This is a genomic window from Maribellus luteus (assembly GCF_003576475.1).
GTDB lineage: Bacteria > Bacteroidota > Bacteroidia > Bacteroidales > Prolixibacteraceae > Draconibacterium > Draconibacterium luteum.
The window spans coordinates 57,672-115,342 of sequence record NZ_QWGR01000017.1; the positions used below are offsets into that span (position 1 = coordinate 57,672).

A 57,671-nucleotide genomic window follows, 5' to 3' on the forward strand; every position below is an offset into this window, starting at 1 on the left:
AACGATTGTTGTGGCTTGTTATCCGCGTGCTGTCCGAAATATGTTCCGGCAAAACGGGATTGAAATGGGCGATGTTGAGGTGCTGAATTTTAAGGAACTACCGGCTGAAAAGATCTTTTTGAAACTTGAGAATGACTACCAGATTCAAAAGGGAGAAGCGCGCTACCAGGTACAGATCACGGAATTGAATGTACCGGCCTGGTTTCCGGTGATCGACGAGTCGTTGTGTACGCTTTGCGGAAAATGTGCCCGCTTTTGCCTGTTTGGCGTTTACAGTTACGACCGGAAAAGCCTGAAAGTGGTGGATCCGCTGGCGTGCAAAGATCAGTGCCCGGCCTGCGGACGTACGTGCCCCACTTCGGCCATTATGTTTCCGCGGCTGGCTGAAACCACGGTGTTGGCCGGCGACGAACCCAACGGACAAAAAATGGCCATCGATAAGGGCAGCCTCCTCATGACCCTGAATGCGCGAAACCAGAACCGGCGCAACATTTTCAGACAGGGAGTTGTTGAACAGGCCGAAGAGGAGCGCAGAAAAGCCCTGGAAGAATTTAAAACGGGACTGGATTTTACACGGAATGATAAAAAGGATTCTTAAAAATACCGACAGAAAGTGCCTGTACAAATTTGTGTACAACATGGGGGTGAAAGGCTCGCTTAGTTTTGCGCGTTACCAGCGGCGACTGAAAAAAGGCGATTTCTTTCCGGCGTTTCATTTTATTTCGGTTACCGACGATTGCAATCTGAATTGCCAGGGCTGCTGGGTGACGCATAAAAAGAAAAACGCCCGCATGTCGCCCGAAACACTGAACCGCATTATTGAAGAAACCAAAGCAAAAGGTTCGTATTTTTTTGGAATACTGGGTGGTGAACCGCTCACCTACAAGCCGCTTTTGGAGGTGTTGCAGAAGCATCCGGATTGCTATTTTCAACTGTTTACCAACGGAACTTTACTGACTCCGGAAGTTGCCGGCGAGCTTCGAAAACTGGGGAACGTAACGCCGCTGATCAGTTTTGAAGGCGATGAAGTGGTGGCGGATGTCCGCAGGGGCGGAAAAGATGTGTTTCGCCGTACGGTGGAAGCCGTTGAAAATGCAACCAACGCAGGTTTGATCACCGGTGTGGCCATGAGCGTTTGCAAATCGAACATCGACCTGGCGCTGTCGGCCGATTTTGTGAATTCGCTGATTCAGAAAAATGTGGCTTACCTCTGGTATTACATTTACCGCCCGGTGGGAGCCGATTCAACGGTTGAGTTGGCCTTGGATAAAGCGGAAATTCAAAAGTTGCGGCAGTTTATGGTGGATGCCCGTTCGCAATTTGATATTGCGATTATCGATGCCTACTGGGACCAGAACGGAAACGGACTTTGCCCGGCGGCTACCGGCCTGAGTCATCACATCAATGCTTCGGGTTTTGTGGAACCTTGTCCGGTCATCCAGTTTGCGGCCGAGAATGTAAACGACAAACCGCTGGAAAATATATACAGGGAATCTGCTTTCTTGAAGACCCTCCGAAATGATATTCCGCACAAAACCTCGGGGTGTATTGTGATGGAAGATCCGAACTGGCTGGTGGATATGGCAGAGCAACACAAGGCGGCTGACTCTTCCGGCAGGGAGAACGAAGCCGCACGTTTACGGGCAATGCCGCTGGTTCCGAGTCACGGTTCGGGGGTTCCGGTTCCGGAGAAAGGATGGATTTACCGCTTTGCCAAAAAACGCGCCTTTTTTGGATTGGGCGCTTACGGTTAAAAAAATATGACAGCAAAAAAACGCATATTGAAAGTCCCGACGGACAAGCGAATCCGTGAATTGTTGCGGAAGGAAGTCGTTTTGTTTGCTGAACAGAATAAAATTCTGCCACCGGCTTCTTTTGAGTTGCTGGAGGCAAAGTCGAGGGAACTGCTGTCTCAGCTGAATATGGATGAGGAGTTTCTTGATTTTACCATTGTTTTGCTGGGCAACGAAACCTGGCGCGAGGTGGTGAATGCGACGCCTTTTCACCGCCGTTTGCTGTTGCTGCCGCAGTGTTTGCGGAATAACCTGCAGTGCAAAGGGATTTTTGATGAGCTGGGTTTGATCTGTGCCGGCTGCAAAGGTTGCCAGATTGACGATATTATTGGAAAAGCCGAAGAACTGGGCTATTCAACACTGGTGGCCGAGGGAACAACGGTTGCCATTGGCCTGGTGGAAGAAGGTTCGATCGATGCGGTAATTGGCGTGAGTTGCATGCCGGTTTTGCAAAATTCGTTTGAGCCGGTTTCGCGGGCTGCTGTTCCGGTTATTGGGCTGCCGCTGTTGTACAACGGTTGCAGCAATACTTCGCTCGACTACGACTGGTTGTTTTCCGAGATTGATCAGATCACAGATAAAGCCGAATCAAGGCCACTTTCGGTTTCGGTGATCAGAAACCAGGTGGAAGAATACTTTACGGAAGAGAAGCTAAAAAAATATTTCTCCGGGCACACCGAAACCGAGCAACTGGCCCGGACTACCATGGCTTTGGGCGGGCAACGGATGCGTCCTTTGCTGGCGCTGCTTGCGTATCAGTCCTATTCAGAAGAAATTCAGGAGGAAGTACAGCAGGCGTTGGCAGTGATCATCGAGTGTTTTCACAAAGCTTCGCTGGTGCACGATGACATTCAGGACGACGAGGATTTTCGTTACGATCAGCCTGCGTTGCATAAAACGGCCGGAATCCCGGTGGCTATCAACATTGGTGATTACCTGATCGGTAAAGGTTACCAGTTGCTGGCAGGTGCTCCGTGCGATTCAAAAGTAAAGGCCGAGTGCCTGAAAGTGGTGGCCAACTCACACCTGAATTTGTCGGAAGGACAGGGTGCTGACATTCTTTTGTCGCAGAATATCGCGCAAAAATCAGTAGATGATATTTTGAAGATATTTGAGCAAAAAACCGGGGAAGCCGTGAAAGTGGCGCTGCTAACCGGTGCCATTGCCGGAAATGCTCCGGAAAAGGAATTGGCAGTTTTGGCTCAGTTTGCCGAATATTTTGGCATTGCCTACCAGATTCGTGACGATTTGAATGAACTCCGCGAAGTTAACGACCGGAAGCATGCTTTTGATTTTCCGTTCCTGTTGTCGTTGCTAAAACAAAGTATCAACGGACATTCTCCGTCGTTTTCAGAAATCATTCAAAGCGGTAATTTTGACGTGCTGCTTGAGCGTTTCAATATTCATGAAACGGAAACAACGGCAGATAAATACCTGGACGAATATGTGCAAAGGTGTTACGCCGAGCTCAATCGGCTGGAGAACCGGAAGCTGCGGCTGAGTTTGTACGGAGTGATGGGTAAAGTATTCAAATCGTAGCGTGACCGGAAAACAAGCATACCAACCCGTATTTCATCAGTTTATTTCCGAAGTTGAAAATGGATTTTTACTGCTCGATGAAACCAGCCGGGCAGAGGTAATTGCCTTTGTAAAATCACAGCAACACAATTCCGGTGCTTTTTCTAACCGCGCCGGAAATCCCGATTGGTATTATTCGCTGTTTGGAAGCTGGCTGTCGGTGGCCTTAAAGCAGGAGGAGCAGCAAAAAAATCTGGGGAAGTTTACATCCGCTGTTCAGCCTGCACCCGAAAAAGTAGTCGATAAGTTTTCTTGCCTGCTGATCAACCGGATATTGGGAAACGATGTAAAAAAGCCATCCCTTTTTAAGTTGATCGGATGGATTCGAAAAGGAGGTAAAAACCTGAATACAGCCTACCAGTTTTTTCTTTTTATGCTGAGTTTTGATGCACTCTATGGCAAAAACCGGCTGGCTTATGGGGGAGTTCGGCTTTTTCTGAATTTTTACAGACCCACAGGAAATTTGCCTTGCAGTTTTTTTGCTTCCCTGCTTTTTGCCCGTTTCCTGACCGGGAAGAAACTGAGTGGGGAAGTGGCTGTTTTGATGGATTATTTTGAAAGCGGAAAAGGATTTAAAGTATTCCCCGAGCAGGAAAATGCGGATCTGCTTTCAACCGCTGTGGCACTTTTTGTTCTGAAAAAAGTGGGAGCCGATCTTCGGCTGGTGATTCCCGATTGTTTGAATTTGGTGCAGGATAACTACGAAAAAGGAGCTTTTTTGTCGGGCGATGGCGATTCTTCCCAAGATTTGGAATATACTTTTTATGGATTGCTAACTTTGGGATTGCTTTCATAAAATGGACAAAGAGAAGATACATCATCAGCTAAATGAAGTAGGCCGGATGCTGGCCTTGAAACTCAACCCGGAGGGATATTGGGAAGGCGGGCTTTCTTCCAGTGCGCTGGGAGTGGCGGTGGCGGTGGCTGCCCTGCATTTTGACGATCCGCAAAAGAATTCGGATGGCATTCAGCGTGGAATCCGGTGGCTGCAGCAGAACATTAACAGCGATGGCAGTTACGGCGATACCCCGGAGAGTCCGGGAAACGTGAGTACGAGTTTGCTGGTTTATGCAGCGTTGAACCTTTATTCGGCAAAGGAAAAGGCGGTAAGGGAAACGCAGCAGAAAACTGCGGGCTATTTGAAGGCCCTGAAGATTGATGTGAATTCTCCGCAAGTGGCTGAATTTATTTTGGCGCACTATCAGAAAGACTATACGTTTTCGGTGCCGATCCTGGCGATGTGCGGATTGTGTGGTGTGCCCGGAGAAGACGCGTTCCGGCATATTCCGCAACTTCCTTTTGAACTTTCTCTGTTGCCGCGGCCTTTTTATCGTTTGCTGAACCTGAGCGTGGTGAGTTACGCCATTCCGGCGCTGGTGGCCGTGGGAATTGTAATCTTCAAAAAGAAAAAATCCAATCGTTTCGGGCGCTTTGTCCGGCGATTTTCCATCCCAAGAGCGATGCGGATCTTGCACCGGATGTTGCCCGAGAGTGGTGGTTTTCTGGAGGCCGTTCCTTTAACGGCTTTTGTTGCGCTGAGTCTGATCAACTCCGGTTTTGGCGATACTGAAGTGGTTCGGAAAGGCATTCAGTTTTTAAAACGCACACAACGTGAAGACGGCGGATGGCCCATCGATGTGGATCTTTCAACCTGGGTGACATCGCTTTCGGTAAAAGCTTTTCGATCAAATTTAAGTGGCTTTCTGACTACCGACCAGGAAGACGATATTGCCGATCATTTTAAACTGATCCAGAACGACCGGGTTCATCCGTTTAACGGTACTGTTCCGGGAGGCTGGGGCTGGACCAGTTTTTCGGGTTCGGTGCCTGATGGGGACGACACGCCCGGGGTGATACTGGCTCTGCTGAATCTTGAGCCCGAACGGCAGGTAAAAAATGAAATTCTGAACGGAGCCCGGTGGCTGAAGAAGCTGCAGAACAGCGATGGCGGATTTCCGACCTTTTCGCGCGGCTGGGGAAAACTGCCCTTTGATCAGAGTTGTTCCGATTTAACCGGACACTGTTTGCTGGCGGTGTCTGCGGTGTTGGAAACCTACCGGGATGAAATACGAAACAAGGATGTGCGTGCGTTGAAAGCCATTTTTGAGCGTGTCTTAAAATACCTGGAACACAAGCAGTCGGCAGATGGGAGCTGGGTGCCGCTTTGGTTTGGAAATCAGTCGGCGGGAGATCACTCTAACCCCGTGTACGGAACAGCCAAAGTGGTGACTTATTTAAAAGATGCCTTAACGCATAACTGGCATTCGGAAGATGTCCAAAACAGGCTTAAACATTTGATTAAAGGCGGGCAGGCTTTTTTGCTGTTGGTGCAAAATGAAGACGGAAGCTGGGGGGGCGGAAAAAATATTTCGGGGACCATTGAAGAAACTTCGCTGGCTGTGTCTGCGCTTGTTTCGGACAAAAATACAGCCGTTTGCATGAACGGGCACCGCTGGCTTGAAACGTATATTCAGAAAAACGGGTTTAAACCCGCGCCTATCGGGCTTTATTTTGCCTCGCTTTGGTACGACGAAGCTTTGTATCCCGTAACTGCTTACCTGGAAGCGCTCAGCAGAACCTGTGAACAGTTCGCTGCTGAGGCCGTTACAACCTGAAAGTTATGGAAGGGATGAAAGAACGTGCGGTTATTGCAGAAGCTGAAAGCATCGGATTCAGTGCAAATCACAGAACCATCCTTCAGCCCGTCAGCTTGAAGATAAGAATTGGAGAGTGCGTTGTAATTACCGGTGCTTCGGGTAGTGGAAAGACTACTTTGGCCAGGCTTCTTTCCGGTGATTTACAACCGACGCATGGAGTGATGCGCTGGAATGAAAGCAAGAGCGTGGTTTTTGTTTCGCAACAAGACCATTTTATTGCATCTGCCGGTTTGCGCACCACGTATTACGGGCAGCGCTATGAAAGTTCCAACGAAGAAGGAATTCCGACCGTGCACGAATTTTTTATGCGAAGGGTGCCCGATCTTCAGGAAGAAGTATTTGCAGAGGTTCTGGAGGAGCTTGAAATTGGGTATTTACGCGAGCGGCGTATATTGTCGTTGAGCAATGGCGAGCGTAAAAGAGTGCAGTTGGCTGTTGCTTTGTTGGAAAAGCCTGACTGGTTGATTCTTGACCAACCTTTTGTTGGGCTGGATGTTCATGCACGGGAAACACTTTCCTCGATCCTGGGAAAACAGAAACAAAAAGGCTTGACCCTGCTTATCGTGAGCGATCCGGTGTTGATCCCGGCGTTTACTGATTTTGTGGTGGAAATGAATGACGGGAAGGCAAAACCGGCGGTGTGCGCAAAAGATTATGTGCATTTCAGTAACCCAAATCCACTGCAAGCAAACCGTTTTAGCCTGGAAGTTTTAAGGGAATTATCTGAAGAAAAGAAGAACTACCGGCAGGTGGTGTGCATGAAGAATGTGCGGGTTGCTTACGGTGATAAAAAGGTGCTTGATTCTATTGACTGGGAAGTAAATACAGGAGACAGGTGGGTATTAAGCGGGCATAACGGTGCCGGAAAAACCACGCTGCTAAGCTTGATAACGGCGGACAATCCGCAAGGTTATTCCAACGATCTGGTTCTTTTTGACCGTCGGCGGGGAAGTGGCGAAACGGTGTGGGAGATAAAGAAAAAAATTGGTTTTGTATCGCCCGAATTGCATTTGTATTTTCTTCGGCACCGCGGAATTTATAAACCGGCTTCCGGAAGTGAACTAAGTTACAACTCGCTTACTTGTGCCGATGTGGTTTTGTCGGGTTTTAAAGATGAGGTTGGATTCAATACCACGCATTCAAAAATACAACTGGCAAAGGCCCAAAAGTGGCTCGGAATGCTGGGAATGGGAAACCTGGAGGAAGCTTCTTTTTTACATGCTTCGTTGGGCGAGCAGCGAACCATTCTTTTGGCCCGGGCGCTGGTAAAATCTCCCGATCTGCTGATACTGGACGAGCCTTGCCAGGGACTTGATCCCGAACATACCGAACGGTTTATCTACTTGCTTGATGAAATTTGCCGGAACGATCTGACCACTATGATTTATGTAACGCACCGAAAAGAAGAAATTCCGGGATGTGTGACACACGCATTGGAACTGGAAAAAGGCCAGATCAAAAAGCAGGGGAGAATTTCCTAACCCGGATGTATATTTTGTTTCGCTTTCCTTCTGAAATCAGGTATTGGCGGTAGAAATTTCTTCTCCCTCCGTCGTCATATAAGTTTTGGCCAGGTTGGCGGTTAAGCACGAATGTACTGGGATGACTTTCATTAAATCGCCCACATTGATCTCCCGGAGATTGGTGGGTGTCATTTTGATGACTCCGTGTTCCTGCGACAATCTGGACAAATAGTTGTTGGTATCGAGCAGTTGCTTTTCTCCGTCTTTTTCAATTACGATCCTGCCATACAGCGGCTTTCCATCGGTGTTGAGAATACTTTCTTTGGCGAAATGAACTGCGCCCCCGTAAATCACCACTTCATTCCGGGAAACGTGTTTGGCCACTACGGGGCAAACCATCCGAACGGCAATGTCTTTCATGGAGCAGGCGCCCAGGCTGTGCTGCATCAGGTCGTAAAAGACAAAATTCCCGGGACGAAGCTCATCAACTCCGCCAAAATTATTGCAAATGCTTGCCGAAGGAGTGTCGCCCATGCTGATCTCCACATTGGGGAACCGTCGCTTGTAGGCCGCTTTCAAACTTCTCAGTTTTAGGAGCGCATCAAACTGGCGGCTAAATATTTCGTTGGTCGAACGTGCTTCGTAGGTGTGCCCTGTGTGTGTCAGAAATCCTTTAAAGGTTATTTTCGGGTTGGTGGCAATAATGTCGAGAATGGAATCGATAAGTCCTGTCCGGGTGGAAGGAATTCCTGTCCGGTTGTATCCGGTATCTATTTTCAGGTATACGCCGATCGGGGCCTTGGCCTGGCTTGACAATATTTCTGCAGCCTCACGGTTTTCAAGCAGCACATTTAGCTTTACCGAAGCGGCCAGGCGGTTGATATTGCCCATTTCCAGGATATTCAGCGAGAATGCGATGGTGATGTCGTCCCACCCGTTCATGGCAAAATATTCGGCCATGCTGACCGACGAAACGGTGATGGCATCTACTCCAAACAGGCGAAACCATTCGCCAATCTTTGCTGATTGATGGGTTTTAAAATGAGGTCTGAAACGCAAGTTGTGCGTTTTGGCTTTTTCAGCCATCCTTTCAATATTCTGCAGACAAACTTCTTTGTCGATAACAAAAGTGGGTCTGATAATTTCAATCATTTATTGTCGCGGTGTAATGTTTTTAGTTTAGTTGTGAGCGCGTTACGGACACTCATCAGTTTTTCGGATATTCCAACCTTGTATATGTGAGGGCTTATAAATCGTTTGTGTTCTTCGGGCAGCTGCTGTGACCGTTGTTCAAGGAAGCGGTAAATTTCCTGCGGGCTTTTCCGGGCGATCAAAACCTTTCCTTCGGAGAAAACAAGCTCCATCAGGGATTCTTTCTGATGGCCGGCAACATCGGTGTTCTTTTCCGGATAAACGCGGTGATAAATTTTAGGTACCTTGTCCGGATCTTCTTCCTCCAGGATAATTCCGTCGCGAAAAAAGTTGCCATCTTCATCCAGGTAACGAATTACCTGTTTCCTGCCCGGGAGAGTTATTTTTTCGGTATTCTCCGAGAATTTCATTTTTAGCTCGCTGTCGATAGCCGAAAGTTTGTAAACCCCGTCCAGCGCCGCATTGTCTTTTCCGGTGATAAGCTCAGTTCCGATTCCGAATCCGTCGATTGCAGCGTTCTGGTCGCGCAAAAGTGTCTTGATTACATATTCGTTCAGCTGGTTGGAGGCAATGATCTGAACATCGTTAAGACCTGCTGCATCCAGCATTTTGCGGGCTTTTTTGCTCAGGTAAGCAAGGTCGCCGCTGTCGAGCCGGATCGCTTTTAAGCGTGTTCCTTCGGCTTTCATTTCGTGTCCGACGATGATGGCATTCGGAACACCGGAGTGTAAGGTATCGTAAGTGTCGACCAGTAAAACCGTATTGTCGGGATGTGTTTTGGCATACGAACGGAAAGCTTCCAGTTCGTTGTCGAAGCTTTGTACCCAGCTGTGCGCCATGGTGCCGCTTACCGGGATATTAAAAAGTTTAGCTGCCAGCACATTCGATGTAGAACTGGCCCCGCCGATTACAGCAGCCCGGCTGGCATGTATGGAGCCAAGTCCCTGGGCGCGTCTCAAACCAAAATCGGCAAACAGTCTTTCGCCTGCAATCAGTTTGATCCGGAAGGCCTTTGTGGCAATCAGCGATTCAAAATTCAGGATATTCAGCAACAGGCTTTCGATCAGCTGGCATTCGATGATGTTCCCCTCAACGCGTACCAGCGGTTCGTTCGGAAAAACAATTTCTCCTTCTTTTACACTGAATAAGCGTCCTTTAAAACGAAAACCGCGCAGGTAGTCGAGAAAAGCGGGCTCAAAACCCTGGGTGCTTAAATATTCGATGTCAGATTCCGAAAAAGTAAAATCGCTCAGCATGTCGAGCAAATCCTGAAGCCCGGCAAAAACGGTAAACCCGCCTTTGTAAGGATTGGTGCGGTAATAATAGTCGAAACAAACCTGTTGATTTTGTTTGTGGCAGGAGAGATACCCCTGAGCCATTGTTAGTTCATAGAAATCGGTGTAAAGTCCCAGTTTTTGATCACTCAATTGCATTTTCCCCCGAATTATAGCAGTGCATTAAATATAAACAAGAAAATCTGTAATAAAAACAGAACGGGGAGTATTAGCTTTTATTTGGAGGAAAATGTTAACGAAAGCGAAAATCGGAATCGATGTCGTTTCGTTAACGATGAAAGACTTCGACTTCGCTCAGTCTGACAGTCACCCGGAGCGAGATAGAAGGGTGGGGTATTTTCAGTTGTTTGATTTCTTTTTTTATGGAACGACATGGAAACAGGAGCATAAAAAAACGTTCCAACGCCAAAGCGAAGGAACGTCTTCTGTATTTTATAGAAATCTTCTGCTGATTATTGTTCCATGATGATGGTTTGCTCGCGGTTCGGACCCACTGAAGTAATGGTAACCGGAACGCCCATTTCATCTTCAATAAAATTGATGTAGTTGTTCAATTCTTCCGGGAATTCATTCTGATCTTTAATTTTGGTAAGATCGGTTTGCCAGCCGGGTAGTTCCACATAAACGGGTTTTACGGTATCGTTCAGTTCGAAGGGGAATTGTTCCACCACTTCTCCGTCGATTTCGTAACCTACACAAACTTTTATCGTTTCGAAATCATCGAGTACGTCGGCTTTCATCATGATCAGTTCGGTTACGCCATTCAGCATTACCGAATATTTCAGGGCCACCAGGTCGAGCCAGCCGCAACGGCGCGGACGGCCAGTGGTTGAGCCAAACTCGTGGCCTGCGTTGCGCATTTTGTCGCCTGTCTCATCCATCAGCTCGGTAGGGAAGGGCCCCATTCCAACGCGGGTGCAGTAGGCTTTGAAAATGCCAAACACTTTGCCGATGGTTTGTGGTGCAATGCCAAGTCCGGTACAAGCTCCGGCACAAATGGTATTCGAGCTGGTTACAAAAGGATACGAGCCAAAATCGATGTCGAGCAGGGTTCCCTGTGCACCTTCTGCCAAAACCGATTTCCCAGCTTTGAGGGCATCGTTGATCATGTGCTCGGTATCTACAATGTGGAACGACTTTAATAGCTCAACGCCTTCAAACCAGTCTTTCTCACAGTCGTTCAGCATTTGTTCGTAATCGAATTTGAAGAACTCGGTCAGCATCACTTTGTGGTTGTCTACGCGAGCTGTGTACTTTTCGTCAAAGTTGTGCAACAAGTCACCCACGCGTAATCCGTCGCGGCCGATTTTGTCTTTGTAAGTTGGGCCAATTCCTTTTAAGGTCGATCCGATTTTAGTGTCGCCTTTTTGTTGTTCCGAAGCTGCATCTAAAATTCGGTGAGTGGGTAAAATCATGTGTGCCTTTTTCGAAATGTAAAGGTTCTCGGAGATATCAACGCCAATTTTGTCGAGCGATTCAATTTCTTTTTTGAAAACCACCGGATCGATAACCACGCCATTTCCGATAATGTTGATTTTGTTTTCGCGGAAAATACCGGAAGGAATGGTATGAAGCACATGTTTGATGTTGTTGAATTCAAGTGTGTGACCTGCGTTTGGACCACCCTGGAACCTGGATATAACATCGTACTTTGGAGTGAGTACATCCACAATTTTTCCTTTTCCTTCGTCTCCCCACTGGAGGCCCAGCAAAACATCTACCTTCATGATTTTGATTTTTATTTTACATACAAAACCGTGAAAATTAATCTTTGACGACGAATTTTCACGGCTTTCGATTTAAGCATTTAAAAGTAGTAATAATTTTATTTGCACACATAAAAAAATCCTTCGCAGGGAAGGATCTTAATATTTTTTAATGAAGCGGTAACTTCACTTATTTATCATGTTCGCCATAAATATACAACGTGTGATGCGAGAGTTTGAAATTATTCTTTTTACAGGCATCTTCAATGATTTCTCTGATACGCGGATCGTAAAACTCCATCACCGTTCCGTTGGCCATGTCAATCAGGTGATCGTGCTGAAGCGTGGCAAAAGCTCTTTCAAACTGAGCAATGTTTTTTCCAAACTGATGCTTTACCACCAGTTTGCAATCCAGTAACAGATCGATGGTGTTGTATAGTGTAGCACGGCTAACCCGGTAGTTATTGTTTTTCATGGAAATATACAGCGACTCGATATCGAAATGTCCGTCGCGGCAATAAATCTCATCTAAAATAGCAAACCTTTCCGGTGTTTTTCTGTGTCCGTTCTTTTCCAGGTATTCGGTAAACATGGTTCTTACTGTTTCCCGCGTTTTCTGGTTATTCATAATTAAACCAATTTTAAATAGGTCTCAAAAATATAAATTTTTTTGATTCTTTTAGAATGGATATAAATTATTCGTTCAGGTTTTCTACCCGGGAAACATTTTCGATGCCTTTGATGTTTTTGAGCCGTGAAATTAAACTCTTCAGGTCTTCTGCGTTGTGGATGTAAAGGAAGAGGTCGCCTTTGAAAATTCCGTCGTGCGTATCGAATTTCACTGAACGCATGTTTATGTTTAGCCCCTTGGAAATCACCGTAGTTACTTCGTGTACAATGCCCAGGCGATCAAAGCCTTCGAGGTTGAGGCGGGTAAGGTACGACTGTCGTTTAAACTTGGTCCATTCGGCGCGGATGATATTCTCTCCCTGGTTGGTGAGCAGTTTGGCCACTTCGGGGCAATCAACTTTGTGGATGATCACATGTTCTTCGTTGCTCAGGTAACCTACCACGGGTTCGCCGGGTATGGGGTTGCAGCATTTGGCCAGCGAAAAAGAAGTGTCGTCCTGTGTTTCTTTCAGAAGAAAGGGCTTTTTCTGATCGATCTTCTTCGTGGGAGCTATTTCTGGTGTATTTTTATTGCCTCCCCAAAAAGTAATGTTCCAGTATTTTACCAGCTTGTTTTCCGATTTCTTGCCAATGATCTCTTTTATGTCCTTCAGATCAATAAAACCCATTCCAACTTCGGAGTAAAGCTGGTCGCGGTTGTTCAGGTTATGATGGGCTACCAGTTTTTTTATGTTGTTGGCCGAAGCGGGCTCTTTTATATGGTTAAAAGCCTCTTCAATAAGTTGTTTGCCTTTTTCGGTGTGTTTGGCCTTTTCAATTTTAAAAGCATCTTTAATCTTTCCGCGCGCTTTTGCTGTGTTGGAGAATTTCAGCCAATCGAGTTTGGGAACCTGGTTTTCGGAGGTGAGAATCTCCACCTGGTCGCCATTTTGCAAAACGTGGCTCAGCGGAACCAGTTTCAGGTTGATCTTGGCGCCAATGCATTTATTTCCGAGGTCGGTATGGATTTCGTAGGCCAAATCAATCACGGTCGAGCCCTGCGGCAAAGAGATCATGTCGCCTTTGGGTGTAAAAACATTGATTTCGGAAGAATACAGGTTGAGCTTAAAATCGTCCAGAAATTCAAAGGCATCCGAGTCGTTGCTTTGCAACAATTCCCGAATCTGTTCAATCCACGGGTCGAGTTCGTTTTCGAAGGTGCGGATGTCTTTATAACGGTAATGCGCAGCAAACCCGTGCTCAGCAATGTCGTCCATCCGGTCGGTCCTGATCTGTACTTCCACCCAATTTCCCTGTGGCCCCATTACGGTAACATGTAACGATTCGTAGCCGTTGGCTTTGGGTGTTGTTATCCAGTCGCGAATCCGGTCGGGCTTTGGTTTGTAAATGTCAGTAACAATGGAAAGTACATCAAAACATTGCCGTTTTTCCGAAATTTCGGGAACCGATCTGACAACAATACGAATGGCTAATATGTCGTATATCTCGTTGAAAGTCACCGATTTTTTTTGCATTTTCCGCCAGATTGAATAGCAGGTTTTTAAACGGTGCGTAACCGCGCAGTCAAAACCTTCATTTTTCAGTTTTTCTACTATGGGGCGGATGAATTCATTGACCAGGTAGTTTCTTTTTTCTTCCTGGTTGTGAAGCATCAGTAAAATCTGGTTGTATTCGTCGGGATGTTTGTGTTTGAAACTGAGGTCTTCGAGTTCGTTTTTGATGGCATACAAGCCAAGGCGGTGTGCTAACGGAACATAGAGGAAAAGCGTTTCGGCAGCAATTTTGATCTTTTTGTGAGGCAGCATCGAATCCAACGTCCTCATGTTGTGAAGCCGGTCAGCAATTTTGATGAGAATAACCCGCACATCGTCCGACAAAGTCATCAGCATTTTTTTGAGTGTCAGGGCGTGTCTTGCATCAAAATCTCCCGAGAGTTTCGTCAGTCCGTCAACAATGCGGGCTACGCGCTCTCCAAACATGTTTTCGATGTCCGAAAGGCGGTATTCGGTGTCTTCAACTACATCGTGTAATAAAGCTGCTACAATGGAAGTGGCTCCCAAACCCAAATCTACCGCTACAATTTTTGCAACGGCAATCGGGTGAATGATAAAGGGCTCGCCTGATTTTCGTTTGATCCCATCGTGCGCAGCATTGGAAAAGCGAAACGCTTTCTCAATCCGCGCCAATCTTCCTTCGTCGAATTTTCCCTTGAGAACTTTCAGAAAATCCTGGTAGCGATCCTCAATGTATCCTATTTCTGCCTGTGTAAAATGTTGCACGTTTCAAATTTTAAACGAATACATGCTAAAAAACGCCCTTTTTCAAGAGCGGTTGAATATATAAATTCTTTCCTATTCCGGCATTTTGTCCGGCTAAAATATCTCTTTCTTTGTCACCTATCAAAACTGAACGTTCCGGATCGATAGGGTATTCTTTCAAAGCCTGAACAATCAAGCCGGGCTTTGGTTTTCGACAGGTGCAAGAACCTGTTATTTCAGGATGATGCGGACAGTGGTAAACTTTTTCAACATGTATTCCATTTATTTGTAGCTGCTCTGTCATCCATTGCGTTAATTGAAGGTAATCGTTTTCGGTGTAATAACCGCGGGCAATGCCCGATTGATTGGTAATAATAAAAATTAAATAATCCTGATCGCTGTAACTGCGGATAAGGTCGAAAATTCCTGGCTGAAATTCAAAATCTTCGATGCGGAACAAATAGTCTTTGTCGATGTTAATGGTTCCGTCCCGATCCAGGAAAAGAGCCTTTCTTTTTAATTTTTCTTGCATTTTCTACTAATACGCTTTCTACTTATTCGCCAATAGTACGGATCGTTCATGAATCGTCTTTCTCTTTTCTTCCAAAACTTTAAACAGCTTTACCCCAGAAACGTTTGCTTTAATTTCCCTACAACAAATTTATCAATCGGGAAAGTAACATCATCTTCTTTTAGCTCATTTATTTTTACCCATCTGAAACTTTGGGTGACCGGACCTCCGATTTCAAAATCAAAAGCTTTCTCCGAAACCGAAAATCGGAGGGGGAGTTTTAAATCCACCAGAAAGTAAACGCTGATTAGCTGGGCGTTTTCAAAAAACAGGGCTTTCTGGTAGAAGTCGGTGGTGTAAAAATGGCGAAGGTTTTCAATCTCCTGTCCGTTGCATTCTTCCGCAAATTCCCGGATAAGACCATCTGTTAAGCCTTCTCCGAATTCGAGTCCTCCGCCGGGGAACTTGGTCATTTTTATTCCCAACTCAAATTCATCGGAAATCAGCACTTCTTTTTGCTCGTTTACCACAAGTCCGTATACACGGAGTATGAATTTATTGGGTGTCATTTTGCTGAATTGTTTGAGAAATGTACGAGATAATTTCCTGAGTTTGTGTGGGCTCAAACCATTGTACGCTTTCGTCTCTGCGAAACCACGTTAATTGCTTTCTTGCATACCGGCGCGAGTTTCGCTTGATTAGTTCAATGGCTTTGTCGCGGGTAATTGTTCCGTCAAACCAGTCGAATAACTCGCGATACCCCACGGTGTTGAGTGCATTCAGGTGTTTTTTCGGGTAAACGCTTCTGGCTTCTTCAACCAGCCCGGCATCTATCATTTGGTCTACACGTTGGTTGATGCGTTGGTGAAGTAATTCGCGGTCACAGTTCAGTCCGATTTTTATAATATTGAATGAACGTGTTTTGGCGGGGTTGGTTCGGAACGAAGAATAGGGTTTGCCTGTCATCAGGCTGATTTCCAATGCATGGATAATCCGGTTTGGGTTTTTCAGGTCAACGGTTTCGTAGTACTCCGGATCGAGCTTTTTTAGCTGAAGTCGTAAACTTTCCAGCCCTTCGGTTTCGAGGCGTTGTTTCAAGGTTGCCCTTATTTCGGGATCGGCATCGGGCATTTCGTCGATTCCCTTGCATACTGCATCTACGTACAACATTGATCCGCCGACCATTAAAACAAGATCATGTTTTTTGAACAGCGCTTCCAGTAATTTCAGTGCTTCGTTCTCGTACCTGCTGGCGTTGTAATTTTCTTCTATCGAGTGCGACTGGATGAAATGATGAGGTATCGCAGCCAGTTCTTGGGGAGTAGGAACTGCCGTTCCGATGTTCAATTCGTTGTAAATCTGGCGCGAATCGCATGAAACGATTTCGGTAGTATAGTGCCGGGCAATTTCAATTCCTACCGAGGTTTTTCCAATTCCGGTAGGACCGGTCAGAACAACAAGTGTTTTTTGCATAAAAGATGGTGTCTTTTCCGCAAATTAAGGGTAAAAAAAAGACTGTTCAAAATAAGATGAACAGTCTTGAAATTTCTTAAAAATAATCCTCATTTACCACCGTGGATCAGAAATCATCCATCTCCCCAAAGATTTCAGTGTAGTCATCCAACTCGCCAAAATCCATGTACACTTCTTCTTGCATTAAGTCGAGTTGCTCACGGTGAGTAACTTCTTCTCCAAGAACCTGTACAGGGGCGTCTCCTTGTTTAAGAGTGATAAATGGTTCATTAAGATTTTTTCCCATAATAATACCAGTTAGTTCTATTAAAAATGATCTGTCATTCAAGAAATCGAAAGTATAAATCAACTGTTGTCCCTTGGTATGCAGCAAGTCGCTTAACTTTGTTTTTTGCATAATAAAGAACGCAGCGCCATTTATACCTAAGTCGAGCATCGATATCTCAACCAGCTTTTTCCTCCTGTTATCCGAGACGAAAAAAGATGCCAGTTGGTGCGATTCAAAACCTACACTTTTCTGAATAATTGTATGAAAATCGAAAAATGAATGTTTTGCATCGAGAGTAACCTCCAGCCGGAAGTTTTGGGATTCTTGTGAATTGATCTGAAATTGAAATATCATAACCTTCACCTTGAATTACATCCAAATTTTACGGATATATTTTCAAAATCCAAGATGAGAATTGCCTGTTTGATAGAAATTATCTATCGCAAAACAAGGATTGTTAGATTCACTCTCTATGACTTTCCCAACTCAAGATGTTGGTTTTAAACTTGTTTAAAAGAAATTTTGCCTCTGAAAATTAGCTGATTTTTGTCACTGAAAAGGACGTTTTAAAAAATGTTAAAAAATATTAAGCATAATTTTCTGTCGAACAATCGGCTATAATGTTCAGATTTTTTTGATTCAATTTATTGTTTTTGTAGCAAAATGTCATCATTTGTTTATTCCTCTGAGCATTTGTCTTTTTCCGGGAGGCCCGGGAAGACGCTCCATTGAGAAGCCACAAGCCGCGAGTTTCCGTCGGATTTCGCCTTTCGCACTATAAGTTACGAATATTGCATCTTGACGGCATGCGTGGTAAATTTTAAGAAAAATGTCGTTTTGCCACATATTGGGCTGTTTGTCCGGTCCAAAGGCATCAAAATAAATTACATCGAATTTCTGCTCTTCGGTGAAATCATATTCAGTAAGGTCGGCGTGTATTTTTAGCAGCGAAAAATGGTCGGAAACTGTGACTTCTTTGTTCCATTCTGCTGCATGTATTTCCTGAAACAAATGAATGGCTTCTTCCGAAAAAAGACGGCCGTAATCAAGCGCTTGTATTTCATCCGGCGTAACCGGGTATTTTTCGATGCTAACAAAGCGGGTCTTTCTTTTGCTTTTGTTGGCTTCCATGGCAGTAACCAGAGCGTTTAGCCCGGTTCCGAACCCTACTTCAAATACCGCAGGCGATGCTGAGGGATGGGCACAATAGCCTTGCTGAAGAAAAACATAGTTCGATTCGGTGAGAGCACCGTTCACCGAGTGATATTGTTCATCCATTGCCGGGATAAACAATGTTTTAGAGCCATCTGCAGTGTCTATTAAACGTCTTTCCATTGGTATTATAAAATACGGGTGGTTTGTTTTACGATTGAAAAAACTAAATTTGAGCTTCAAAAGTAGAAAATATGTTGGTACGGTTGTATAACGAAAATCCTAATCCACGAGACATTCGGGATATTGTTGAAATATTGCGACAGGGAGGAGTGATTATTTACCCGACTGATACTGTTTACGGAATGGGGTGCGACATCACCAATCAGAAAGCCGTTGAGAAAGTCGCCCGTTTCAAGGGAATAAAAATCGAAAAAAGTAACTTTTCGTTTATTTGCAGCGACTTTAGTCATCTTTCTGATTTTACGAAGCCTATACCCAACCACGTTTTCAAACTTATCCGGAAGAATCTTCCGGGGCCCTTTACTTTTATCCTGGAAGCCAATAACAATGTTCCGAAATACTTTAAGGGAAAAAAGAAGACAGTTGGCATCCGGATTCCGGACAACAATATTATTCGTGCGATTGTAGAAGAACTCGGAAACCCGATCATGTCGACTTCTATTCGCGACGAGGACGAAATTATTGAATACACCACAGATCCGGAGTTGATCTACGAAAAATACCAGGATGTAGCCGATGTGGTGATCGATGGCGGTTATGGGGAACTCGTTCCGTCAACCATTGTTGATTGCTCCGGCGATGATATTGAAATTGTACGGGAAGGCAAAGGTATACTGGAGTATTAAGACCTTTGAATGCAACGCTGGTTTTTATTCTTTCCAGAAAGACGGCGAGAAAAGTACCAGTACTGTAAACAACTCCAAACGTCCCAATAACATCAGAAAAGATAAAAACCATTTTCCGAGCGGCGATATGTGGTAAAAGTTCTCGGCAGGTCCTACGCTTCCAAGCCCCGGACCAATGTTCCCCAAACTTGTTGCAACGGCTCCCATCGATGATTCCATGTCGGGTTCAATCAGGGTAAACAGAATGGTGCTGACAAAGAAAATTACCATGTACAACATAAAGAACGCAAGCACATTGGTTACGATTTTAGAATCAACCGAATGACGGTTGAATTTTACCGGAATTACCGCGCGCGGGTGTACCAGGCGTTTCAGTTCATAATATCCGTTTTTAGCCAGTACTACAATACGCATGATTTTGATGCCTCCCCCGGTTGATCCGGCAGAGCCTCCAAAGAAAAACAATGCAAAAATGAGCATAGTCAGGAAAGGTGGCCAGACCAGGTAGTCGGCGGTGGCAAAACCCGTTGTTGTTACAATGGATACCACCTGGAACAACGCTTCACGAAAGGCACCTTCAAAGTTGAGGTGGGAAGAGAGCAGCAGCCCGCCAGTAATCACTGCGGAAAAACTAAGGGTTATTAAACTGTAGTATTTGAATTCCTCATCTTTAAAAATCGCCGAAAAACGACCGGTTATGGCCATGTACGACAGGGTAAAATTCGTGCCTGCCAGAAACATGAAGAAAGTGATTACATATTGAATAAAAGGCGAAGGCCAGTGTGCGATACTTGCCTGTTTGGTAGAGAACCCTCCGGTTGCCATGGTGGTAAACGAGTGGCAAATTGAATCGAAAAAACTCATGCCCCCAATCCAGAGCAAAATGGTTTCAAGCACGGTGAACAGGATGTAGATTCCCCAAAGTGTTTTGGCTGTTTGCGTAATCCGGGGACTAATTTTATCCGGTGTAGGACCGGGCACTTCCGCCATAAACAGCTGCATTCCTCCTATTCCAAATACCGGTAAAATGGCCAGTGAGAGAACGATGATTCCCATTCCTCCAAGCCATTGCGTAATGCTTCGCCAAAATAAAATTCCGTGCGGAAGAGCTTCAATGTCGTTTAAAATAGAAGAACCGGTGGTTGTGAACCCCGATATGGTTTCAAAAAAAGCGTCGGTAAAACGTGGAATGGAACCACTCAGAATATAGGGAAGCGATCCGAAAAAGGAGAACACCAGCCATACCATTGTTACAATGATAAAACCTTCGCGTTTCCCTATGTCTTTTTTTGCTTTCCAGGTGGCAGCAGTGATTAATGCACCGATTCCGAGATTGATCCCGGCAGAGATCAGGAATGCGACAGTGTCGTTGCCTCCGTAGATTAGTGCTACCACGGACGTCAAAAGCATTGCAAACCCTTCAACAACCAAGAGTAAACCAAGTACTTTAAAAATGATCTTGAGATTCATCCCAGATTGGTTTTGATCGCTTATTTGAAGAACTTCTCTATCTTTTTAATTCCTGATGGCAGGGTAAATACCACCACTTTATCGCCTTCCTGCACCTGGGTGTAGCCGTGGGCAATGTATCCCATGTTCCCGCGAATAACACCGCCGATTTTGGCTTCGGCCGGAAATCCGATATCTTTTACAGGCTTCAGGGTGATTTTAGCCCCGGGCTTGGCAATAAATTCAAAAACTTCTGCTTCAGAAGCTGTCAGACATTTTACTTTTGATATTTCGGCATTCAGTGTAAAGCGGTAGATGTAACTTGCCGCAATCAGTTTTTTATTGATAATGCTTCCAATTCCTGTGTTGTCAGCCAGTTTCATGTAAGCCAGGTTTTCAACCTCGGCCACGGTCCGGCGAACGCCCAGTGTCTTGGCCAGGTTACATCCCAGTATGTTGGTTTCCGAATTTCCGGTAGTAGCTACAAAAGCATCCATTTTGTCAATGCCCTCTTCTTTCAAAAGATCCAGGTTTCGTCCGTCTCCGTTAATTACCAGTACATTGCTAAAGCGGTCGGCGATTTCCTCGCACCGTTCCCTGTCGCTTTCAATGATTTTTATCCGGTAACTTTCGCCCAGTTTTTCAACAGCTTTTTGGGCAATACGGCTACCTCCCATAAACATGATGTTTTTGACCTCAAACTGTTTTTTCCCGGTGAGTTCCAAAACATTGCTTTGTTCTGATGGAGTTGTGACAAAGAAAACCACATCGTCGTTTTGTATCGAATCGTGTCCGTTGGGAATGATCGTTTCGTTGTCGCGTTTAATCGCTACAACCAACAGATGTTGGTGCTCGATGGCCAGTTCTTCAAACGTTTTGTTCAGGATTGGTGCATTGTCGCGGACTTTGATGCCCAGAAGCAGCAACTTTCCATTGGAAAATTCGATCATCTGGCGGGTAACGGTTTGTTTAACCGAAGCTACAATTTCTTTGGCAGCCAGACTTTCAGGGTAGATCAATTCGTTGATCCCCATGTCGTTTAATTTGGCCCGGTATTTTTCCTGCAGGTATTCCTGGTTGTTGATACGCGCAATGGTACGGCTTACGCCAAGGTATTTCGCCATGGCACAAGCCAGAACATTTCGTTCTTCGAACGGTGTTACCGCAATAAACAGATCGGCTTTTGCCAGGTCTGTTTTTTTCAGGTCTGAAAAAGAATGCGCTGAACCAATAACCGTCATCAGGTCTACTTCACTGCTTATTTTGGAGAGTCGCTCCTGCGAATCATCCAAAAGCACAATGTCGTGATCTTCTTTGGATAACATCCTTGCCAAATGTGTCCCCACTTCGCCGGCACCGGCAATTACAACTTTCATCGTCTGCTGTCTTTGTAAATAATTCGCAACAAATTAATGTATTAACTTCTACAATTCCATGTAAAAAACTGTTTTTTAATTTTTTACCTCATTCAAATTTAACATACCCGGCTGCAAAAAACAATACAAGTATTTGAGAGTCAAGAAGTATTTTTGAAGGTTTTATAACGTTAATTTGTATTCAATATAATTAACCCATTATTGCCACTGAATACGGAATGCACCCATTGCCGGGAGAGAATGGATAAAGGTGTTTTGCGGGTGTATGTTTCTCGTGGTTATTACGCTGGTTTCAGCATCAATTTGGTACTCTTCGGGAATAAAGTAAGAATTTAATACCAAAATATCAGGAGTCAATTCTTGCGGGCCGTTTTTGGTCAAACCAATTTGAATGATTTTGTCTTCAAAACAAATAAAGTTGTTTTTGAGAAGCAGGTGCTTGTCTTCAAATAAAGTACCGTACTCCAGGAACACGGATTGGTGAAGGTTCTTTTGCGTTGTTACATTTTGTGTCATCTGACGCGTGTAAGCCGATGAGTCGATCGGGAATTGGGTTATGATGTAGTTTTGACGCCCCTTAATTAGTTGGAGGGTAAGGTTGTCGCGATTGTTGAATATGATCAGTTCTTTTTGCTGGTACTGCCAGAACTTTTGACTGGCGGAAAGCAACATTACCACCGAGAATAAGAGGAATGCATATTTCAACTGCCGTGCACGCCGGAATTCGATAAAAGCAAAACAAAAGAGGAAGGCCAGCAGCAAACTTATGGATTGTGACACACTAAAAGGAATTTTAAAAACGGAATGAGGTAAATTTTCAATCCATTGAAGTAAGGCGAACAAATTGCCGATCACTTCTTTTATCACGAAAGCCAGTCCTGTGGATAAATAGGGAACTCCGGATAGCAGAAGCAGTAAAACACCCAAAATGATTAGTACGAAAACCGCCGGAATGATGACTACATTCGTCAGCAGAAAATAGGTCGGGAATTGATTGAAATAATACGATGTGAATGGAAAGGTTGCAATTTGGGCAGCTATTGAAACGGTCATTAAAACCCAGAAGTAGTGGATGATTCGGTTTTTAACCTTCCATAGTTTTTCCAGTTTGGGTTGAAGAAAAACAATGCCAAATACGGCTGAATACGAAAGCTGGAATCCAACTTCAAAAAGATTGTTGGGGTTTAGTAACAAAAGAATAAAGGCTGATGTGGCTAGTGTGTTGTAAATATTGGCCCGCCGGTTTAAGCTGGTGGCAATGCTTACCAGCGAAAACATGGTGGCAGCCCGCAACACTGATGGCGAAAGACCGGTTAAAAGAGCATAACTCCACAGCATAATAATGGAAAAGACCACAAACAGGATGCTTCCTTTTTTTGTCTTTTTCAGAAAGCCAAAAATCAACACAAACATCCCGAAAATAATTCCGACATGCAAGCCGGATACGGCCAACACGTGCATTGCCCCTGCGGACGAAAACACTCGTTTGGTTTCCGGATCAAGCCCTCGTTTATAGCCCAGCGTAAGTGCAGAAAGAATAGCCGTTTCATTTTTGCCCAAATTTTGCTGCCGGTAAATAGTCAGTAGCTTTTCCCGAAGTTTTTCTGCCATTATAACCGGGCTATTTACCGTGATGTTTGTCGGCTTCCACTTTTCATCGGCGAGGTATAACTGGCGGTATATTTTTTGGCGGTTCAGGTACTTTGGGTAGTCAAACTCATAAGGATTGCCATTGTTGGTAACAATGCGGGGATCCTCCTTGAATAAAATAACGGAGCCGGGAACGAGGTCTTCCGCATGGCTGTTCTTTCCGAAATAGGCCAGTATTTTTTCGTTTGCCTGAAATATTGAGTCTCCTTTGATAAAGGAGTTCAGTTTGAGGACAGTTTTGTAAGAATTGGGTTTTTCTTCCGGCTTCTCCAGAACGACGGCCGAAAATTGGCCGTTTTCGAATAGTGCCGGTGGTTGATTGTGTTGGTTGAAGAATGCAATCCCGAGCAAAAAGAACAAGATGCTTGTTAATGCTCCAAAAATACCTTCGAATGAAAACCGGTAGCGAATGTTTAGCAGAATTAACACCAAAAAAAGAATACCCGCACTCAGAAAAAACAGGCTGTTTTCCGGTTTTATGTAAGCGGCTGCAAGCACTCCTGTGCCGTATGATACGGCAATTCTGAGAATGGGTATTTTTAGAAACAGTTTTTCCAAGGTTATTGCCTGAAGGATATATCCGCTCAAACGAATCCCCTGGGAAAAGGTTTCTATTTGGCAGGAACTTTTATCCTGTACGCTGGAATTACTTTACCCTGACTGATGCTGATAAGTTTACTTTTCAGTAGTCGTTTCCGGAGCGGAGAGAGGTAGTCGATAAAAAGCTTTCCGTCCAAATGGTCGTATTCGTGTTGGATAACCCTGCCCGCAAAACCTTTGAAAGTTTCCGTATGCTCTTCAAAGTTTTCGTCGAAGTAGCGAAGTGTAACTTCATCGTGGCGCGAAACGTCTTCCCGTATTTCCGGAAGACTCAGGCATCCTTCGTTCATAACCCATTTTTCTCCGTCAACCTCCAGGATTTCGGGATTGATAAACACTTTCTGGAAATTTTCCAATTCAGGTTCATCATCAGCGCCCGAGCTGGCATCAACTACAAACAAACGAATTGACATGCCCACTTGTGGCGCTGCCAGTCCAACTCCGTCAGAATAATACATGGTTTCCCACATGTTTTCAATTACTTCTTTCAGGTTGGGGTAGTCTTTATCTATTTCTTGCGCGCGTTTTCTTAAAATAGGATCGCCGTAAACTGTTACCGGGTATTTCATTCGTCTGTATTTTTTATTTTCAATCGACACAGGTTTTCTAATGGCTTTCAAATGCTGATAATCACTCTTGCTGGTCCGAATTCCCTGTTGTCTTGCTTCTTTTTTGTTTACTTTTTTACTGCAAATTTCTTTGCTGCTCTAAATAATCTTGCAGAATGATGGTAGCACTAATTCCGTCTATCATCTCTTTATTCTGTCTTTGCTTTTTTTTGAGCCCTCCATCAATCATGGTTTGAAAAGCCATTTTCGATGTAAAGCGCTCGTCATAAAGTTCCAGCCTGATCTCCGGGTAAACCTGTTGGAATTTACGGAGAAAAGGATTAATGTAACGAACAGCTTCAGAGGCTTCGTTGTTCATTTGGCGAGGATAGCCCACTACTACGGTTTCCACCTTTTCCTTCAGAAAATACTCCTTCAGAAAATCCCAGATAGTGTGAGTCGGTATTGTGGTAAGCCGGGTTGCAATTATTTGTCCCGGGTCTGTAACTGCCATTCCCACACGCTTTTTGCCGTAATCGATGGATAGAATTCTTGCCATAATTTTAAATCGCTGCAAAAGTATAGAGAATTGATTAGAAAAAAAAGAGCTGGTTAAACGGTTTGTTTTCAGAGAATTCAGGTAAAGTGTAAATTTGGCGTTTCATTTTTGGCACGTGCTTTGCAATTTCACTTGCAATTACCGGTTTAAACAAGGCGCCAAAAGAGCAATGCAAACAATTTGTTGAATTTTAAAATAAACGTCATGAAAGCGATAAAATTCAGACTGTTTGCCACGATATTTACTCTGGCGGCAGTTATTACAGCAACAACATTTGAGGCGAACGCACAACGCAGATCGAGTCAGGAAGGCAACGAATCCAGGCGGAGCACGCAGGAAACCCGAAAAAACGTGGAGCGCAAAAGTACTTACAAAGAGTACGACAAAGTTCAGCGAAAATCGGTTGATCCAAAACTGAGAAGTACACGTAGCGAGGGTAACCGTTCGTCTGTAACCAAGTCGGGTAACAACCAGAATCGTTCGCAGTCAAATAACTCACGCAATTCTTCTGCAAATTATCAGAAGCGGGAGTCAAACAGAAATGTAACAAATCAGGGAAACAACAGAAGTGTTCAGAAAAGCAGTCAGGCAACTCCCAGCCGGAATTCGAATTCCACTTATCGTACTTCACGGGAGCAAGACCGGAATACCGTTCGCAGCCGGGAGAATGACAACCGCAATGTGCGGGTAGGTACTTCTACCAGCGAAGGACGCCGGAATACCGGAAGAACAGTTAACGAAAACCGGGATTTTTACCGGGTTGATAAAGCGGACAGACGCTATTCTCCGAGCGAAAATTACCGGGGAAGCAGTAATTACTGGAAAGGGAACTACCGTTCTGAGCGGATGAACTACAACCATAAAGACAAAAGGTATTATTCTAATTACAATTATTCAAAGAGGAATCACTGGGACAGAAAGTGGGAAAACTACCGCTGGAATTACAATAGCTGGCGCGATTATTACAGCGGCTATAACCCGCGGTCTTACACCTACTCAAGGTATTATTTTCATCACCCGCATTACGGGCACGTTCTTTCCAGGTTTGATTACCGTCCGGTGGTTTTCGTTCACAACCATCATCAGTATTATTGTTACAACGGACATTTCTTCCGTTACCGTCCGGGAGTAGGTTACATACTGGTTGATTTGCCTTACGGATTTACCTTCCAGTATTTGCCGAAAGGACATTACGAACGGGTTCACGTAAACGGTTACCTGTATTTCAGAATCGGAAACTTGTTCTTTGAAGCATCAAACTACGGGTTCAACCTGGTTCATTATCCGGAAAGATATTATGCCTATGACGACGGATTTGAGCGTCCCGGATATTATTACGACGATATTTATTGGTAGTAAGTGATTACTAGACCTTCGAAATATATTGTTTCTTGTTCCACTACCTGCACTTTGGGTGCAGGTAGTTTTTTATGGGGAGAAAATGAAAGATGTCAGATGAATAAATGTTTTTAATTTGCCGGAACATTCATTCGCTGCATTTTTTTATCTATTTTTAAAAAACCAAATGCGATGTCAAAAATGTCTATGAAACTGAAAAGAGATCAATTGCCGCCCAAAAAGGCTGAGAACTGGAGAAAAAGTTTTAAAGAGGAGTCGAAGCTCACCTTTAATCTTAAGGTTCCAAAGATTATCCTGCAAAAGGAAACGTATAAATCGCTGATTGGCGAAAACGAAAACCGGGTGCGGGTATATCTTGGTCTTGAACCGGAAAAGAACGAGGGTAAGTATGAGCTTTGTGCTTATGCTGTATCTGCTTTTTTGCTGGGAAGTGGCGATGTCTATGCCGATTATGAAACTCCGGTATTCAAATTATCCAAGAAAAATGTGAACCTTTCGGATAATAACAAGATGGTGATTGAGAGTATCAGGATGTATCGCAAGTGGCGTTCGGGCGAACTCGATCCGGAGGATGAAGGAGCACCGTTCAGGCAATACATATATCCCAATGCCTATTTGTTGACCAAGTTTGAGTTGCATGAATTATTCAACGCGCAAAACAGGGCCGAGATACAACTTGAATTTGGTATTGCAAAAACCATGGATGTAATCATCGGGCCGGTGAGAACGATGGAAATGCAAACGTCAGGAGAAGATGACGACGTTTTTAACCATGCTGGTGTATGTCCTCCTTATTGTGACGAGAGAAGCATTTACAACTCATAATCCGGTGCTTTGAACCTGCTGTATTTCAACTGGACCCCCATCCTTATCCCTTTTATTGTTGGAATAATAAAGTTCCGTAACCTGGACACTGCATTAAGGATTCTATTCCTTTTTGTAGCAATGGGTACCGTTAACGAGCTTGTTGGCTTGTACCTGAGGTACGTTGTGTGCGTAAAAAATACCATGCCGCAGGGAAATGTCTACTACTTGGGGGAATTCCTTTTGTTGGGGCTGTATTATCGGCAACTGTTAAAGGACCGGTTCAAATCGTGGGTGTTTTTAATTATTATTTCTCTGTTTATTACCGTAAGCCTGGTAAACTTGGTGCTTTTTAAATCCTGGTTCGAATATCCGGCGGTGCTACAAACCGTAAGCAAAATATTTCTGATGGGGTTCTCTCTTCTTTATTTCTACAAGGTAATGGACGAGGCAAAAATCGAGAATCTCTGGAAAGAACCAGCCATTTACATTAACGTTGCGGTTCTTGTCTATTATGCGGGGAATCTGTTTTACTCTTTGCTTTTCAATTTGATTCTGGAATATTCGCGGACATTTTCGCGAATCACGGTTCAGTATTTTTCAATTCTAAATGCAGTGTTTTATTTTTTGATTGCAATTGGCTTTTGGCAGGTGAAAGCCATTAGTAAAAAACAGCTTTCCGGTGCAGGCGTTAAAACTTAATGCCTTGAACAAAATATGGATTTTGTTCGCTAAATTAGTAGCGGATTGAACATTTTTTCGAGTGGGATTGGAAAATGCGAATATTACATTGATTTATTTTCTGGGCACGGTAGCTATGATGTTACTTGCCGGCGGTTTGTTTTTCTTTTTTGTGTTTTACCAGAAACGATTGTTGCAGAAGCAGCTGGAGTTGAACAAGGTCAGACAGGATCAACAGGAAGAGATTTTAAGAAATACAATTCAGGCCCAGGAAAACGAACGGAAACGAATTGCCCAGGACTTACATGACGAGGTGGGGGCGATGCTTTCGGTGGTAAAACTGAATGTTGGTCGTATTGAACGCCAATCGGAAGATAAGACGCTTGTGCTGGCATCCGAGACTAAAACTTACCTTGACGATGTGATTACCCAGGTACGAAGAATTTCACGGGCGCTTTTGCCGCCATCTTTGGAAAAACTGGGGCTTTATCCAGCCCTGGAAGAATTGGCAAGCTGGGTAAATAAGTCAGATCAGCTTTTTATAGAAGTCAGAAAATCAGGAGAGCCTTTTCGCTTTGATATCAAAAAGGAATTGGCGGTTTTTCGCGTGGTGCAGGAGGTGATGAATAATGCCATAAAGCATGCTGATGCTTCGCAATTGTCACTTACATTGAGATTTGGCAATAGTACGCTTGCCGTTCTTGTGCGTGACAATGGAAAAGGATTTGATCTGAAGGAAAAGATGGGGGCCGGACTGGGATTGAGAAACCTCGAGAGTCGGATGGAGATGGCAGGTGGTAGATTTAGACTCAAATCGAAAATCGATTCTGGTACTTCAGCGCTTTTGTTTCTCAATTCCCTTCGTGATGAAAATAGGGATTTGGCATAACGAGTCAACTGAGTTCGTATGCGTAAATACTGTGTTTGGGTTTAATTATACTTGAATGAATACTACAGGATTAAAAATAGTGGTAACCGATGACCATCAACTTTTTCGGAAGGGTATGGCAGCACTTCTCTCCGATTTCGACGAGGTAGGAGAGATATCAGAAGCCGGAAACGGATTGGAGCTGCTGGATTTGATAAGTACAATGCCTGTTTTGCCGGATGTGGTGCTGCTTGATGTTAACATGCCAAAGATGGATGGAGTGGAAGCTACCCGCCGTTTAAGGCTGGAATACCCGTCGGTTCGGATCGTTATTCTGAGTATGGAAGACGATGTTCAATTGGTGTCTCATTTGGTCAGCGAAGGAGTGAATGGGTATTTATTGAAAAACGCCGATCCGGATGAATTGGAACTTGCCTTGAAAAAAGTAATGAAGAACGATTTTTATTTCTCAGCCAGTCTTACCTCAGCGGTGTTGAAAAGTTCAACTACAGTGGTGAAGCAGTCAAGTTACATGTCGGATATTGACCTTTCTGAGCGGGAAAACCAGGTGCTTCAGTTGATCTGTGAAGAACTTACGGCAGCAGAAATTGCCGACCGTTTATCGTTAAGTGCCCGAACGGTTGAAGGGTATAAGCGAAATTTACTGGAAAAAACAGGGACACGAAACATGGCTGGTCTGGTGATTTGTGCCATGAAAAACAACCTTATTCAGGTTTAATTCCGTCGTTCGCTAGTCGGCTCTCTTCTTATTCCGGAAATACATAGGAATTACAATGCCAAAGAGCATCCCCGAGTGATTTCATGCAATTGCTTCGCTCATTTTTTGAAAGAAAAAAGGGGTACTGCAATAGCACCCCTTTGGAATCGTTTACCTTACTTTTTACCACCACCGCTTAGGGAAAATGGGACAGTTACTTGAGAGGGATTGAATGTGTAAAAGGTGTGATGACAAGTAAAAAAGGTAACTGTGTTTTGTCGGGTGGTTATCAGCTAGCTTTGTATTGAAAGTTATAATATGTTCTGTTGTTATGCTCATTTTTTATAATTGACATTGCAAATTTCATAAATAAGCTTTAGCTGTAAAAGAGTAATTCTACGTGAAGTGGATACGTAGTTCTACGTGAAGTGTGTTTTCGAAAATATTTCCTGCAATTTTCAGCACAAAAAAATCATGATTCCTAGGAATCATGAACAGAAATGAAAGTTAAGATGTGTACCCCTATCCGGGATTAGTTTTTATTTTTTAATGCAGAATATCCAATGTAAAATTCCCAATATTCAATTTTTCCGGATTTTGTTGGATCTTTTACATTCAAAATTGAGAATTGGATATTTTTAAAAACTGACTCTCAGAAAAAAAAAGAGCTGCCCCCAAGGACAGCTCTCGTATAAATTATGCTTGAATTTGTTATTTCAAGTTTGCCTGAGCGGCAGCAACGCGTGCAATCGGCACACGGTAAGGAGAACAGCTAACATAGTCCATTCCTACGCTGTCGCAGAACATTACTGATGATGGTTCGCCACCATGCTCACCGCAAATACCAACTTTCAGGTTTGGTTTTGTGCTGCGGCCTTTTTCAACACCCATTTTTACAACCTGTCCAACACCTTCCTGGTCAAGAACCTGGAACGGATCGTTTTTCAGAATGCCTTTTTCGATGTAGATCGGCAGGAATTTACCGGCATCGTCACGCGAATAACCAAAGGTCATCTGGGTAAGGTCGTTGGTACCGAATGAGAAGAATTCAGCTACTTCGGCAACCTTGTCAGCCGTTACAGCTGCACGTGGAATTTCGATCATTGTACCTACCATGTAATCTACGGTAGCACCTTTTTCTTCGAATACCTTTTTAGCAGTTGCGTGGATGATGTCAGCCTGCAGTTTCAATTCTTTTACAGTACCAATCAGCGGAACCATAATTTCAGGACGTGCGTCAACACCTTTTTGCTTCAGATTTACAGCAGCTTCGATAATGGCGCGAGCCTGCATTTCTGTGATTTCAGGATAAGTGTTTCCTAAACGACATCCACGGTGACCCAACATCGGGTTGAATTCGTGCAGGTCTTCAACCAATGCTTTCACTTCCTCAACGGTGATTCCCATTTCAGTTGCCATTTCCTTCTGGTTGGCTTCTTCGTGCGGAACAAATTCGTGCAACGGCGGATCAAGCAAACGAATGGTTACTCCGTATCCTTCCATGGCTTCCAGAATTCCTTCGAAATCTTCGCGTTGGAAAGGCAGCAGTTTATCCAATGCTTTGCGACGGGCTTCTTCTGTTTTAGCCAGAATCATTTCGCGCATAGCTTTAATTCTTTCGCCTTCGAAGAACATGTGCTCGGTGCGGCATAAACCAATACCCTGGGCGCCAAAATCGCGGGCAACCTTGGCATCGTTTGGAGTGTCGGCGTTGGTACGAACTTTCATGCGGGTGAATTTTTCAGCCAGGTCCATAACCTTACCAAAATCGCCGCTCATGTCCGGATCCATCGTAGCTACTTTACCTTCGTAAACTTCTCCGGTAGAACCATTCAACGAAATCCAGTCTCCTTCGTGGAATTCGTTGCCGTCGATAGTCATTACACGGGTTTTGTAGTTGATTTTAACGCTACCTGCACCCGAAACACAGCATTTACCCATACCACGGGCTACAACAGCTGCGTGCGAAGTCATACCGCCGCGGGCAGTAAGAATACCTTTGGCAATGTGCATACCTTCCAGGTCTTCTGGAGAAGTTTCAACACGTACCAGCACCGATTCGGGGTATTTATTGGCTTCGTCAGCAAAGAAAACAACCTGGCCTGTGGCAGCTCCCGGAGAAGCCGGTAAACCTTTTGCCAGTACGTTGGCCGATTTCATCGCTGCTGTATCAAATACCGGGTGAAGAAGTTCGTCCAGTTTGGCGGCGTCGATGCGTTTCAAGGCTGTTTTTTCGTCAATACGGCCTTCGTTCAGCATGTCCATGGCAATTTTAACCATCGCAGCACCGGTGCGTTTCCCGTTACGGGTTTGCAGCATCCACAATTTACCTTCCTGAATTGTGAATTCGATGTCCTGCATGTCGCTGTAGTGGTCTTCCAATTTTTGTTGAACAGTGTTTAACTGTGCATACATTTCCGGCATAGCTTCTTCCAGAGATGGATATTTTGAAGCTCTGTCTTCTTCCGAAACATTTTGAAGAGCAGCCCAGCGTCTTGAACCTTCAAGGGTAACTTCCTGCGGTGTGCGGATACCTGCAACAACGTCTTCACCTTGTGCGTCGATCAAATATTCGCCGTTGAAAATGTCTTCACCGGTAGCAGCATCGCGGGTAAAACAAACACCTGTACCAGAGTTTGAACCCATGTTGCCAAATACCATTGCCTGAACGTTTACGGCAGTTCCCCACTCATCCGGAATTTGCTCCAAACGACGGTAAAGAATAGCGCGGTCGTTGTTCCAGCTATTGAAAACAGCCGCAACAGATCCCCAAAGTTGTTCCCACGGATCGGTTGGGAAATCCTTGCCGGTTACTTTTTTAACCGCTGCTTTAAAACGGTTAACCAATTCTTTTAAATCGTCGGTTGTGAATTCAGTATCAAGTGCGATTCCTTTTTCTTCTTTCAGTCCTTCAATGATTTCTTCAAAAGGATCAATTTCTTCTTTGCTTGCGGGTTTCATTTCCATAACCACGTCACCGTACATTTGTACAAAGCGACGGTATGAATCCCAAGCAAATCGTGGGTTTCCTGATTTTTTAGCAATGCCTTCCACTGCATCGTCGTTCATCCCCAGGTTCAGCACGGTGTCCATCATTCCCGGCATAGAAGCGCGCGCACCCGAGCGAACCGACATCAAACAAGGATTTTCCTTGCTGCCGAATTCAGTCCCGGTTAGTTTCTCAACCAAAGCAACAGCGGCTTCTACCTCCGGCTTAATCAGGTTGAATGTAGCTTCCTTACCCTGCTCGTTGTACATGGTACAAACTTCTGTGGTAATGGTGAAGCCCGGAGGAACCGGAACTCCAATCAGGTTCATTTCAGCAAGGTTTGCACCTTTTCCTCCCAGGAGGTTCTTCATGTCTGCTTTACCTTCTGCTTCTCCAGCTCCAAAGGTATATACATGTTTTGCCATAAAAGTACTTTTAAGTTATAATATTTAGAATTAGAATCGTTCTTGGAAACGGGCTGCTAAAGTAGCTTTATTTTTTAAAAATTGAAAGTTTTTGATTGCTTAAGTTGCTGTTTGTTAGCTCAGAATAAACTTGTATGAAAATATTGCACTTATTGAATATGAGTGCTTCATTTCAAAGAAGTTGACAAATGTTCTTTACGTATTTTTGGGGAAGATTCTTCTGATTTTTGCGGGAAAAATATCATTAATCGAATGTTGGAAGATCTGATTTGTGTTTTGGAGTTTATTACATGCTCTTAATCCTTAACATTCTTTAACTTCCGTTGATACGAGTTAACTATTTTCCGACGTACTTTTGTAATAAGAAATTTGAATAGTTTTAGTGTTTTTTCATAGAGAATAGATTTGGTTAGGTTAGGAAACAGAGGTAATAGTGATTATCTCTGTTTTTTTATGCCCAAACTGCCATATTTGCTGTCAGATTCTCATTTTTCTGAAATTTTTTCCAGTTTTAATTTTTTAGTCCGACATTCTGTCTTTCAGTTGGTTGTGGTTTGAGTTTTGCGTCTTGGAGCAGGAAATTTATATAATACAATACAGCCATGAATCTGAATAATTTTACGATAAAATCACAGGAAGCCATTCAAAAGGCTTTTCAAATTGCGCAGGGGAATAATCAGCAGGCCATCGAAACAGGTCACCTGATGCGTGGATTGTTGCATTCGGCCGAGAATGTAACTGAATTTCTGTTGAAAAAACTCGGAGTAAACACCGGGATATTTCAGCAGGCTTTAAACAAAATTGTTGAATCGTATCCAAAAGTTTCCGGAGGCGAGCAATACCTGTCATCCGGTGCAAACCAGGCTTTGCAAAAAGCACTGGGGCTGGCACAGGAAATGGGCGACCAATATGTTTCGGTAGAGCATATTTTATTGGGTTTGCTGGATGTGAAGGATTCGGTAAGCAGCCTGATGAAAGACAGCGGGATTACCAAAAAGGAATTAAAGCTGGCGATTGAAGAGTTGCGAAAAGGATCGAAGGTGGACAGCCAGACCGCCGAAGACAAGTTTAATTCGCTGAGCCGCTTTGCGATCAACCTGAACGAACGTGCCCGCTCGGGCAAACTGGATCCGGTGATTGGCCGCGACGATGAGATCCGGAGAATTCTGCAAATTCTTTCGCGGCGTACAAAAAACAACCCGATTCTTTTGGGAGAGCCCGGAACCGGAAAAACGGCCATTGCCGAAGGACTGGCGCACCGGATTGTGCGGGGCGATGTGCCTGAAAATCTGAAGTCGAAACAAGTGTATTCGCTGGATATGGGCGCGCTGATTGCCGGGGCCAAATACAAAGGCGAATTTGAGGAACGGTTGAAAGCTGTTGTAAACGAGGTAGTGCAGTCGAACGATGAGGTGATTCTGTTTATTGACGAAATTCACACGCTGGTGGGGGCCGGGAAAAGCGAAGGCGCCATGGATGCTGCCAACATTTTGAAACCCGCATTGGCAAGGGGAGAGTTACGCGCCATTGGTGCCACAACTTTAAGCGAGTATCAGAAATACTTTGAAAAAGACAAGGCGCTGGAGCGTCGTTTCCAGATCGTTCATGTGGATGAACCGGATACTTTGAGTGCGATTTCCATTTTGCGAGGAATTAAGGAAAAATATGAAAATCACCACAAAGTAAGAATCAAAGACGATGCGATTATTGCCTCGGTGGAGCTTTCGCAACGCTACATATCTGATCGTTTTCTGCCCGATAAAGCCATCGACCTGATGGACGAAGCGGCTGCAAAACTGCGCCTGGAGATTGATTCGGTTCCGGAAGAACTGGATGAAATCGAACGCCGGGTAAAACAGCTGGAAATTGAGCGGGAGGCAATCAAGCGCGAAAATGATCAGAAAAAACTTTCGGGGCTGAACGAAGAGATTTCGAACCTGAAAGAAGAGCAATCGCGGCTGAGAGCCAAATGGCAGTCGGAAAAATCGGTGGTGGAAGCGATTCAGCAGAAAAAAGAAGAGATTGAAACCTATAAGTTTGAGGCCGAGCAGGCTGAACGAAGAGGAGATTACGGACGAGTGGCTGAGTTGCGTTACGGCAAAGTGAAGGAAGCCGAAAATGAGATTGAGAAACTGCAGACCGAATTCAACGAAATGAAAAAAGGCGAAAGCCTGATAAAAGAAGAGGTGGACACCGAGGACATTGCCGAAGTAGTTGCCCGCTGGACCGGAATTCCTGTTTCGAAAATGTTGCAGAGTGAGCGCGAGAAGTTGCTGCACATGGAAGAAGAGTTACACAAGCGTGTAGTGGGGCAGCACGAAGCCATTACTGCCATATCGGATGCAGTGCGGCGCAGCCGGGCCGGTTTGCAGGACGAAAAAAGGCCCATTGGTTCCTTCATTTTTCTTGGAACAACCGGGGTAGGGAAAACCGAACTGGCCAAAGCATTGGCTGAGTACCTGTTTAACGATGAGAACATGATTACGCGGATTGATATGTCGGAATACCAGGAGAAATTTTCGGTAACGCGTTTGATCGGTTCGCCTCCCGGATATGTTGGGTACGATGAAGGTGGTCAGCTGACCGAAGCGGTGCGCCACAAACCCTATTCGGTGGTTCTTTTCGACGAAATCGAAAAAGCACACCCCGATGTGTTTAACGTGCTTTTGCAGGTACTGGACGACGGCCGTTTAACCGACAACAAAGGACGTACGGTGAATTTCAAGAATACGATCATTATCATGACCTCTAACCTGGGTTCTCATATTATTCAGGAAAACTATGGAAAAATGAGTGCCGCCAACGAGGAGGAAGTGCTTGAAAGGACACAAAGCCAGTTGATGGAATTGTTGCGCAAAACCATCCGGCCCGAGTTTTTGAACCGGATTGATGAAACGATTGTGTTTACACCTTTGTCAAAAAGCGATATTCACGAAATTGTGAAACTTCAGTTTAAACAGGTGGTGAAACGTTTATCGGGTGCCGATCTGAAAATGGAAATTACTGACGCCGCCATCGATCTTTTGTCGAATGCCGGTTATGATCCGCATTTCGGAGCCCGGCCGGTAAAACGTGTTTTGCAGAAATATGTTTTGAACGAACTTTCGAAACGAATTCTGGGAGGCCAGGTTGATAAACAAAAGCCGATTGTGGTGGATGCCGAAAACGGTCAGCTGTTATTTAAAAACTAGCCGGCTCAGCTAACCGGATACTTTTTCGGATAGTAATATTTGGCAAACAACAGGTAAGCGGCCATAAAAATGTTTACCATGTAATTGAAATAGAGCGGGAAATGGGCAATGCCTGTTTCCCAGTCTCCTATGACTATATAGATAAACGTTAGTATCTCTCCCAGAAACCACATCCAGAGAAACAGAATGCTGAGATCTTTTACACTTTTGGTTTGAAAGGTTTTCACAACCTGGGGCAGGCCGCAAATGGCAAACAAAATATTGCCAACCCAGCCAATGGTCTCATTAATCATGCTAAAATGGTATTAAAGCGAGTTTTTTAATTCCTGCAATTCCGGAATGGCAGCTTCCAGGTTTTCGATGGCTTTGTTCACCAGAGCAGGTAATGTTGCAAGTTGATTGTTTTCAGCAAGCAGCTGTATTTCTTTTAAAAGAGCACCGGTTTCTTCCATGCCAAAAGTAAGTGCCGACGATTTGGCGGTATGTGCCTCACGCGCCAGTACCTGCCAGTTTTCCTCCTGCAGGGCCGCTTTCATTTTTTGGGTGAAATCCGGTATCTGGATCAGGAAAATATCGATGATCTCCAGGTAAAATTCGGTGTCGCCTGCTGCTAATTCTTCAATTCGATTGGGGTGAATATGTTTAAAGAGCTTGTCCATAGTATTTATTTACTGCAAATTTGCAAATTATTGAAGGATTTCGAAGTGATTGAATGATAAATTTCATGGTAGTGTATGCTTTGAATCCATAGTTTTGCAATTTAAATATCGATAGGAAGAAAATGAAAACAACCGCATTTAATAAAATACACAGAGAAGTTGGAGCGAAATTAGTTGAGTTTGCCGGATTTGAAATGCCCATCGAATACAGCGGAATTAAAGACGAACACATGACCGTGCGCGAAGGCGTAGGCGTTTTTGATGTTTCGCACATGGGCGAGTTTTGGGTAAAAGGCCCCAAAGCACTCGATCTGATCGCATACATTACCTCTAACGATCCGGGGGCTTTAGCGCTCGGACAGGCACAATACAGCTGCTTTCCAAACGGGAAAGGTGGCATTGTGGACGACCTGCTGGTGTATCATTACGAGCCTGAAAAATACATGTTGGTGGTAAATGCTTCCAACATCGATAAAGACTGGGACTGGGTGAGCCGCCAGAATGAAAGCATTGGCGCCGAAATCGAAAATGCATCTGACCGCATCAGCCAGTTAGCCATTCAGGGGCCGAAAGCTACGGCTACCCTGCAAAAACTTACGGATATTAATTTGTCTGACATACGTTTTTACACCTTTGTAACCGGGAAAATTACCGGAGTAGAGGATGTAATTATATCGGCAACCGGTTACACGGGAGCCGGTGGTTTTGAGCTTTACTTTCGTAACGAAGTGGCCGAACAAATCTGGAATGCCATTTTTGAAGCCGGTGAGGAATTTGGAATCAAACCCATTGGTTTGGGAGCGCGCGATACTTTGAGACTCGAAATGGGATATTGCCTGTACGGAAACGACATTGATGATACCACTTCGCCGATTGAAGCCGGTCTGGGATGGATCACGAAATTCAACAACGGACGCCGGTTTATCGACCGCGAATTCCTGACCATGCAGAAAAACGAAGGAGTTTCGCGCCGCCTGCGTGGCTTTGTACTGACCGACCGCGGAATTCCCCGTCACGGCTACGAACTGGTAAATGCCGAAGGCGAAGTGATTGGTGAAGTAACTTCCGGAACCATGTCGCCCGTGTTGAACAAAGGAATTGGGATGGGTTACGTTGCCAAAGAATACTCGGCATTTGGAACCGAAATTTTCATCAAAATCCGGAACAAAAATATTCCGGCGGAAATTGTTAAGCTACCATTTATCTAATCAATAAAACAAATCGATTACCTTGAGCCGCTTTTATAGCGGCTTTTTTTATGCTTTTCGTAAAAACTTTCTTGTTGTAGGATGTAGTACTCCAGGCGTTTTTGGCGTAAATTTATACAAGTGAATCAGGAGTTTAAGTCGTTCTTCAAAAAATCAAAAGCCATGTCAAAGTTTCATGAAATATTGAAAAATGTGAAGAAATCTCCCCAGAAGAGTGCAAAGGAAAAAAGAGCTGAAAAACGAGAGCGAAGGGCCATGAAAAATGAATCGATTAACCTTAAAAAAGTGTTTGAAGAGAAAGAGAAGTAAAGGTAAGTATCTGGTATTTTCGCAATCCCAAAATCCGATAAATTAGTGCTGGTTAATCCGAGTTGTTGACTTGAATCGAGTGACGATCATTTTGTTAAATGAGCCCCCGGTGATTGATAAGGTTGACAAAAAAAGTTAGCACATATGTTGTGTTAAAATCAGGATTCCGTTTATTTTCTTTTCGCGTCAGTTTCTTCGCACTTTAAATTCTTTTTAAATAATAAAGAAAAATACATTTCTATCTGAAAGATTCGACTTTCTTGTTTGGAATCAGATAAATTTGTGATGAATAATCATTTGATAGATAAAATGTTATCCTGCTCGTGATAATTAAAATGACTTCTATCACTTGTGTGCCTTGTAAATCAATGTTTTAAAACTCATAAAAATAAAAATAAACTTGACTTTTCTCATCTGGAATCGCTCCGTGATTCATGATCTTTGAGCAAGGGTGTTTTCAGTAAGAAAATGAATTATTCACCTTAATTGACGTATTTTATGAAGAAGCACAATTTTTACGCAGGACCATCTATTCTGCCGGAGTATACAAAAGAAAAAACTGCTGAGGCAGTACTTAATTTTGCCGGAACAGGGCTTTCGGTAATGGAGGTTTCGCACCGGAGCAAGGAATTTGTGGCCGTAGTGGACGAAGCCGTTGCATTGGTAAAAGAACTGTTGAAAGTTCCGGAAGGCTACTCGGTGCTTTTCTTACAAGGTGGCGCCAGTCTCCAGTTCCTGATGGCTCCTTACAACCTGATGGGTTTGAAAGCAGCTTATCTGAACACTGGTGTATGGTCGAAAAAAGCCATGAAAGAAGCCAAATTTTTTGGTGAAGTAGTAGAAGTTGCTTCTTCAGCCGACGCCAATTTCAATTACATTCCGAAACAATTTGACACACCGGCCGATGCCAGTTACCTGCACTACACCAGCAATAACACCATTTTCGGGACCAAAGTAAATGCCCCGGAAGCGAATGTTCCGTTGGTGGCCGATATGTCGTCTGATATTTTCTCTCGTCCGGTTGACGTGGCAAAACACGACCTGATTTATGCAGGAGCTCAGAAAAACCTGGGACCATCGGGTGCAACACTGGTTATTGTAAAAGACGAAGCGCTGGGCAAAATAGACCGCGTAATTCCAACCATGTTGGATTACCGTATCCACATCCAGAACGAATCGATGTTTAATACACCTTCTACATTGCCGGTTTTTGCCTGTTTGCAAACCTTGCGCTGGTTAAAAGAACTGGGTGGTGTTGAAGCCATCGAAAAAATAAACATCGAAAAAGCAGCGGTGCTTTACGACGAGATCGACCGGAATAAATTGTTCCAGTCAACTGTTCCGAATAAAGAAGACCGTTCGCTGATGAACGTAACCTTTGTTATGGCACCGGAATTTGCCGAACTCGAAAAAGAATTCCTTGATTTTGCCACCGCAAAAGGAATGATTGGAATTAAAGGTCACCGCTCGGTTGGCGGATTCAGGGCCTCGACCTACAATGCGATGCCGATCGAAAGTGTACAGGCGCTGGTCGACACCATGCAGGAGTTTGAAAAGAAGCACTAATCAAATAAATCAGGAAATGCAGGGTGTTTATCCTGCATTTCTTTTATAGACAGGTTTCAAGTTCCTGTCGCGTACCTAAATTTTTATGAGTTATGACTAAAGTATTAATTGCTACTACCAAACCATTTGCGCCGGTTGCAGTGGAAAAAATCACTGATATTCTGAAAACAGCCGGTTACGAAGTGATATTACTGGAAAAATATTCGGAAAAAAAGGCCTTGCTGGAAGCCGTTGCAGACGTTGATGCAGCGATTATTCGCAGCGATATTTTTGACCGCGAAGTACTGGAAGCCGGGAAAAACCTGAAGATTGTGGTTCGGGCCGGTGCCGGTTACGACAACGTGGATTTACCGGCCGCTACCGAAAACAACCAGGTAGTGATGAACACTCCCGGGCAAAATGCCAACGCCGTGGCCGAGCTGGCAATAGGCATGGCCATTATGGGGCTCCGCGAAATGTTCTCCGGGAAACCGGGTGGCGAAATGCGTGGCCGTACGCTAGGCTTACACGGATTCGGCTTTGTGGCTCGCAACGTATTCCGCATTGCACGTGCTTTGGGCATGGAAGTGATTGTTTACACCCGTTACAGCAAGGCGGCTGCAGCTGCTATCGGCTTGAAAGTAACACATTCGCTGGAAGAACTGTACGAGAAGAGTGATATCATTTCCATTCACGTTCCGGCCCGCGGCGAACACCTGAAATCGGTTAGTTACGATGTGTTGCAACACCTGAAAGACGGAAGCATTATCGTAAACACCGCCCGGAAAGAAGTGGTGAACGAGCCCGATTTGGTGAAAATCATGGAAGAAAGGCCCGGCATAAAATACATGTCGGATGTTACGCCGGATTGTGCCAATCTGTTTGAAGAAAAATTTAACGGGCGCTATTTCTTTACTCCGAAAAAAGCCGGAGCTCAAACTGCCGAAGCAAACCTGAATGCCGGGGTTGCTGCTGCCGAGCAAATCGTAGCTTTTTTTGAAAACGGTGATAAAACATTTCAGGTAAATAAGTGATGCTGCTGTTGATCTCTTTTAATGAGAGGGATTTTTAGCAAAGATTGTTTCAAATCTTATCGCGAATGGTTTTAGATTCCTATTTTTGAGGATCTAAAATCATTTGTCAATATTCAAAATCTATTAAGATGGCAATTATAAAACCATTTAAAGGGCTTCGGCCTGCTCAGGATATAGTGGAAGAACTGGCTTGCCTTCCATACGATGTAATGAATTCGGAAGAGGCTGCGCAGATGGCGGAAGGAAAAGAAAGATCGCTGTTGCGCATCACTAAAGCTGAAATTGAATGTCCCGAAGTGGAGGATATTCACTCCGAGACCGTGTACAACAAGGCGGTGGCGAATTACAATGCTTTCCAGGAAAAAGGTTGGCTGGTGCAGGATGAGGAAGCCAAATACTACATTTATGCACAAACCATGAACGGGTTAACCCAGTACGGGATTGTGGGTGGCGCTGCCTGTGCCGATTACGAAAACGGCATCATCAAAAAGCACGAGCTTACCCGTCCCGAAAAAGAAGAAGACCGCATGGTGCTTACGCGTTACCTGAACGCCAACATCGAACCGGTTTTCTTTGCCTACAAAGCGGTTCCCGAGATCGATGCCATTGTTGAGAAGATTGTAAAAGAACAAAAGCCGGTATACGATTTTACGGCGGAAGATGGTTTCGGACACCATTTCTGGACCATTGACGAGCCTGCAACCAATCAGCAGCTCGAACAGCTTTTTGCCGAAAAAGTTCCGTTTACCTACGTTGCCGACGGGCACCACCGTACTGCCGCAGCGGCTCGTATTGGACTGGAAAAAACAGCCCAGAACGCCGGTCATACCGGAAACGAAGAATACAATTTCTTTATGGCTGTTCATTTCCCGGATAACCAGTTGCAGATCATTGACTACAACCGCCTGGTGACCGATTTAAACGGTTTGTCGGATGTTGATTTTCTGGCGGCACTTTCCGAAGGTTTCAACGTAGAGAACATGGGCCCCGAAATTTACAAACCGGCTGGTTTACACGAGTTCAGTTTGTATTTGGGTGGAAACTGGTACAAACTTACCGCCAAGGAAGGTACGTACGATGATGCTGACCCGATCGGAATTCTTGATGTGACCATTCTTTCGAACCAGGTGCTCAGTCCGATCCTGGATATCCAAGACCTGCGAACTTCGAAACGCATCGACTTCGTGGGAGGAATCCGTGGTTTGGGTGAATTGAAACGCCGCGTTGATTCGGGTGAAATGAAAGCCGCTTTTGCTTTGTATCCGGTTTCCATGGAACAGCTGATCAATATTGCCGACAGTGGAAACATTATGCCTCCAAAAACCACCTGGTTCGAGCCCAAGCTACGATCAGGCCTGGTAATTCACAAACTGGATTAAGAAAGTATCGAAATAAAATAGAAAGTCCCGGTCTGTCGTTTGACAAACCGGGACTTTTTTTAGGAGCGGTTGCGAAATTACTTCGCGGCAATCTCTCTCAGAAACTTTGCCGTAGCTGCCGGAACATCATCCGGAACATAGGTAATTTTCTCGGGGCTCACGCCAAACAGCTTTCCAAACCAAACACACCCGGCAAGGTAGCAGCCATTGGCGCTCGCGTGGTACCGGTCGCTGGGGCTCCAAAGGTCAACGTTTTTGTCTTTTTTCTGTGAAAGAAAAAAGGCATCGCCCGACTCCAGTTTGGGCGCGTCGTAGCGCTTAGCCAGTGTTTTGTAGTTCTTGTTCAGCTTTTTATACATTTCCTTATATGAAATACTGTATTCGTCCAGCCTTTTGCAATCCGGCGCATAAGGCCAGGTCTCGTGCACATAAATCTGGGCATCAGGTGCATATTCCTTTACATGCTTGACAATCTGATCGGCATAAGGCTGAAAGGTTTCCTTCCGGAAACTGTTTCCGCTAACCTGTTGAATGGTTACCACGTCCCAATCGTTGCTTTGCAGCAGGTCTTTTAGCGATTGTCCCTTGTAGGGTTTCTCGTTGGGATCTTCCGTGCTTTTTCCGATCAGTCCGGCATGTCTTTCCAGCGAACAACCGCCCAAGTTTGCTTTTTCAATCAGGATGTTGCATCCTTCCACCGATTGGGTGATTTCATTCAGGTAATGGCAGGCGTTGTCAGCAAAACTATTGCCGATGGTCAAAACTTTGATCGTGTCCAAAGCGCCGTTGCTGCTTCCTGTTACAGCAAAAGATGGTTGGACGGAAAACGCCAGAATGCTGCAAAAAACAAGAACATGCAGAAAAATTGATTTTATCTGTCTCATAATAAGGGAAATAATTTTAAAGGCTTAAAATTGCCTGTTGTAGGTTTCACAATATTCCCAAATGTATGGATTTATTCCGGCCATTTAATTTCCACGCCTTGTTTTTGGATGAAATCCTGGAACTCATTTAAGTATTTCCGGTTTTCCCAAACCTGGCGGGGTGTTACGTTATTCTTTCCTGAAAACTGTACCAGCATCCCAACCACTTCTCCAATGTTCCATTCAACCGGATGCAGGCGGTAACAGCCGTTGGTAATGTGCGTACTTCCGATGTTTTTGGCAGCCGGCAGCAGGTTTTCCATCCGTTGCGGAATTAAAGAACCGAGCGGAATTTCAAACGGCAGTGATGGCAAATCGATGTAGTTGTCGCCCTGGGTGGTCGGGTGCAGATCGAGGTAGTAAGAGCCAACGCCAATGCTGTCGTAGAAACTTTCCGATTTTTTGGAAGCAGCTTCTCCTTTTACCAGTTTCCGGTTTTCAACGCCCACGTGTTCCTCCAGAATGGTAAACATGGCTTTTATACGTCGTCCTTCGCGGATGTACGGGTATTTTGCCATCCCGTCTTCAGTTCCGAGCATGTCTTTTCGCAAGCGGATACCCGGCCAGCCGGCGCCGCCATCGGGGCGTTCCACTTCGGTTTGCAGCCAGTAAACCAGCGAACGGTTTAACTCGCGGGCGCCTTCTACGTGTTTCTTAAATTCTTTTTCGCTTACATCCACCAGGTTGCCCAGCATGTAGTCGTTTTGCGGCCAGTTAATAATGGTAATGTCGCCCGAATAAAGGCCCGGGGTGAAATTATGCCGGTTGATAATTTTCCGGTAGTTCCACAAATTCAGCACGCTGCCCGTGGCACCGCCCTCGGGATGAAATCCCAGTTTTTTAGGTTCCAGAGTTGATGGAGTGGAGTAGGTGAGGTCGAGTAAACGTCCCGGCCACGAAGGTGTCAACTGCGGAATATAATTTTTCCAGAAATCGTATTTCTCCGGTTTGTCGATTACATGGTTTTCGCCGGGGCAATAATCCAGCGCAAAGCAAAGTGTAAAAGCCTGCTGGTTTTCGGTGCTGCCTTTTTCAGGAGCGTGAAGTTCGCCCGTTTCTGCTTTTGATTCGGTGCCAAGGTAGTATTCTGCACCTGAAAGCGGCAGTAATTCACCTGTCTCCGTAGCATCAGCGAAATAAGGAGCTCTCAGCCAGTATTCGTTTCCCGATTGCAGGTTCCGGACCGCGAGTGCCTGAACCTTGTTGCTGCTTACTTCTGCTTTGCTGACTTTACTGTTCAGCAATATCGTCAGCTTACCGGTGCTGATGTAGGGAGCCAGCATTTCGTACAAGACGGCCAGTCCTACACGTGGTTCCACGCATAAACGCGAAACGGCTCCGTCGCCCGGATTCAGGTTTTCGCGGGCTGCTGCATCGGGTGTTAGCGGATAATTTTTCCGGTAGTAATTCCGGAGTGCCGTACGGAAATCGCGGTACAATTGGGTGGCACCGTGTGTTTCAATCCAGCGGTGTTCATCAAAAGGCACGCCTTGCTGGGTTAACTGCCCGCCAATCCAGTCGGTTTCTTCGGTCATAATTACGGAAAGCCCGTTGCGGAGTGCGCCTAAAGCACAGGCGCAACCGCCCATTCCGGCGCCGGCAACCACCAGGTCGGCAGTCATTTCCGAATGTCCGAATCGTTTCTTAGCAGCAGGGCTGGCAGCCGAAGTGGCCGGTATTGAGATAAAAGGAGCCGCAGCCAAAGCACTGCTGCCTGCTCCCAACATTCCTATAAAATTTCGTCTTTTCATATTTATTTTTTCAAATTTTTCAGAATTTCGTCTAGCGAATAATTCCAGTTGAGCATGGTGCCCAAAACCGGGATAAGCATGTGGCCCGATTTTAATTGTCCGCGGTAGGAAGGGTGCCAGTCAGAACCCAGGTCCTCTTCTTTATTAAGCAGGTTTCCCGGTATTCCGACAAAAACGATCTCCAAAGCTTCCAGTTCTGTCCGGAGTTCTTCCACCATTTTTTTTGTGTAGGAAAAACAGGGTTCGTTGATCATGGGGCCGGTTACGCAAACGATTTTTGCGTGCGGAAATTCGAGGTGTAGTTTGTTGATCAGTTTTTTCCCGGCGTTAATAAAATCGGGTTCATCAGGAAATGGCTGCGTACTGAAATCATTTGTGCCCAGGTTGATGACGATGGCATCCGGCACATATTCCTGCAAAGGATAGGTACGAGTGGAATCTTCATCGAGCAGGTACTCCAAACGGGCGGGCATCGGTGCCAGCTTGGTGGAAATTTTTTCTTTGTCGCCGTAATTGCGAATCATTCCAAGTCCCGAATGCGAAATCAGATGGTATTGAGACTCAAACGCCCGTGCAACGATGGTTGCATAGGATTTCTCGCAGTTTTCGGTGGCTGGTTTAAAGCGCTCTGATTTGTCTTTTCCTTCGGTTCCGTAACCACAGGTGATCGAGTTCCCGATAAACAGGAGTTTCCTGGCAGGAAGCGGCGCCGGTTTCAGAAGACTTTCTTTCGCACCCACATAAATGCCTGTAAACTCAGCGATTCCCATTCCACCTTCGGTTCGCTTTACAATTCTTAGCTGGTGAGTTCCTTTTGATAATTTTCCGGGATACCACCAAAGGGTATCGTTTACTGCGTACAGAACCTGCTCCGGACGATCATCGACCCAAACATTGAAATAGTTACGGTCTCCGCCTTTTATTTGAATGCCCAGTTTTTGCCCGGTAAAAGCCGTAAAAATGCTTACTCCCGGCCAGTTGTATTTTACGGCATCAGCAGTTGGCTGAACACGGCCCATGTACTGGAACGCATCGTCGCCAGCCGGATAAAATTTTGCGTTGCTTTGCACCTGAGCCATGGTTGGCACGGCGTAAATAAACAGCAGAAGCAGAAGTAGGGTGATTCCCGTATTCTTCATCATTGTTGTTTTAGTTGGTCAATTTTTTCGAGGGTTTGCCAGCATTGATAAAGACCGCGTGGTACGTGGAAACAACCTTTCCATTTGCCGCCTTTTAACGGCAGCAGTACTTCGCCGCGGCGGTTGAGGTAACCAAACCACTCGGGATGTTCTTCGTCTTTAAAATGAGTCCAGGCGTAGTCGTGTACTTTTTTAAACCACTCCAGGCTTTTCTCCGAACCGGTTAGCTGGTAGCCTTTCAGCATGGTAATCAGTGTTTCGATGTGCACCCACCAGAGTTTTTGGTCCCATTCCAACTGTTGTGTCGGGTGTCCCAAACGATCCATAAAATAGAAAATACCGCCGTATTGTTCGTCCCAGCCGTATTCCACCATTTTTATTGCAATATCATTGGCTTGTGTAACAAGCTCCGGACGGTTTAACCGAACTCCCAAATCCATGATGAACCACATGGCTTCGATGGCATGCCCGGGATTGAGCAAGCGCCCGTCGAAAGTATCCGACAAACTGTCATCTGTATGTAAATTCTCGACCACCAAGCCCAATTCCGGACGGTAGAACACATCCATAACTTCGTGGATACAGGTTTCCATGGTTTGCTTCAAAAACTCTTCATCCAGAAGATGCTCGATTTCAAGTGCCAGGTTGCACAGAATCATTGGTAAGGCAAAGTTTTTCAGGTTGCGTGTGCCCGGGTAAGCTTTGTTCCAGTGTCCTTTCGGGTTCTCTGTTTTCGACAAAATAATGTCGAAGGTTTTCAATGCAATGTCGGCATATTCCTGGTTGCCGGTTGCTTTGCTAAGCTGGCCAAAAGCCATGGTTGCAAAAGTGTACGAGAAGATGTTGTACGGCTCAATCAGCGGTTTTCCTTCGCGGGTAAGCGAAAAATACCAGTTCAGGTTGCCGTCGTGCCCGTATTTTTTGAGGAATTCAGCTCCCTGAATTGCCGCATCAAGCCATTCCTGTTTTTGCTCAACCTGGTTGTAAAGCATCGAAAACAACCATACTTCACGTCCCTGTAGCCAGATAAATTTATCGGTGTCAAAAACTTCTCCTTCGCGGTCGAGGCAGGTGTAAAAACCGCCAAAATCCTGGTCTTGCGACTTATTCAACCAGAACGGAACCACGTTGTTGAGTAGTTCCGCTTTGTATTGCTCAGCTAAATTTTTAAAATCCAGTGTTTCCATGTTATCCTTTTAATGCTGCCAGGTATTCCTGGTAACGGTTGTACAAATGTCCGGCTTGCAGGTAGGCCGACTGCGGGCTCATAAAGTGTGAAAATTCAAAAGTAATGGCCTGCTCCATTCCAACTCTTTGGGCAGCTTCCAGCTTCATCAGCAGTTTTTCCCATTTGATGGGTAAAAATTTGATGGGCATATCGCGGTCGAAAGTTTCGGAGTTGGTCCAGCTGCGGATGCCGTATTTGTCGGCCAGTTGTTTGTTGACACGCAGAAAATCGTCCAGTTCGTCAAATTCAATATGGCCATCCTGGAAAGCTACAATGTCGATGGCATCTTTAATTCCGTCAAAAATTTCATCCCAGTCCTGCTCGTGCTTTTTCAGACTCACGCCCAGATCGCGGCTGGTTTCGTTGTTGTACTGGCTGATGTTTTTTACCCCGTCGATGTACGGCGATATCAGGGTTGTCAGGTTTCCGGAAGCCGATTTGCAGTGCTCGCCCAAACCACGGTACATGTCGATGATGGCGCCCGTTTTACGGCTGCATTCCTGCGAAATGTACCAGCCTTTGAAGGCGTTCATGGTTCCATATTTCGACCATACCTCGTCGATTACCAGTTTATTGAGATCGAGTTCTTTTTGGAAGTCGCCCTTTTCCCAATATTTCCCTGAATCGTACAAGCCGAAATAGAAATCCATTTGATGTTTTTCGCTCAGCTCCAGGAACATCTGAACAAGGTCAACCGGTGGTTGGTATGCTTTTTCTCTTTCCAGCAAAATTTCGGAAGGATATGTCAGCCATTTCCTGTAGCCACTCCTGATTAAAATGACCGTGTTTATACCTACCTGCTTCATATAGGCAAAATCCTGGTCCCATTCTTTCCTACCCCAATTCTGATGTGGGATATCATGACTTATTTCGTCTAAGAAAGTGCCTTTGATCTTCATTTGATTCAAAATATCTTTTAAGTCTGTTTACTATTCTATAATTTAATTCCCTCTTGCTGAAATACTTCGCGCCATTTCAGGTATCCGGCAGCAGTCAGGTGAATACCATCGGCTGTATATGGAGGCAAAAGTTGCCCGTGTTCGTCAGCAAATTCTGAGTACAGGTCCAGATAGGGAATACGTTCCTCTGCCGCGATTGGTTTTAACAGCTCGTTCAGCAAAGCAATTTTGTCCGATTTGTTTTTCATGTAATCAAACCAGATAACTTTTTCGTTGATGGGGAGCACGCTTTGCAGGTATAGCTTTGTTTTGGGCGATTGGGTTTTAACTGCCTGTATAATTTCCCTGATTTTCCCGGCAATAACCTCTACGGGAACGCTGCGCCCAATGTCGTTGATCCCGATCATCAGAAAAATGGTTTTGGGTTTTGAAGCCACCACCTCGTCGATGCGGCTTAACACCCCGAAGCACACATCGCCGCCAATTCCGCGGTTAACGATGTTTTTGTTTTTGAAAAGCTCGTTCCAGTTGCCTCTTTCGGTTATGCTGTTGCCCAGGAATACAATTTCGTTTTTTGCATTGGGCAGACTTTCATAAAAGGCACGCAGCTTTTTGTAATGGTCGAAAGTGTAAGTTGTATCGTAGGGCAGCGGGTTTTGTGCCGTGCTTGTTTCAGAAAACAAGGTGCCTGCTGCGAGCATTATTCCAAACAGGAGGAATGCAATGCGTTGGGTTTTAAATTTCTTCATAATCTTTGATTTTATCCAGCCAGTTGAATTTGAGTATTACGGAAGTGACCGCGAAAAGGATCAGCGAGATGATCAGCCCGTTGTAGTGCCTTACCACCAGGTAAATAGGAGCCACGATGAGGGTCATTTGCCACACAATTCCCACCACAACGTTGAAACTGTCGCGTGCAAGGTCTTTGTTTTTGGTCAGGTTCGGGTATTTTTTCAGGGCTTTTTTATGTATTGGTCCCCACCAGCCCCACGGGCGTACATTTTTGTAAAACTCGATCAGTATTTCGTCATCCACGGGTTTCGAGAGGAAGCATCCGAGGAAACTTCCGGCAGAAGCCATCAGTAAGATGAGCGGAAAGAGGTAAATGTCGGGTGTATTGGGGAAGAACAGGAATTTTAGAGTAGAAGCCAGCAAGCCGGCTAGCATTCCCCAAAAATATCCGTAGCCGTTAAAGCGCCACCAAACCCATTTTAACACGTTGGCTGCCACGTAACCGCCGTAAAGCGACGAGGTGATCCACAAGGTGAGCGAGTTGATGGAGGCCGAGAAAAATCCGAAAATGATCCCTATAATTACGATCCCGATGGAAGCGATATAGCTGATCTGGATGTATTTTTTACTGGTAGCGTTCGGGTTGATGTACTTTTTGTACAGGTCGTTGACGATGTAGGCTGGCGCTGCGTTCACAAAGGCCGAGAAGGTGGACATAAAAGCAGCCAGCAGTCCGGCCATGATAATTCCTTTCAGCCCAACCGGAAGCAGGTTGTTGATCACATAAGGAAGGATCTTTTCAAAGTCGATCTCTCCGCCATCGGCTTTCATCATGGGCGCCACCAGCACAAGGCCGAGTATTCCAAGCCCTGCAACCATTAAGTAGCGGGGTGGGTATAGTACCAGCGAAGTAAGACCGCTCATTTTAGCTGCATCACGTGGCGTTTGCGTGGAAAGTACACGCTGCATGTCGTAACCGGGTACGGGGCCTGCCAGACTCGAAAAGATGCCTTTGAAAAACATCATCATAACCAAAGCACCCAGCATCCCAAAACCATCCTGGGCGATTTTGTCATTTACCTGGTCGAAAATTCCCGTCCAGTCGAGACTTGTTTTCCAGCTTGGCATAAGGTCGAACCAGCCAGCCGGCACTGCCGCATTAATCTCTTCGGCCGAAACCTTGTTCATGGCAAACCAGGCCACTGCAATACAGGCGATGGTCATCACAAAAAACTGCATCACTTCGGTTGCTACCACGCTGTACATTCCCCCTTTGATCACATAGATGGTTGTAAGCGACAGCAATATGGTTGCATATACGTATTCAGAAATAAAATGAAAGGAACCCACATAAAACGACAGATCCCAGGGGAAAATAGTGACAGCAAATTTTCCGATTCCGACAAAAAAGTATGCGATGAAGCCAATTGCACTGATGATGGCAAATACCACCACAATAATGTGCGAAAGTTTGCCGCCCTTTTGATCGCCAAAACGGGTAATGATCCACTCAGCCCCGGTCATAACATTGGATCTGCGGAGCCAGATGGCCATAAAAATCATAATGAATATCTGGTTCCAAACCGGCCACAGCCAAGGAATCCAGACACTTTTCAGACCGTACACAAAAAAGATGGTGACTGTCCAGGTGGTCCCGGAAATATCAAACATTCCCGAGCCGTTGGAAAGCCCCAGGTAATACCATTTTAGTTTGTTTCCTCCGAGGAAATAATTCTGAAGACTTGTGCTGGCTCGTTTGGATATCCAAAAGCCAATAAAAATACTGAGCAGTATATACCCGATAATAATGGATATATCGATTATGTCAAAGTTCATTTTTTGTTTTTTTTATATATGTAGAGCTCTGATTTCCTGAAAAATCATACTCTCCAAACTATTTTCTTTCTTACCATTCGGTTAACAACTACCATAATCAGCATTACCAGGCAAGCAGCCCTTAGTACACCTATCCAGGGATAACCTGAGGGATACAGTACATTGTAAAAACCAATTAAAAAACTGACGTGAAGCAGGGGAAACATAAACCATGTTGACATTACATAGGCCATCAGTGGATTACTTCCGGCTCCTTCAAATAATTTTACCCAACGGCTATTTCTGAAGTAGGCAACCACATAGTCGAGAAACATCAGCAGGTTGATGGAAATGCCTGCAGTTATCAGTAAATACGAAACGGTCACATAATCTTTTTTTATTCCGCCTTCCACCGGTTCAACCATCAAGCCGATAATAATCAGGTAGGCCGCCAGGGTAAACATTTGCCGGTATCCCGGAATGTATTTCGTTACGAGTAGATAAAGGAAAATCAAAGTTGCGGGAGTTACGATAAAAACGGCGGTGGTCCACCGGGCAAAAAGCGAGATGGTTAACCATACCGATACGGCCAATACTCCGGCAAAAAATATATGTTTCGAATTTCCATTGCCTGCTCTTTCACTGAATTCTTCAGAAGATTTAAGGCGTTTGGCTATGATGTCGCCAACCATGGTTGCGGGAATCAGCAGGAGCATGTAAAAGCTCATGCTTAATTTGAAAAACCACGAGATGGGTTGATAATTTTCGATGATAATACCTAAACCTGTGTGCTTACTGAGTACTTGCACTGCTGCCCAAAATATAAAAATAGCCAGGCGAGCAGTTGTGTTGTTACGTGAAATCAGCCAGCTGATGGCTCCCAGAAAGTATACACCGGCAAGCAGTAAAATTATAATGTTGCTGCGGTGTAGCGAAAATTCCTGGCCGTAGGTAAAACGGAAAATTAATAGCAAAAGTATTGCCCCTCCCCATCCGGCAATCCGGTAAATAATTTTCTTTTTGGCATCGCGAATTACAGCAAACATCGGAAACATCAGCAAGAAGCCCAAAAGAGTAAATATCTGGAGATCGTAACCTTTTACGTCTGTTCCCAACAGGTTCAGGTTCCAAAAGCCTTTACCAATTGCATGAGGCATAATGTGTGCAATGTAAATCGCAAAAAGTACCAGTACAGAAAAGCGTGTAAGAATCTGTCGGGTAATTTCTCCGATGGTTTGTCCTTTTTCGAGTTTTTTCCCCAGTGCCAGCGGAATGGCAGCTCCCATGCAAAATATAAATACGGGTAAAACCAGGTCTACCCAGGTAATCCCTGCAATTTCCGGATTAAAAGCATGGCTTGGTGGCGGGCATTGCGCGTGGTACATCCAGGCAGGCAAAACATTTCCAAACGGAATTGTTCCTGAAAGAATCATCCCAAAAATTGAGAGACCGCGTAAAACGTCCAAAGAAACGGCTCTGTTCATGTTCTTTATTTATAAATCCTGTTTAAATGTATTGCCAAAGCGGTCAACCACTTCAACTGTAATTTTTGCTGAAGATGAATGCGGCTTTGCCCGGAACAAATGCCTGGTAGGTAGTGCGCTAACCCACTTGTAGTCCAGCTTGTCCTTGTCGGAGTAGGCTTTTTGCGCTGCCGGATCGGTTCCGGTGTAGGCTTCCATTTCTCCCATCCGGGTGCCGTCTTCGTACCAGTAAACCTTCCACTCCGGGTCCCAGTTCCAGACGTTAGCCGTAATAAAATCGGGCTGTTCCTGATTTTCGCCCACCGCATAGGCGTTGAACTGATAATCTTTGCTGAAGCCGGCACTTTTATAATACCAACTCAGGTTTGGGCCGTCGGCTTCAAAAACTGCATAGCCTTTTGGGGTACCATCAAGGGCATAGGGTCCCTGCCACCAGGCGCCACAAACGGAAGAAATGTTGTGCTCAAAAAGTTTCGAAGATATTACAACATTATTGGAATAATGCATATGTCCCGAAATAATGTGTGCCTGAAACGGTTCCAGAATTTTGTACAAAGCGTTTTTGTTTGATACCGATTTGGAAATATTGGAATACGAGAATTGTTTTATGTCTTCTTCGCTCAGGGCGGTGGGGATGTGTAAAACAACCACTACCGTTTTCCCATCTTCCACATACGACAAGTCTTTTTCGAGCCACGATAGCTGCTTTTCATCCAAATACCCAATGTAGAAATAACTTCTGCCTATGTAGAATATGTCGTTCAGAACCACGTAGTGAACATCACCGCGATTAAAGGAATAATAAGCAGGGCCGAAATGTGATTCGTAAACATCGGCAGAAGCCTCGTTTGATCTTGAATTGTACCTCAGGTCGTGGTTGCCGATGGATTGGTAAAAAGGGATTTCAAGCGGAGTGAGCATGTTTTTTATGCTGTCGAAAAGGGAAGGGTTGTCGCCCACAATGTCGCCACAACCCATCCCGTGAAAAGAAAAACTATCGTACTTTTTCAATAACTCCTTTACATCGTTGGCCACTTCCTTCGCCTGCTCTGCCTCCGCTGCCGATTTTATCTGCGGATCGGCCCAAACAACAAAGCCATGTTGGGTGTCATCTTCCGTCTTTTTTAGCTGAAAGTCAAGTGTACTGTTTTTTTTGTTGTCCGAAGGAACAGCCTGGAAAAAACGGGGTACTGAATTTTCTGTTTCAACCGTATATCCGGCAGGAGATGAGAGGTAAACAAAACGGCTTTCGGGATCGACATTCAGCGAATATTTCCCTTTGTTATTTGTCAGGCACACCGAATAACCATCGGTAACCGCCACGCCGGCAATTGCTTTTCCGTTGCAACTAACACTACCTTTTACCACACGGTTTTTTACCGGGTTTCCGATTGCCGACGAATACAGTGCCAGCCCAATCAGTAATAACAAGAAAATATTCCGCTTCATGTCTGTTTTATTTCTCTTCCTCTTGTTTAAATCGACCTTTTGCTACTCTTTATCTTTTTTGAAGTAATCAGGATCAGCAGCCATTTTGAATCCATCTTCTACTTCTTTCCACATATTTTTTTGGATAATATGAACGATGTCAAAGACCATCAAACCATCAGAAGCCTGAAAGTTCATTGCGATGGAACGAGATAGTTGCGGACGGTTGTCGTAAAACTGATCCACCAGAATACCGCCGTAAAACGGATGACCGTTCAGAATACCTTTTATCTTTTCGCACGAGCCTTCTACACAATACCAGGTACCCCGGGCAGCTTTACTATCGGTTTCATTTTTTACCAGGTTGTTGCTTTCCAGGTACTCGTCCATTGTTACGTTGGTGTAATAGTTTCCAACGGTGAATAAATCAAGCACTTCGGCATAACCGTAGTTTTTATACCCGGGTGTTGCCCAGTTAAAGTCTTTTGAAACATCGTATTGGTTGCTTGCCCAGTTAACACCTACTTCAAAATAGGATGGATACCAGGCTCCGGTATAAGTCCCAAAGGAGATATTCGGGTTTACCTCTTTAACGGTTTGTGCGGCCAACGACATGAAGTTGTAGATGTTCATTGCGCGCCACTCCAACCATTTTTTGAAATATTTGCCAGGCACATAATCGCTTTTTCCGTTCTCGTCGGTTTTCCACTCATAAATATCTGCTGGGAAATTTTGGATTTTTTCTCCCAAATGCTCTTCAAATTTTTGTCTTGTGTAATCCGAAAAGTCAGCCATAATTCCGTCGTATCGAACGCGGTCGAGAATAATACCATCGAGTTCAGGGTATTTGGTAACCACTTCCTTAAAAACATTCAGGATATGTTCCTGGAAATCGGGATTGATCGGATTGATCATCGCTGAGTACTTTTTCTTTTGTGTCATTATGGAAACAATCCCTTCAGTGGGAGTATAAACCATGCTTGCCCATTCCGGGTGGTCAGTGTAAACCTGGCCGCGGTCAAAGAAATTGTGCCCGCCAACAAAGGTATTCATTGATACCTGTACCCGGATTCCCAACTCGTGTGCTTTTTTGATAAAATACCCCAAATAATCAAAATCGGGACGTTCAAAACCGTCCCATTCTGTCATTTGCGGAGCATAGTCGCTTTTGTACAGTACTTCGCCGGTAATCGGTCTGATATCAACCACTGCGTCGGTAAAACCGATGCTTTTAATTTTTTCCAGGTAGAAATCAATTGAATCAGGATAACTGAAACGTTCAAAATTGGCTTCTGCATCGAACCACATCAAGGATGGTTTGCCAATTGTTACAGGGGTTTCTTTTTTTTCTGCCTTTGGTGAACAAGACGAGAAAAAGATAATGGAAGTTAAAAGGACGAATATTAATGAATTCTTCATTCGTTTAAACTTTAATTTTTAATAATGATTATGGTTCTTCTGTCGCGGTTGCCCGGACTTATTTTGTTTGTTTATTCTGCGGTAGCAGCCTCTATACCTTCTTTTGCATAGTGCCACTGGTTTTTCTTTTTCAGGTGAATCATGTCAAAAAGGAAATAGCCGTCGCATGCACTCATTGCTGCATCTACCGATTGAACGATGGCCTGTCCGGTGGCAGCATCTGTGGCAGTTGCCCAATCTCCGTTTCCTATATCAGGCCCCCCTACAACAAGGGCATCGCCTTTAATTTTATCGGCCGCCTGAGAACAGAATCCCTGTATGGTCCATTCAGTTGAGCCATAAACCCTTGTAGGGGCAGCATAAGCGCCGATAAGGATGATGTCCATCAGATCAGCATATCCGTAATTTTTATACTCAGGGGTAGCCCAGTGTGAGTAACTCGCCGGTAAGGTGTAACGTGGGCTGGCCCAGTTTACGCCAACTCCGTAGTAGCTTCCATACCATCCTCCCACATATACTCCAAACTGCATCTCAGGGTTTACTGCTTTTACGGTATTCTTTGCTTTCTCCATAAAGTCGTGAATGACTTTAACCCTAAATTCCATCCATTTTTTCAGGTAGGTTGGTTGTGGGGAGGGTAGACTACCCACAGCGGTTCCTGGTGTCATTACATCGTTGGGAAAGTTGGCGACCGGATGGCCTAAATAGTTTTCGAACTTTGTTCTTGTATAATCCGAAAAATCGCTGTCGAAGCCGTCAAAACGACCTCGGTCAAGAATAATCCCATCCAGATCTTCATACGATGCGAGGTCAGTAAGCATGTCGCAAAGGTAATTTTGAACATCTTCGTGTACGGGGTTAAAGAATTTAGCACCCGAGGCGGTTCTGTCCAGTGTGTTTATGATTCCGTTTGTAGTGAGCAAAGAAGTGGCCCATTCTTTTCTGGATGAATTGCGGAATAGCATCCCGTCGGAACCGATAGAAGTTGTATTTCCTCCTGAAAAAGTATTTACCCCGGCGTACACATCCAGTCCCAGGCTATGTCCGGCATCAATAAATGCCTGGAGATAATCCCAGGTTGCAGTACGTTCAATTTTTGTAAATCCACCGGGGAGCCAGGCTCCTAACCATGAAACCTGATTTTCTACATCGGTATCAAAAAGTACATCGCCGGTGGTAGGTCTAACATCTACTACAATGCCTGTAAAACCGGCGTCTTTGGCAAGAGTCAGATCTCTTAAAATATTCTCTTTGTTATTGGCAAAATCCGGGAAGTTAGCAGCAGCATCGATCCAGATAATTCTTGGTTTATCTGCGTTGGGGATATCGTCGTCCCATTCCCACTCCGGGGTATCCGTTCCATTTCCTCCACATCCGGTCACATTAAATATCATGAATACAGATAAGGACCAGAAAATAATTGATCGTAGTTGTTTCATACTTTTCATTGCTTTAATAAAAAGCCACCGCGGTTACAACTGAACGTTGTTTTCCGTCGCTCGGCTTAATTGTTTCTTTTCCATTTATCAGCATACAGCTTGATCCTCCTCCATCAAGGTTCAGTGCATGTGTGCATCCTATCTCCAGTAAAATGTTTGCCACTTCGCTCAGTGTCAGTCCCTTTACTCCTTGAGTCATGTTACGTCCTTCGCAAACAAAAAACACCAGTTGCCCTGTTTTTGTTACTGCAATGGCCGATCTGGGGTGGTTGTTCTCAGGTCCCACTCCGCTGGCTGTATCAAATAATTCCTCTTCGTGCGTATTTACAATAATGCTGTTTTTAATCAAAACAGGGCCACCTCCAATACCATTTTTTGCATTCCATACAGAACCTCCTTCCGGGAAAGTGGCCGAAGGCTGGGGAAGTGGCGTTGATCCCGATTTGTTGTCGGCAGGATTTGGATACGCGTAAGTGGCTCCGTTAACGGAGTAAACCCAGTCAACCTGAAATTCCCCATTTTTCATTTCTGCAAATGCCCCTTTTGTCGGGTAGTAAATGAATTCTCCGTTTTGGCGAGAAACAGAAGGGTTATTGGCACATAGGGTTTCTGCGTTGCGACATAGCAAACTAAGCGATGCTCCTGCCCAAAAATAACCCCCGTTTAGAATAACGGTTTCTTTCCCCGCTATATAGAAATCATTCGGAGTATGATAGCCAGAAGCGTTTCCGAGAACTTTAAAGGTTGCACTGTTCAGATCGGCAACAGCTAAATAAGCAACGGCCTGTTTATTCTGAAGAACCCCGGCTGATTTATATACGCGAATATATTCAGGCAATTCGCCAAAGCCTGTTTGCAGCATCCATCCCTTGTCGGTGATCAGCGAATCTGCGGTACTTTCGTTCTTGACGGGATCTTCCCATTCCCATTCCCATTCATCTTTCTTTTGGTCGCTTCCGCAGGATGTTAGTGTTGCCATGTAAATGGCACCCAAAAACAGCAAAAAGATTAGGCGGCTATTTTTCATAGTCATTTAAAGTTGCAGAAAGAATTGGCAACGCTATTTTAATAGCGTTGCCAATTGGTTAAAAACAGAGTTTCTAAATATCGATACAGTCAAATTGGTATCCCACCACGTATCCGTTTGTGAACATGAAATACAGATAGAGATAATAGCCATCTTCTGATACAGTCAGGGCTACATCGCCTGTTCCGTTTCCGTTAACAACAGCCGGTGAAACTGATTTTCCTCCGTAAA

49 protein-coding genes (2 of these 49 cut by a window edge) are annotated in these 57,671 nt (G+C 44.7%); 18 read left to right on the forward strand and 31 right to left on the reverse strand.

The features are described 5' to 3' along the window. The 6 genes in view from D1614_RS20335 to D1614_RS20360 are tightly spaced (at most 6 nt apart) and all read left to right on the forward strand, a layout consistent with a single transcriptional unit that may run on beyond the window. On the forward strand, positions 1–598 hold the 3' portion of the coding sequence (locus tag D1614_RS20335) for an ATP-binding protein (RefSeq protein WP_162304588.1). The gene continues 122 nt to the left of window position 1, outside the view; the window shows 598 of its 720 coding nt (coding positions 123–720); its start codon lies beyond the left edge, outside the window; the stop codon is at positions 596–598. Beyond that, a complete protein-coding gene (locus D1614_RS20340) occupies positions 579–1,754 on the forward strand; it encodes a radical SAM protein (protein WP_162304589.1) in 1,176 nt (391 codons plus the stop codon). Before D1614_RS20335 ends, D1614_RS20340 begins: the two co-directional genes overlap by 20 nt. A 6-nt stretch (positions 1,755–1,760) precedes the next feature. Beyond that, the gene (locus D1614_RS20345; protein ID WP_119439827.1) at positions 1,761–3,332 is read left to right on the forward strand and encodes a polyprenyl synthetase family protein; all 1,572 of its coding nucleotides are present in this window, start codon (positions 1,761–1,763) and stop codon (positions 3,330–3,332) included. 1 nt (position 3,333) lies between these two features. Then, on the forward strand, positions 3,334–4,167 hold the full coding sequence (locus D1614_RS20350; RefSeq protein WP_119439828.1) for a hypothetical protein: 834 nt from the start codon (positions 3,334–3,336) through the stop codon (positions 4,165–4,167). A gap of 1 nt (position 4,168) precedes the next feature. Next, positions 4,169–5,986, forward strand: coding sequence for a prenyltransferase/squalene oxidase repeat-containing protein (locus D1614_RS20355; protein WP_119439829.1), 1,818 nt, complete (start codon positions 4,169–4,171; stop codon positions 5,984–5,986). Positions 5,987–5,991: 5 nt separating this feature from the next. Further along, positions 5,992–7,509: an ATP-binding cassette domain-containing protein gene (locus D1614_RS20360; RefSeq protein ID WP_119439830.1), complete on the forward strand. Its 1,518-nt coding sequence runs from the start codon at positions 5,992–5,994 to the stop codon at positions 7,507–7,509. Positions 7,510–7,545: 36 nt separating this feature from the next. Here D1614_RS20360 and D1614_RS20365 read toward each other — a convergent pair whose 3' ends face one another. The 10 genes from D1614_RS20365 to mnmC2 form a co-directional block, all read right to left on the reverse strand. After that, positions 7,546–8,643, reverse strand: a complete 1,098-nt coding sequence (locus tag D1614_RS20365; protein WP_119439831.1) for an alanine racemase — start codon at positions 8,641–8,643, stop codon at positions 7,546–7,548. Then, positions 8,640–10,076 (reverse strand): nicotinate phosphoribosyltransferase, encoded by a 1,437-nt coding sequence (locus D1614_RS20370; RefSeq protein WP_119439832.1) that lies wholly within the window; start codon positions 10,074–10,076, stop codon positions 8,640–8,642. The genes D1614_RS20365 and D1614_RS20370 overlap by 4 nt, the downstream gene beginning before the upstream one ends. Positions 10,077–10,390: 314 nt before the next feature. Further along, positions 10,391–11,665, reverse strand: coding sequence for an adenylosuccinate synthase (locus D1614_RS20380; RefSeq protein ID WP_119439834.1), 1,275 nt, complete (start codon positions 11,663–11,665; stop codon positions 10,391–10,393). Positions 11,666–11,834: 169 nt separating this feature from the next. Further along, positions 11,835–12,272 (reverse strand): Fur family transcriptional regulator, encoded by a 438-nt coding sequence (locus D1614_RS20385; RefSeq protein WP_119439835.1) that lies wholly within the window; start codon positions 12,270–12,272, stop codon positions 11,835–11,837. 67 nt (positions 12,273–12,339) lie between these two features. Further along, positions 12,340–14,553 (reverse strand): RelA/SpoT family protein, encoded by a 2,214-nt coding sequence (locus tag D1614_RS20390; RefSeq protein ID WP_119439836.1) that lies wholly within the window; start codon positions 14,551–14,553, stop codon positions 12,340–12,342. A gap of 25 nt (positions 14,554–14,578) precedes the next feature. Then, positions 14,579–15,064, reverse strand: a complete 486-nt coding sequence (locus D1614_RS20395) for a D-glycero-alpha-D-manno-heptose-1,7-bisphosphate 7-phosphatase (protein WP_119439837.1) — start codon at positions 15,062–15,064, stop codon at positions 14,579–14,581. A gap of 89 nt (positions 15,065–15,153) precedes the next feature. Next, positions 15,154–15,612, reverse strand: a complete 459-nt coding sequence (locus D1614_RS20400; RefSeq protein WP_119439838.1) for an NUDIX domain-containing protein — start codon at positions 15,610–15,612, stop codon at positions 15,154–15,156. Further along, positions 15,599–16,516: a tRNA (adenosine(37)-N6)-dimethylallyltransferase MiaA gene (miaA, locus tag D1614_RS20405; protein WP_119439839.1), complete on the reverse strand. Its 918-nt coding sequence runs from the start codon at positions 16,514–16,516 to the stop codon at positions 15,599–15,601. Before miaA ends, D1614_RS20400 begins: the two co-directional genes overlap by 14 nt. Positions 16,517–16,622: 106 nt before the next feature. Beyond that, positions 16,623–17,138: an IS1096 element passenger TnpR family protein gene (locus D1614_RS20410; RefSeq protein WP_119439840.1), complete on the reverse strand. Its 516-nt coding sequence runs from the start codon at positions 17,136–17,138 to the stop codon at positions 16,623–16,625. A gap of 315 nt (positions 17,139–17,453) precedes the next feature. Next, positions 17,454–18,119 carry a tRNA (5-methylaminomethyl-2-thiouridine)(34)-methyltransferase MnmC2 gene (mnmC2, locus tag D1614_RS20415; RefSeq protein ID WP_119439841.1) on the reverse strand — a complete coding sequence of 222 codons (666 nt, stop codon included), beginning with the start codon at positions 18,117–18,119 and terminating at the stop codon, positions 17,454–17,456. 71 nt (positions 18,120–18,190) lie between these two features. Here mnmC2 and D1614_RS20420 point away from each other — a divergent pair, with 71 nt between their 5' ends. Next, on the forward strand, positions 18,191–18,805 hold the full coding sequence (locus D1614_RS20420) for an L-threonylcarbamoyladenylate synthase (protein ID WP_119439842.1): 615 nt from the start codon (positions 18,191–18,193) through the stop codon (positions 18,803–18,805). A gap of 24 nt (positions 18,806–18,829) precedes the next feature. Here D1614_RS20420 and D1614_RS20425 read toward each other — a convergent pair whose 3' ends face one another. The 5 genes from D1614_RS20425 to ruvX all read right to left on the reverse strand — a co-directional run bounded on the left by D1614_RS20425 (position 18,830) and on the right by ruvX (position 24,987). After that, positions 18,830–20,275 (reverse strand): TrkH family potassium uptake protein, encoded by a 1,446-nt coding sequence (locus tag D1614_RS20425; protein ID WP_119439843.1) that lies wholly within the window; start codon positions 20,273–20,275, stop codon positions 18,830–18,832. Positions 20,276–20,295: 20 nt separating this feature from the next. After that, a complete protein-coding gene (gene trkA / locus D1614_RS20430; RefSeq protein ID WP_119439844.1) occupies positions 20,296–21,630 on the reverse strand; it encodes a Trk system potassium transporter TrkA in 1,335 nt (444 codons plus the stop codon). A gap of 198 nt (positions 21,631–21,828) precedes the next feature. Beyond that, complete coding sequence (locus tag D1614_RS20435) at positions 21,829–23,838, reverse strand: ComEC/Rec2 family competence protein (protein WP_147384331.1); 2,010 nt, start codon at positions 23,836–23,838, stop codon at positions 21,829–21,831. A gap of 53 nt (positions 23,839–23,891) precedes the next feature. Then, the gene (gene def, locus D1614_RS20440) at positions 23,892–24,449 is read right to left on the reverse strand and encodes a peptide deformylase (RefSeq protein WP_119439876.1); all 558 of its coding nucleotides are present in this window, start codon (positions 24,447–24,449) and stop codon (positions 23,892–23,894) included. A 115-nt stretch (positions 24,450–24,564) separates the two neighbouring features. Next, on the reverse strand, positions 24,565–24,987 hold the full coding sequence (ruvX, locus tag D1614_RS20445; protein WP_119439846.1) for a Holliday junction resolvase RuvX: 423 nt from the start codon (positions 24,985–24,987) through the stop codon (positions 24,565–24,567). A gap of 204 nt (positions 24,988–25,191) precedes the next feature. On the opposite strand from ruvX, the gene D1614_RS20450 reads away from it, so the two are divergent. The 5 genes from D1614_RS20450 to D1614_RS20470 all read left to right on the forward strand — a co-directional run bounded on the left by D1614_RS20450 (position 25,192) and on the right by D1614_RS20470 (position 29,438). Next, complete coding sequence (locus tag D1614_RS20450; protein ID WP_119439847.1) at positions 25,192–26,343, forward strand: hypothetical protein; 1,152 nt, start codon at positions 25,192–25,194, stop codon at positions 26,341–26,343. A 189-nt stretch (positions 26,344–26,532) separates the two neighbouring features. Next, positions 26,533–27,171, forward strand: a complete 639-nt coding sequence (locus D1614_RS20455) for a hypothetical protein (protein WP_119439848.1) — start codon at positions 26,533–26,535, stop codon at positions 27,169–27,171. 9 nt (positions 27,172–27,180) lie between these two features. Further along, positions 27,181–27,852 (forward strand): hypothetical protein, encoded by a 672-nt coding sequence (locus tag D1614_RS20460; RefSeq protein ID WP_119439849.1) that lies wholly within the window; start codon positions 27,181–27,183, stop codon positions 27,850–27,852. Positions 27,853–27,913: 61 nt separating this feature from the next. Next, the gene (locus tag D1614_RS20465; protein WP_119439850.1) at positions 27,914–28,720 is read left to right on the forward strand and encodes a sensor histidine kinase; all 807 of its coding nucleotides are present in this window, start codon (positions 27,914–27,916) and stop codon (positions 28,718–28,720) included. A gap of 55 nt (positions 28,721–28,775) precedes the next feature. Further along, complete coding sequence (locus D1614_RS20470) at positions 28,776–29,438, forward strand: response regulator transcription factor (RefSeq protein ID WP_119439851.1); 663 nt, start codon at positions 28,776–28,778, stop codon at positions 29,436–29,438. Between the two features lie 690 nt (positions 29,439–30,128). On the opposite strand, the gene ppdK is transcribed toward D1614_RS20470, so the two are convergent. Further along, positions 30,129–32,831: a pyruvate, phosphate dikinase gene (gene ppdK, locus D1614_RS20475; protein WP_119439852.1), complete on the reverse strand. Its 2,703-nt coding sequence runs from the start codon at positions 32,829–32,831 to the stop codon at positions 30,129–30,131. 602 nt (positions 32,832–33,433) lie between these two features. Between ppdK and clpB the strand changes: the two genes are divergently transcribed. Continuing rightward, positions 33,434–36,022: an ATP-dependent chaperone ClpB gene (clpB, locus tag D1614_RS20480; protein ID WP_119439853.1), complete on the forward strand. Its 2,589-nt coding sequence runs from the start codon at positions 33,434–33,436 to the stop codon at positions 36,020–36,022. Between the two features lie 5 nt (positions 36,023–36,027). Here the strand turns inward: clpB and D1614_RS20485 are convergent, their stop codons facing one another. Beyond that, positions 36,028–36,315: a PQ-loop repeat-containing protein gene (locus D1614_RS20485; protein ID WP_119439854.1), complete on the reverse strand. Its 288-nt coding sequence runs from the start codon at positions 36,313–36,315 to the stop codon at positions 36,028–36,030. Between the two features lie 12 nt (positions 36,316–36,327). After that, positions 36,328–36,681, reverse strand: a complete 354-nt coding sequence (locus tag D1614_RS20490; protein ID WP_119439855.1) for an Hpt domain-containing protein — start codon at positions 36,679–36,681, stop codon at positions 36,328–36,330. A gap of 122 nt (positions 36,682–36,803) precedes the next feature. Here D1614_RS20490 and gcvT point away from each other — a divergent pair, with 122 nt between their 5' ends. The 5 genes from gcvT (at position 36,804) to D1614_RS20515 (ending at position 42,156) form a co-directional block, all read left to right on the forward strand. Continuing rightward, positions 36,804–37,889: a glycine cleavage system aminomethyltransferase GcvT gene (gcvT, locus tag D1614_RS20495; protein ID WP_119439856.1), complete on the forward strand. Its 1,086-nt coding sequence runs from the start codon at positions 36,804–36,806 to the stop codon at positions 37,887–37,889. Between the two features lie 162 nt (positions 37,890–38,051). Beyond that, positions 38,052–38,198 carry a hypothetical protein gene (locus D1614_RS25975; RefSeq protein ID WP_175579294.1) on the forward strand — a complete coding sequence of 49 codons (147 nt, stop codon included), beginning with the start codon at positions 38,052–38,054 and terminating at the stop codon, positions 38,196–38,198. A 498-nt stretch (positions 38,199–38,696) separates the two neighbouring features. Beyond that, entirely contained in the window at positions 38,697–39,764 is a 1,068-nt protein-coding gene (serC, locus tag D1614_RS20505) for a 3-phosphoserine/phosphohydroxythreonine transaminase (RefSeq protein WP_119439858.1), read from the forward strand. A 92-nt stretch (positions 39,765–39,856) separates the two neighbouring features. Further along, a complete protein-coding gene (locus tag D1614_RS20510; RefSeq protein WP_119439859.1) occupies positions 39,857–40,777 on the forward strand; it encodes an NAD(P)-dependent oxidoreductase in 921 nt (306 codons plus the stop codon). A gap of 128 nt (positions 40,778–40,905) precedes the next feature. After that, positions 40,906–42,156 (forward strand): DUF1015 domain-containing protein, encoded by a 1,251-nt coding sequence (locus D1614_RS20515; RefSeq protein ID WP_119439860.1) that lies wholly within the window; start codon positions 40,906–40,908, stop codon positions 42,154–42,156. Positions 42,157–42,233: 77 nt separating this feature from the next. Here the strand turns inward: D1614_RS20515 and D1614_RS20520 are convergent, their stop codons facing one another. From D1614_RS20520 to D1614_RS20580, 13 genes are all read right to left on the reverse strand, one after another. Further along, on the reverse strand, positions 42,234–43,040 hold the full coding sequence (locus tag D1614_RS20520) for a DUF4886 domain-containing protein (RefSeq protein ID WP_119439861.1): 807 nt from the start codon (positions 43,038–43,040) through the stop codon (positions 42,234–42,236). 71 nt (positions 43,041–43,111) lie between these two features. Beyond that, a complete protein-coding gene (locus tag D1614_RS20525) occupies positions 43,112–44,830 on the reverse strand; it encodes an FAD-dependent oxidoreductase (protein ID WP_119439862.1) in 1,719 nt (572 codons plus the stop codon). Between the two features lie 2 nt (positions 44,831–44,832). Continuing rightward, positions 44,833–45,969 (reverse strand): SGNH/GDSL hydrolase family protein, encoded by a 1,137-nt coding sequence (locus D1614_RS20530; protein ID WP_194086717.1) that lies wholly within the window; start codon positions 45,967–45,969, stop codon positions 44,833–44,835. Then, on the reverse strand, positions 45,969–47,156 hold the full coding sequence (locus D1614_RS20535) for a n-acyl-d-glucosamine 2-epimerase (RefSeq protein ID WP_162304590.1): 1,188 nt from the start codon (positions 47,154–47,156) through the stop codon (positions 45,969–45,971). Before D1614_RS20535 ends, D1614_RS20530 begins: the two co-directional genes overlap by 1 nt. 1 nt (position 47,157) lies before the next feature. Beyond that, the gene (locus D1614_RS20540) at positions 47,158–48,096 is read right to left on the reverse strand and encodes a DUF4434 domain-containing protein (protein ID WP_119439864.1); all 939 of its coding nucleotides are present in this window, start codon (positions 48,094–48,096) and stop codon (positions 47,158–47,160) included. 35 nt (positions 48,097–48,131) lie between these two features. Then, positions 48,132–48,845 carry a GDSL-type esterase/lipase family protein gene (locus tag D1614_RS20545; protein WP_119439865.1) on the reverse strand — a complete coding sequence of 238 codons (714 nt, stop codon included), beginning with the start codon at positions 48,843–48,845 and terminating at the stop codon, positions 48,132–48,134. Further along, positions 48,832–50,664, reverse strand: coding sequence for a sodium:solute symporter family protein (locus D1614_RS20550; protein ID WP_119439866.1), 1,833 nt, complete (start codon positions 50,662–50,664; stop codon positions 48,832–48,834). Before D1614_RS20550 ends, D1614_RS20545 begins: the two co-directional genes overlap by 14 nt. Positions 50,665–50,708: 44 nt before the next feature. Then, on the reverse strand, positions 50,709–52,127 hold the full coding sequence (locus tag D1614_RS20555) for a DUF5009 domain-containing protein (RefSeq protein ID WP_119439867.1): 1,419 nt from the start codon (positions 52,125–52,127) through the stop codon (positions 50,709–50,711). Positions 52,128–52,136: 9 nt separating this feature from the next. Beyond that, positions 52,137–53,576, reverse strand: a complete 1,440-nt coding sequence (locus tag D1614_RS20560; protein WP_119439868.1) for a calcineurin-like phosphoesterase C-terminal domain-containing protein — start codon at positions 53,574–53,576, stop codon at positions 52,137–52,139. 42 nt (positions 53,577–53,618) lie between these two features. Then, on the reverse strand, positions 53,619–54,974 hold the full coding sequence (locus D1614_RS20565; RefSeq protein ID WP_119439869.1) for an alpha amylase family protein: 1,356 nt from the start codon (positions 54,972–54,974) through the stop codon (positions 53,619–53,621). Positions 54,975–55,045: 71 nt separating this feature from the next. After that, a complete protein-coding gene (locus D1614_RS20570) occupies positions 55,046–56,413 on the reverse strand; it encodes an alpha amylase family protein (RefSeq protein WP_119439878.1) in 1,368 nt (455 codons plus the stop codon). Positions 56,414–56,426: 13 nt separating this feature from the next. Continuing rightward, complete coding sequence (locus tag D1614_RS20575; protein WP_175579295.1) at positions 56,427–57,440, reverse strand: phosphodiester glycosidase family protein; 1,014 nt, start codon at positions 57,438–57,440, stop codon at positions 56,427–56,429. Between the two features lie 73 nt (positions 57,441–57,513). After that, positions 57,514–57,671 carry the 3' end of a DUF5018 family protein gene (locus tag D1614_RS20580; RefSeq protein WP_241558143.1) on the reverse strand. The gene runs 1,522 nt beyond the window's last position, so 158 of the gene's 1,680 nt are visible here — the last part of the coding sequence; the start codon falls outside the window, past its right edge; the stop codon is at positions 57,514–57,516.

Coding starts and splice junctions, on each gene's coding strand:
- D1614_RS20340 (WP_162304589.1), top strand. CDS start 579: ATGATAAAAAGGATTCTTAAAAATACCGACAGAAAGTGCCTGTACAAA.
- D1614_RS20345 (WP_119439827.1), top strand. CDS start 1,761: ATGACAGCAAAAAAACGCATATTGAAAGTCCCGACGGACAAGCGAATC.
- D1614_RS20355 (WP_119439829.1), top strand. CDS start 4,169: ATGGACAAAGAGAAGATACATCATCAGCTAAATGAAGTAGGCCGGATG.
- D1614_RS20360 (WP_119439830.1), top strand. CDS start 5,992: ATGGAAGGGATGAAAGAACGTGCGGTTATTGCAGAAGCTGAAAGCATC.
- D1614_RS20365 (WP_119439831.1), bottom strand. CDS start 8,643: ATGATTGAAATTATCAGACCCACTTTTGTTATCGACAAAGAAGTTTGT.
- D1614_RS20370 (WP_119439832.1), bottom strand. CDS start 10,076: ATGCAATTGAGTGATCAAAAACTGGGACTTTACACCGATTTCTATGAA.
- D1614_RS20380 (WP_119439834.1), bottom strand. CDS start 11,665: ATGAAGGTAGATGTTTTGCTGGGCCTCCAGTGGGGAGACGAAGGAAAA.
- D1614_RS20385 (WP_119439835.1), bottom strand. CDS start 12,272: ATGAATAACCAGAAAACGCGGGAAACAGTAAGAACCATGTTTACCGAA.
- D1614_RS20395 (WP_119439837.1), bottom strand. CDS start 15,064: ATGCAAGAAAAATTAAAAAGAAAGGCTCTTTTCCTGGATCGGGACGGA.
- D1614_RS20400 (WP_119439838.1), bottom strand. CDS start 15,612: ATGACACCCAATAAATTCATACTCCGTGTATACGGACTTGTGGTAAAC.
- miaA (WP_119439839.1), bottom strand. CDS start 16,516: ATGCAAAAAACACTTGTTGTTCTGACCGGTCCTACCGGAATTGGAAAA.
- D1614_RS20410 (WP_119439840.1), bottom strand. CDS start 17,138: ATGATATTTCAATTTCAGATCAATTCACAAGAATCCCAAAACTTCCGG.
- mnmC2 (WP_119439841.1), bottom strand. CDS start 18,119: ATGGAAAGACGTTTAATAGACACTGCAGATGGCTCTAAAACATTGTTT.
- D1614_RS20420 (WP_119439842.1), top strand. CDS start 18,191: ATGTTGGTACGGTTGTATAACGAAAATCCTAATCCACGAGACATTCGG.
- D1614_RS20425 (WP_119439843.1), bottom strand. CDS start 20,275: ATGAATCTCAAGATCATTTTTAAAGTACTTGGTTTACTCTTGGTTGTT.
- trkA (WP_119439844.1), bottom strand. CDS start 21,630: ATGAAAGTTGTAATTGCCGGTGCCGGCGAAGTGGGGACACATTTGGCA.
- def (WP_119439876.1), bottom strand. CDS start 24,449: ATGAAATACCCGGTAACAGTTTACGGCGATCCTATTTTAAGAAAACGC.
- ruvX (WP_119439846.1), bottom strand. CDS start 24,987: ATGGCAAGAATTCTATCCATCGATTACGGCAAAAAGCGTGTGGGAATG.
- D1614_RS20450 (WP_119439847.1), top strand. CDS start 25,192: ATGAAAGCGATAAAATTCAGACTGTTTGCCACGATATTTACTCTGGCG.
- D1614_RS20455 (WP_119439848.1), top strand. CDS start 26,533: ATGAAACTGAAAAGAGATCAATTGCCGCCCAAAAAGGCTGAGAACTGG.
- D1614_RS20470 (WP_119439851.1), top strand. CDS start 28,776: ATGAATACTACAGGATTAAAAATAGTGGTAACCGATGACCATCAACTT.
- ppdK (WP_119439852.1), bottom strand. CDS start 32,831: ATGGCAAAACATGTATATACCTTTGGAGCTGGAGAAGCAGAAGGTAAA.
- clpB (WP_119439853.1), top strand. CDS start 33,434: ATGAATCTGAATAATTTTACGATAAAATCACAGGAAGCCATTCAAAAG.
- D1614_RS20485 (WP_119439854.1), bottom strand. CDS start 36,315: ATGATTAATGAGACCATTGGCTGGGTTGGCAATATTTTGTTTGCCATT.
- D1614_RS20490 (WP_119439855.1), bottom strand. CDS start 36,681: ATGGACAAGCTCTTTAAACATATTCACCCCAATCGAATTGAAGAATTA.
- gcvT (WP_119439856.1), top strand. CDS start 36,804: ATGAAAACAACCGCATTTAATAAAATACACAGAGAAGTTGGAGCGAAA.
- D1614_RS25975 (WP_175579294.1), top strand. CDS start 38,052: ATGTCAAAGTTTCATGAAATATTGAAAAATGTGAAGAAATCTCCCCAG.
- serC (WP_119439858.1), top strand. CDS start 38,697: ATGAAGAAGCACAATTTTTACGCAGGACCATCTATTCTGCCGGAGTAT.
- D1614_RS20510 (WP_119439859.1), top strand. CDS start 39,857: ATGACTAAAGTATTAATTGCTACTACCAAACCATTTGCGCCGGTTGCA.
- D1614_RS20515 (WP_119439860.1), top strand. CDS start 40,906: ATGGCAATTATAAAACCATTTAAAGGGCTTCGGCCTGCTCAGGATATA.
- D1614_RS20520 (WP_119439861.1), bottom strand. CDS start 43,040: ATGAGACAGATAAAATCAATTTTTCTGCATGTTCTTGTTTTTTGCAGC.
- D1614_RS20525 (WP_119439862.1), bottom strand. CDS start 44,830: ATGAAAAGACGAAATTTTATAGGAATGTTGGGAGCAGGCAGCAGTGCT.
- D1614_RS20530 (WP_194086717.1), bottom strand. CDS start 45,969: ATGAAGAATACGGGAATCACCCTACTTCTGCTTCTGCTGTTTATTTAC.
- D1614_RS20535 (WP_162304590.1), bottom strand. CDS start 47,156: ATGGAAACACTGGATTTTAAAAATTTAGCTGAGCAATACAAAGCGGAA.
- D1614_RS20540 (WP_119439864.1), bottom strand. CDS start 48,096: ATGAAGATCAAAGGCACTTTCTTAGACGAAATAAGTCATGATATCCCA.
- D1614_RS20545 (WP_119439865.1), bottom strand. CDS start 48,845: ATGAAGAAATTTAAAACCCAACGCATTGCATTCCTCCTGTTTGGAATA.
- D1614_RS20550 (WP_119439866.1), bottom strand. CDS start 50,664: ATGAACTTTGACATAATCGATATATCCATTATTATCGGGTATATACTG.
- D1614_RS20555 (WP_119439867.1), bottom strand. CDS start 52,127: ATGAACAGAGCCGTTTCTTTGGACGTTTTACGCGGTCTCTCAATTTTT.
- D1614_RS20560 (WP_119439868.1), bottom strand. CDS start 53,576: ATGAAGCGGAATATTTTCTTGTTATTACTGATTGGGCTGGCACTGTAT.
- D1614_RS20565 (WP_119439869.1), bottom strand. CDS start 54,974: ATGAAGAATTCATTAATATTCGTCCTTTTAACTTCCATTATCTTTTTC.
- D1614_RS20570 (WP_119439878.1), bottom strand. CDS start 56,413: ATGAAACAACTACGATCAATTATTTTCTGGTCCTTATCTGTATTCATG.
- D1614_RS20575 (WP_175579295.1), bottom strand. CDS start 57,440: ATGAAAAATAGCCGCCTAATCTTTTTGCTGTTTTTGGGTGCCATTTAC.